This is a genomic window from Pseudomonas syringae pv. tomato str. DC3000 (assembly GCF_000007805.1).
Lineage (GTDB): Bacteria > Pseudomonadota > Gammaproteobacteria > Pseudomonadales > Pseudomonadaceae > Aquipseudomonas > Aquipseudomonas avellanae.
This window is the reverse complement of the sequence record NC_004578.1, coordinates 4391573-4447687: the sequence shown is the minus strand read 5'-3', so window position 1 is coordinate 4447687 and position 56115 is coordinate 4391573. Positions and strand designations below refer to the sequence as shown.

General features: G+C 57.8%; 53 protein-coding genes, 2 tRNA genes and 2 pseudogenes (1 of these 57 running past the window's edge). 33 read left to right on the top strand and 24 right to left on the bottom strand.

Annotated features, from left to right (window positions below; translation table 11 throughout):
* The first annotated feature begins 424 nt into the window (after positions 1 to 424).
* Genes PSPTO_RS20380 through PSPTO_RS20365 form a run of 4 tightly spaced genes read left to right on the top strand, consistent with a single transcriptional unit; the run spans position 425 to position 2161 of the window.
* On the top strand, positions 425 to 781 hold the full coding sequence (locus PSPTO_RS20380; protein ID WP_011104791.1) for a hypothetical protein: 357 nt from the start codon (positions 425 to 427) through the stop codon (positions 779 to 781).
* Positions 774 to 1052, top strand: coding sequence for a tail fiber assembly protein (locus PSPTO_RS20375; protein ID WP_005771306.1), 279 nt, complete (start codon positions 774 to 776; stop codon positions 1050 to 1052). The genes PSPTO_RS20380 and PSPTO_RS20375 overlap by 8 nt, the downstream gene beginning before the upstream one ends.
* Positions 1053 to 1112: 60 nt before the next feature.
* Positions 1113 to 1646, top strand: coding sequence for a glycoside hydrolase family 19 protein (locus PSPTO_RS20370; RefSeq protein ID WP_011104790.1), 534 nt, complete (start codon positions 1113 to 1115; stop codon positions 1644 to 1646).
* Entirely contained in the window at positions 1643 to 2161 is a 519-nt protein-coding gene (locus tag PSPTO_RS20365; protein WP_011104789.1) for a DUF2514 domain-containing protein, read from the top strand. Before PSPTO_RS20370 ends, PSPTO_RS20365 begins: the two co-directional genes overlap by 4 nt.
* On the opposite strand, the pseudogene PSPTO_RS20360 reads toward PSPTO_RS20365, so the two are convergent.
* Positions 2150 to 2392: pseudogene (locus tag PSPTO_RS20360) on the bottom strand (hypothetical protein); the annotation flags it as partial. The gene PSPTO_RS20365 and the pseudogene PSPTO_RS20360 overlap by 12 nt on opposite strands.
* Positions 2393 to 3385: 993 nt before the next feature.
* On the opposite strand from PSPTO_RS20360, the gene PSPTO_RS20355 reads away from it, so the two are divergent.
* The 11 genes and pseudogenes from PSPTO_RS20355 to PSPTO_RS20305 all read left to right on the top strand — a co-directional run bounded on the left by PSPTO_RS20355 (position 3386) and on the right by PSPTO_RS20305 (position 14036).
* Positions 3386 to 4567: a reverse transcriptase family protein gene (locus PSPTO_RS20355; RefSeq protein WP_011104787.1), complete on the top strand. Its 1182-nt coding sequence runs from the start codon at positions 3386 to 3388 to the stop codon at positions 4565 to 4567.
* A gap of 2 nt (positions 4568 to 4569) precedes the next feature.
* Positions 4570 to 4788, top strand: a complete 219-nt coding sequence (locus PSPTO_RS20350) for a retron Se72 family effector protein (protein WP_007245786.1) — start codon at positions 4570 to 4572, stop codon at positions 4786 to 4788.
* Positions 4789 to 5240: 452 nt separating this feature from the next.
* Positions 5241 to 5522 (top strand): IS66 family insertion sequence element accessory protein TnpB, encoded by a 282-nt coding sequence (tnpB, locus tag PSPTO_RS30280; protein ID WP_046463462.1) that lies wholly within the window; start codon positions 5241 to 5243, stop codon positions 5520 to 5522.
* A 98-nt stretch (positions 5523 to 5620) separates the two neighbouring features.
* Positions 5621 to 6286, top strand: coding sequence for a hypothetical protein (locus tag PSPTO_RS20340; RefSeq protein ID WP_007245789.1), 666 nt, complete (start codon positions 5621 to 5623; stop codon positions 6284 to 6286).
* A gap of 110 nt (positions 6287 to 6396) precedes the next feature.
* Positions 6397 to 6800, top strand: a pseudogene (locus tag PSPTO_RS20335) (nucleotidyltransferase domain-containing protein).
* A gap of 240 nt (positions 6801 to 7040) precedes the next feature.
* A complete protein-coding gene (gene gvpU / locus PSPTO_RS20330; protein WP_005770393.1) occupies positions 7041 to 7523 on the top strand; it encodes a gas vesicle accessory protein GvpU in 483 nt (160 codons plus the stop codon).
* Positions 7524 to 7835: 312 nt separating this feature from the next.
* Positions 7836 to 9527 carry an NAD-dependent malic enzyme gene (locus tag PSPTO_RS20325; protein ID WP_046463461.1) on the top strand — a complete coding sequence of 564 codons (1692 nt, stop codon included), beginning with the start codon at positions 7836 to 7838 and terminating at the stop codon, positions 9525 to 9527.
* Positions 9528 to 9759: 232 nt separating this feature from the next.
* Positions 9760 to 11403 (top strand): phosphoethanolamine transferase, encoded by a 1644-nt coding sequence (locus PSPTO_RS20320; protein WP_011104785.1) that lies wholly within the window; start codon positions 9760 to 9762, stop codon positions 11401 to 11403.
* Between the two features lie 206 nt (positions 11404 to 11609).
* Positions 11610 to 12743, top strand: a complete 1134-nt coding sequence (rnd, locus tag PSPTO_RS20315; RefSeq protein ID WP_011104784.1) for a ribonuclease D — start codon at positions 11610 to 11612, stop codon at positions 12741 to 12743.
* Positions 12740 to 13033: a YcgL domain-containing protein gene (locus PSPTO_RS20310; protein WP_003379038.1), complete on the top strand. Its 294-nt coding sequence runs from the start codon at positions 12740 to 12742 to the stop codon at positions 13031 to 13033. The genes rnd and PSPTO_RS20310 overlap by 4 nt, the downstream gene beginning before the upstream one ends.
* Positions 13034 to 13103: 70 nt before the next feature.
* Complete coding sequence (locus tag PSPTO_RS20305) at positions 13104 to 14036, top strand: D-2-hydroxyacid dehydrogenase (protein ID WP_011104783.1); 933 nt, start codon at positions 13104 to 13106, stop codon at positions 14034 to 14036.
* A 75-nt stretch (positions 14037 to 14111) separates the two neighbouring features.
* Here PSPTO_RS20305 and PSPTO_RS20300 read toward each other — a convergent pair whose 3' ends face one another.
* Positions 14112 to 14705: a nitroreductase family protein gene (locus tag PSPTO_RS20300; protein WP_005770403.1), complete on the bottom strand. Its 594-nt coding sequence runs from the start codon at positions 14703 to 14705 to the stop codon at positions 14112 to 14114.
* A gap of 211 nt (positions 14706 to 14916) precedes the next feature.
* Here PSPTO_RS20300 and PSPTO_RS20295 point away from each other — a divergent pair, with 211 nt between their 5' ends.
* A complete protein-coding gene (locus tag PSPTO_RS20295) occupies positions 14917 to 15366 on the top strand; it encodes a YcgN family cysteine cluster protein (RefSeq protein WP_005619852.1) in 450 nt (149 codons plus the stop codon).
* A gap of 4 nt (positions 15367 to 15370) precedes the next feature.
* Here PSPTO_RS20295 and PSPTO_RS20290 read toward each other — a convergent pair whose 3' ends face one another.
* From PSPTO_RS20290 to PSPTO_RS20260, 7 genes are all read right to left on the bottom strand, one after another.
* Positions 15371 to 15751: a YgaP family membrane protein gene (locus tag PSPTO_RS20290; protein ID WP_011104782.1), complete on the bottom strand. Its 381-nt coding sequence runs from the start codon at positions 15749 to 15751 to the stop codon at positions 15371 to 15373.
* A 108-nt stretch (positions 15752 to 15859) separates the two neighbouring features.
* Positions 15860 to 16357: an RNA methyltransferase gene (locus PSPTO_RS20285; protein ID WP_007245794.1), complete on the bottom strand. Its 498-nt coding sequence runs from the start codon at positions 16355 to 16357 to the stop codon at positions 15860 to 15862.
* Positions 16358 to 16429: 72 nt separating this feature from the next.
* The gene (locus tag PSPTO_RS20280; RefSeq protein WP_044392483.1) at positions 16430 to 17299 is read right to left on the bottom strand and encodes a copper resistance protein B; all 870 of its coding nucleotides are present in this window, start codon (positions 17297 to 17299) and stop codon (positions 16430 to 16432) included.
* A gap of 11 nt (positions 17300 to 17310) precedes the next feature.
* On the bottom strand, positions 17311 to 19080 hold the full coding sequence (locus tag PSPTO_RS20275) for a copper resistance system multicopper oxidase (protein WP_011104780.1): 1770 nt from the start codon (positions 19078 to 19080) through the stop codon (positions 17311 to 17313).
* 295 nt (positions 19081 to 19375) lie between these two features.
* Positions 19376 to 19750, bottom strand: coding sequence for a YajD family HNH nuclease (locus PSPTO_RS20270; RefSeq protein ID WP_002552611.1), 375 nt, complete (start codon positions 19748 to 19750; stop codon positions 19376 to 19378).
* A gap of 65 nt (positions 19751 to 19815) precedes the next feature.
* A complete protein-coding gene (locus PSPTO_RS20265) occupies positions 19816 to 20292 on the bottom strand; it encodes a cyclic nucleotide-binding domain-containing protein (RefSeq protein ID WP_007245797.1) in 477 nt (158 codons plus the stop codon).
* Positions 20293 to 20376: 84 nt separating this feature from the next.
* Positions 20377 to 22434, bottom strand: coding sequence for a S9 family peptidase (locus PSPTO_RS20260; protein WP_011104778.1), 2058 nt, complete (start codon positions 22432 to 22434; stop codon positions 20377 to 20379).
* Positions 22435 to 22566: 132 nt separating this feature from the next.
* Here PSPTO_RS20260 and PSPTO_RS20255 point away from each other — a divergent pair, with 132 nt between their 5' ends.
* The 3 genes from PSPTO_RS20255 (at position 22567) to PSPTO_RS20245 (ending at position 24479) form a co-directional block, all read left to right on the top strand.
* Positions 22567 to 23043, top strand: a complete 477-nt coding sequence (locus PSPTO_RS20255; RefSeq protein ID WP_005770416.1) for a hypothetical protein — start codon at positions 22567 to 22569, stop codon at positions 23041 to 23043.
* Positions 23044 to 23119: 76 nt separating this feature from the next.
* Positions 23120 to 23908 (top strand): class II glutamine amidotransferase, encoded by a 789-nt coding sequence (locus tag PSPTO_RS20250; RefSeq protein ID WP_005619831.1) that lies wholly within the window; start codon positions 23120 to 23122, stop codon positions 23906 to 23908.
* Positions 23909 to 23954: 46 nt separating this feature from the next.
* Positions 23955 to 24479: a DUF2937 family protein gene (locus PSPTO_RS20245; protein ID WP_011104777.1), complete on the top strand. Its 525-nt coding sequence runs from the start codon at positions 23955 to 23957 to the stop codon at positions 24477 to 24479.
* 32 nt (positions 24480 to 24511) lie between these two features.
* Here PSPTO_RS20245 and PSPTO_RS20240 read toward each other — a convergent pair whose 3' ends face one another.
* The 4 genes from PSPTO_RS20240 to PSPTO_RS20225 form a co-directional block, all read right to left on the bottom strand.
* The gene (locus PSPTO_RS20240) at positions 24512 to 25228 is read right to left on the bottom strand and encodes a WbqC family protein (protein WP_046463459.1); all 717 of its coding nucleotides are present in this window, start codon (positions 25226 to 25228) and stop codon (positions 24512 to 24514) included.
* A gap of 201 nt (positions 25229 to 25429) precedes the next feature.
* Positions 25430 to 26608 carry a vWA domain-containing protein gene (locus PSPTO_RS20235; protein WP_007245801.1) on the bottom strand — a complete coding sequence of 393 codons (1179 nt, stop codon included), beginning with the start codon at positions 26606 to 26608 and terminating at the stop codon, positions 25430 to 25432.
* Positions 26609 to 26647: 39 nt separating this feature from the next.
* A complete protein-coding gene (locus PSPTO_RS20230; RefSeq protein WP_005770425.1) occupies positions 26648 to 27493 on the bottom strand; it encodes an AAA family ATPase in 846 nt (281 codons plus the stop codon).
* Between the two features lie 337 nt (positions 27494 to 27830).
* Complete coding sequence (locus PSPTO_RS20225) at positions 27831 to 28901, bottom strand: DUF748 domain-containing protein (protein ID WP_011104774.1); 1071 nt, start codon at positions 28899 to 28901, stop codon at positions 27831 to 27833.
* A 127-nt stretch (positions 28902 to 29028) separates the two neighbouring features.
* Between PSPTO_RS20225 and cysK the strand changes: the two genes are divergently transcribed.
* A complete protein-coding gene (gene cysK, locus PSPTO_RS20220; RefSeq protein WP_007245803.1) occupies positions 29029 to 30003 on the top strand; it encodes a cysteine synthase A in 975 nt (324 codons plus the stop codon).
* Positions 30004 to 30180: 177 nt separating this feature from the next.
* Positions 30181 to 31119, top strand: coding sequence for an aspartyl/asparaginyl beta-hydroxylase domain-containing protein (locus tag PSPTO_RS20215; protein ID WP_003383332.1), 939 nt, complete (start codon positions 30181 to 30183; stop codon positions 31117 to 31119).
* Positions 31120 to 31174: 55 nt separating this feature from the next.
* Here the strand turns inward: PSPTO_RS20215 and PSPTO_RS20210 are convergent, their stop codons facing one another.
* Entirely contained in the window at positions 31175 to 34648 is a 3474-nt protein-coding gene (locus tag PSPTO_RS20210; RefSeq protein WP_005770431.1) for a hybrid sensor histidine kinase/response regulator, read from the bottom strand.
* A 243-nt stretch (positions 34649 to 34891) separates the two neighbouring features.
* On the opposite strand from PSPTO_RS20210, the gene PSPTO_RS20205 reads away from it, so the two are divergent.
* Positions 34892 to 36766 (top strand): MFS transporter, encoded by a 1875-nt coding sequence (locus tag PSPTO_RS20205; protein ID WP_005770433.1) that lies wholly within the window; start codon positions 34892 to 34894, stop codon positions 36764 to 36766.
* Between the two features lie 527 nt (positions 36767 to 37293).
* Here the strand turns inward: PSPTO_RS20205 and PSPTO_RS20195 are convergent.
* Both PSPTO_RS20195 and rdgC read right to left on the bottom strand, forming a co-directional pair.
* The gene (locus PSPTO_RS20195) at positions 37294 to 38241 is read right to left on the bottom strand and encodes a bile acid:sodium symporter family protein (RefSeq protein ID WP_005770435.1); all 948 of its coding nucleotides are present in this window, start codon (positions 38239 to 38241) and stop codon (positions 37294 to 37296) included.
* An 88-nt stretch (positions 38242 to 38329) separates the two neighbouring features.
* A complete protein-coding gene (gene rdgC, locus PSPTO_RS20190; protein WP_005770437.1) occupies positions 38330 to 39250 on the bottom strand; it encodes a recombination-associated protein RdgC in 921 nt (306 codons plus the stop codon).
* 171 nt (positions 39251 to 39421) lie between these two features.
* Here rdgC and PSPTO_RS20185 point away from each other — a divergent pair.
* The 5 genes from PSPTO_RS20185 (at position 39422) to PSPTO_RS20165 (ending at position 42110) form a co-directional block, all read left to right on the top strand.
* Positions 39422 to 39497 (top strand) — tRNA-Val (locus tag PSPTO_RS20185).
* Positions 39498 to 39517: 20 nt separating this feature from the next.
* Positions 39518 to 39594 (top strand) — tRNA-Asp (locus tag PSPTO_RS20180).
* Positions 39595 to 39955: 361 nt separating this feature from the next.
* On the top strand, positions 39956 to 40351 hold the full coding sequence (locus tag PSPTO_RS20175) for a hypothetical protein (protein ID WP_005770439.1): 396 nt from the start codon (positions 39956 to 39958) through the stop codon (positions 40349 to 40351).
* A 122-nt stretch (positions 40352 to 40473) separates the two neighbouring features.
* Positions 40474 to 41664: a CaiB/BaiF CoA transferase family protein gene (locus PSPTO_RS20170; RefSeq protein WP_007245808.1), complete on the top strand. Its 1191-nt coding sequence runs from the start codon at positions 40474 to 40476 to the stop codon at positions 41662 to 41664.
* A gap of 56 nt (positions 41665 to 41720) precedes the next feature.
* Positions 41721 to 42110 (top strand): VOC family protein, encoded by a 390-nt coding sequence (locus PSPTO_RS20165; protein ID WP_011104772.1) that lies wholly within the window; start codon positions 41721 to 41723, stop codon positions 42108 to 42110.
* Between the two features lie 72 nt (positions 42111 to 42182).
* On the opposite strand, the gene PSPTO_RS20160 is transcribed toward PSPTO_RS20165, so the two are convergent.
* On the bottom strand, positions 42183 to 42698 hold the full coding sequence (locus tag PSPTO_RS20160) for a hypothetical protein (protein WP_005770446.1): 516 nt from the start codon (positions 42696 to 42698) through the stop codon (positions 42183 to 42185).
* Positions 42699 to 42962: 264 nt separating this feature from the next.
* Between PSPTO_RS20160 and PSPTO_RS20155 the strand changes: the two genes are divergently transcribed.
* The 5 genes from PSPTO_RS20155 to PSPTO_RS20135 all read left to right on the top strand — a co-directional run bounded on the left by PSPTO_RS20155 (position 42963) and on the right by PSPTO_RS20135 (position 47009).
* Complete coding sequence (locus PSPTO_RS20155; protein ID WP_005770448.1) at positions 42963 to 44378, top strand: DUF4329 domain-containing protein; 1416 nt, start codon at positions 42963 to 42965, stop codon at positions 44376 to 44378.
* A 206-nt stretch (positions 44379 to 44584) separates the two neighbouring features.
* On the top strand, positions 44585 to 45358 hold the full coding sequence (locus PSPTO_RS20150) for an FKBP-type peptidyl-prolyl cis-trans isomerase (RefSeq protein ID WP_005770450.1): 774 nt from the start codon (positions 44585 to 44587) through the stop codon (positions 45356 to 45358).
* 388 nt (positions 45359 to 45746) lie between these two features.
* On the top strand, positions 45747 to 46199 hold the full coding sequence (locus PSPTO_RS20145) for a YkvA family protein (RefSeq protein WP_005770452.1): 453 nt from the start codon (positions 45747 to 45749) through the stop codon (positions 46197 to 46199).
* Positions 46200 to 46299: 100 nt separating this feature from the next.
* Positions 46300 to 46641 (top strand): helix-turn-helix domain-containing protein, encoded by a 342-nt coding sequence (locus PSPTO_RS20140; RefSeq protein WP_005770454.1) that lies wholly within the window; start codon positions 46300 to 46302, stop codon positions 46639 to 46641.
* Positions 46638 to 47009 carry a hypothetical protein gene (locus PSPTO_RS20135; RefSeq protein WP_005770456.1) on the top strand — a complete coding sequence of 124 codons (372 nt, stop codon included), beginning with the start codon at positions 46638 to 46640 and terminating at the stop codon, positions 47007 to 47009. The genes PSPTO_RS20140 and PSPTO_RS20135 overlap by 4 nt, the downstream gene beginning before the upstream one ends.
* A 191-nt stretch (positions 47010 to 47200) precedes the next feature.
* Here the strand turns inward: PSPTO_RS20135 and PSPTO_RS20130 are convergent, their stop codons facing one another.
* Both PSPTO_RS20130 and PSPTO_RS20125 read right to left on the bottom strand, forming a co-directional pair.
* Entirely contained in the window at positions 47201 to 48973 is a 1773-nt protein-coding gene (locus PSPTO_RS20130) for a bifunctional diguanylate cyclase/phosphodiesterase (RefSeq protein ID WP_005770458.1), read from the bottom strand.
* Positions 48974 to 49106: 133 nt separating this feature from the next.
* Positions 49107 to 51188, bottom strand: a complete 2082-nt coding sequence (locus PSPTO_RS20125) for a carboxy terminal-processing peptidase (RefSeq protein WP_011104769.1) — start codon at positions 51186 to 51188, stop codon at positions 49107 to 49109.
* 138 nt (positions 51189 to 51326) lie between these two features.
* Between PSPTO_RS20125 and PSPTO_RS20120 the strand changes: the two genes are divergently transcribed.
* Positions 51327 to 52289, top strand: a complete 963-nt coding sequence (locus tag PSPTO_RS20120) for an NAD(P)H-quinone oxidoreductase (RefSeq protein WP_005739770.1) — start codon at positions 51327 to 51329, stop codon at positions 52287 to 52289.
* 18 nt (positions 52290 to 52307) lie between these two features.
* Here the strand turns inward: PSPTO_RS20120 and PSPTO_RS20115 are convergent, their stop codons facing one another.
* The 5 genes from PSPTO_RS20115 to PSPTO_RS20095 form a co-directional block, all read right to left on the bottom strand.
* Positions 52308 to 52961, bottom strand: coding sequence for an HAD family hydrolase (locus PSPTO_RS20115; protein WP_003382736.1), 654 nt, complete (start codon positions 52959 to 52961; stop codon positions 52308 to 52310).
* Between the two features lie 81 nt (positions 52962 to 53042).
* Entirely contained in the window at positions 53043 to 54032 is a 990-nt protein-coding gene (locus PSPTO_RS20110; RefSeq protein ID WP_005770464.1) for an ABC transporter ATP-binding protein, read from the bottom strand.
* 1 nt (position 54033) lies between these two features.
* A complete protein-coding gene (locus PSPTO_RS20105) occupies positions 54034 to 54831 on the bottom strand; it encodes an ABC transporter permease (protein ID WP_005770465.1) in 798 nt (265 codons plus the stop codon).
* Positions 54818 to 55660, bottom strand: a complete 843-nt coding sequence (locus PSPTO_RS20100; RefSeq protein ID WP_005770467.1) for an ABC transporter permease — start codon at positions 55658 to 55660, stop codon at positions 54818 to 54820. The genes PSPTO_RS20105 and PSPTO_RS20100 overlap by 14 nt, the downstream gene beginning before the upstream one ends.
* On the bottom strand, positions 55657 to 56115 hold the 3' portion of the coding sequence (locus tag PSPTO_RS20095; RefSeq protein ID WP_046463458.1) for an alkaline phosphatase family protein. It continues 348 nt past the right edge of the window; the window shows 459 of its 807 coding nt (coding positions 349–807); its start codon lies beyond the right edge, outside the window; its stop codon occupies positions 55657 to 55659. The genes PSPTO_RS20100 and PSPTO_RS20095 overlap by 4 nt, the downstream gene beginning before the upstream one ends.

The window sequence follows — 56115 nt, the reverse complement described above, 5'->3', positions numbered from 1 at the left end:
GCACCGTAAACGCGAATAACACCGAGCGTACCGGTGTCGCCACGCTGACCTCTGCGGGGGTTTTTAACGCTTCCGGGCTTCAGTTGGCTGGTCGCAATGTTGTGGAGGCTGGAAGCAACACCAATGGTAACTTTGTAAGGTTTGGAGATGGCACCCAGATCTGCTGGAATCGTGCTTATGCTTTTGGTCCTTCCGGTGCAGGGATTACCGCTACAGCATTCTGGACGCCGCCAATGCCATTTGTTGGCAACGCAGCAGAAATAAGCGTAACCCTACAATTCGCAGAATCAAGCGACAATTTCACGTGCTCAAGAATCAGCGGATATATGGTTGCAGGCAGTGAAACCCGCGCAACTATTACCGCAAACTTCAGTGTTTCACAAGTTTACAGGCTTGGCCTGATGGCTATAGGAAGGTGGTTCTAATGAAGATCAATCTCACGCCGCAGCGCAGAGACGATACGCTCGAAGCCTACAAATACGGAAGTACAGTAATTGTCAACGGCGAGTCATTTGATTTCTCGGCAATGCTTGAAGGCTCTACTCTACCAAGATCGGCAATATCCTCAATCTGGCTGGAGGGCGACGTCGAGTTGAATGACGGAGAGCTAGAGATAACACTATTGATTCCGCTTCCGCAGAATTATAGCCAAGAGCAGGCTTTCCCCGTCCCACTATTGAATGTTCCGGATGGCCTGATCCAACTACCGCAGCCGTTGCCTATTTCCACAATGCGACTGACTGAAGAAGCCACTAAAGATCAGGAGCAGGCCAATGAGTAATATCGACTGGTCGCGGCTGATAACCAAGGAAATGAAGCAGGAACAAGCCGCGAAACAGAGGCTTGCCGATGTAGTCACGGAAATTGCCAGGCTTCGAAAGATCGCCGACTACACCATCGCGCCATTGCAAGATGCGGTCGATATCGACGACGCAACTGCAGATGAGGTCGCGTCACTGAAAGCATGGAAGCAGTTCCGGGTTGCTCTGAACAGAATACCCGCCCAGCCCGGCTACTACGAAGTCATCGACTGGCCGGTAATGCCGACCTGAAGCCTGATAAATAAAGCGGCCCGCCATCGAGCGGGTATTTTTTTGCCTGGAGAAACCCGAATGCCCATCACCGCAGAGCAGTTGCTGAAGATCCTCCCGAACGCCGGCCAGAGAGCCGGCGTTTTTGTTCCAGCCCTGAACACCGCCATGGGCAAATACCAGATCATCACCCGAGAGCGCATCACTGCGTTCCTCGCCCAGATCGGTCATGAGTCTGGCCAGTTGCGTTACGTCCGCGAGATTTGGGGGCCTACGTCTCAGCAGCTGGGTTATGAAGGCCGCAAGGACCTCGGCAATACCGTGGCGGGTGATGGTTCGAAGTACCGCGGGCGCGGCCTGATCCAGATCACCGGCCGGGCCAACTATGCCGAATGCGGCGAGGCGCTGGGCCTGGATCTGATCAACCATCCCGAATTGCTCGAGCTGGCGCAGTACGCCGCGATGTCTGCGGCGTGGTTCTGGCACCGGGCAGCGCTGAATGCGTTGGCCGACAAAGGCGACTTTCTGACCATCACCAAGCGCATCAACGGCGGCACGAACGGTCTCGCCGATCGGCAGGCGTTGTACGCCCGAGCGCTTGAGGTGTTGGCATGATCGGCCCCTTTGCGTACGGCTGGAAGGTACTGGCAATAGTCGCCGTGCTGATCAGTTGCTGGGTGTGGGGATTCAACCACGGCTCCAACAAGGTCGAGGCGGACTGGCAGCAGAAGTGGGACAGGGAATTGAAAACCCAATCGCAGGCCGTAGCCAGCACCACTACCGAATACCGAACCGAAGAGCAACGCCGCCAGAAAGCGGCCAACCAGGTGGCAAATGATGCGAGACAAGAACAGGCCGTTGCGATTGCTGATGCTGTTGTCGCTGACGCTTCTGGCGACCGGCTGCGCAGTGAAGCAGGAAAGCTGGCAGCCTCAGCCAGTTGCGTGCCCAGCGATCCCGGAATTGCCGATCGAGGCAAGAATGCCGCCCGTGCCGCAATGGTGCTCTCCGACTTGCTCAGCCGGGCTGACTCGCGAGCGGGAGAGCTGGCGCGCCACGCTGACCGACTCACAGTAGCGCTACAGGCCTGCAATGCTTCTTATATAGGTGTCACTGGCTCAGCCCATTGATTGGGCCTTACCGCCCCATCGCTCAGGGCTGATACCGGCTTCGCGCATTACGGCCCGGTGCTGGTCGATCACATACTTCTGAGTGTTGATCTCCCCCCACGAATCGGCAGCACTTCGCAGAAGGTCGGACACCCGGCTTTCTGTCTCGCGCAGCTTGAGTGCGAGCCTGTCGCGCTCGACTGATACGGTGTTGTGCATATCGATGACCTTGGCTAGATGGCTTCTGTACCTGGCCGCTGGCGTGGCTCAGAACTCAACGGTCAAGGTGTCCCAGTTTGGCATCCGCAAGGCGTGATTTGATCGTGGGGGAATTCTGGGGGAATAGATCCCCCGAATGATGTGGAATCCTGTTGTGTCATGTGGCGCTAAAGTGCCCAATTTCGCTGGGGTATACTGGTTTTTGATTTGTAAAGATTAACGTAGAAAACGGATTCGAAATCCGTTGTACCTTCACCGGTACCTAGGGTTCGAATCCCTATCTCTCCGCCATCATTCAGAAGCCTCGTAAATTTTTGATTTACGGGGCTTTTTTGTGTATATCTCTTTTTCGATTCTACTACCCTTTTCTACTACTTAGCCTGCCCCGGTAGACAGGACAGGCCATGCATTCGCATCCCCCGGAAAATTCAGCGGCAGAGACGAAGATCATCTCTCTCCAAAAGTTCAATTTTCTTTGATGTCTTGTTGACAGCATGGCCTCCTTATCCATATTCTTGTGGCAGCAGGTGCATTCACCTGTTCCCGCTCTTTAAAGTCATATATTCAAGGAAATCGATGCCTAACTTGGCGACCCCTTGGGGTCATGACCGGCGCCTCGGTAGCCTCCGTACGCGGGGTGGTGTGTTCTGCGCTCCTCCGATTACGCGCTGAGACCGTTGTCTGGCGTAAAAGTTAAGAGTCCATTTGAGTCAATACAAATATTCCTTGAGATGCTTAATCCAATTGGTCTGGCCGTGACGACAGAATTCTCTGTCTTCACAACAAGAGGGTTTCGCAATGTTCGATGTTAAAATTGAAATACATATGGCTGGTAGAAAGAAGAGCATTCCCGTAGTAGCTAGAGATAGCACATCGGGGAAAAGAATTGGCTCAAATGCAGCTTTCAGATTGACCGTGATGGCTTTCTTAGGCTGGGTTGGTCGCAAATTTATCTCCTTCTTGGGAGACGATAGCAACTAACTGACTCTTAATCTTTGCTTTGATAACTACGGAAAGGTCAAGCTAGTGGCGAAGGACAAGCCTTATTATCCTCATGCATCCATCGGTTCTGTGGCCATGTTGGCTAAGACGCTGGGTGTGCATCCAAAGCTGCTTAATGATCTGGCGGGACGGGCGACCGATTCATATACTCATTTTGTCATTAGGACGAAAGGAGATAAGGAGCGGAACGTCTATGAACCAAAGTATGAGCTTAAGAAGCTTCAAAAGAGAATAAACTCAAGACTCTTTGAAAAGGTCCATTACCCTTTCTATCTACAAGGTGGGGTCAGAGACGAGGATCATCCTCGCGACTATATCGAGAATAGTCGAATTCATGCCGGCTCAAAATCTTTAATTAGTCTAGATATTCGAAATTTCTACGATAATATTCCTTATGAAAGCGTTGTAAGTATTTTCAAGTATTTTTTTAATTTTCCCGATGAAGTTAGTGATCTCTTGTCTAAGATAGTTACTAGAGATGGAAAAGTTCCACAAGGTGCGTGCACGTCTAGCTACGTAGCTAATCTAATATTTCACAATTCTGAGTATAACTTTGTTTCAAGGCTGAGAAATCAAGGTGTTACATACTCCCGTCTTCTGGATGATGTGACGCTATCGTCAAGTAGGTTACTTTCTCAGGATGAAGTCAGTGGCTACATAAAATATGTCGCCGGGCTGTTTAGTGAACATAAGTTACGCATTAAAAAAAGTAAGACGAAGATCGAGCGGTCTGACGATTTATCGGCTGAATATACTGTCACAGGTGTATGGGTAGGGCACGGTGTCCCAAAAATTCGGCGTGCTGAGAGAGATTTGATTCGGCACTCCGTCTATATCTGTGAGCGAGAGTATCAGAAGGACAGGTTTCGGGATGAATATCACGAGCTTTGGAATAAAGTTTCAGGACAGGTTGCTAAACTAACGAGGCTTGAGCATTCTCAAGCTTTAAAGTTGCGTGCCCGGATGAGAGATATACTTCCCCTCTATGACGGTAAGGCAACAGCCGCAATTATTCGTGAAGCGGATTTGCTATTAAAGCGGCCTAGAACGAGTCATGTAAAAGTTTCTGTGGTTAACGCTTATCGGAGATTGATTAATAGGCTTGGAATCCTGACAAGGACCAACAAAACGCTGGCAAGGGGTCTTAGGCGTCAGTTGAAGACCAAATTTTCCGACGTTCCATCAAAGGTATTGATGTGGGAGTGAATATGACGGATGACCAGCTAGTTGATACCGGTTTTGTTAATTCTTATGATTCTTTTAAAGGTTTTGGGTTTATACGCAGAGAAAAGGGACGCGACGTGTTTTTCTTCTACGATGATGTTGAAGATGTTGTTAATGGTATAGCGATGGGTGATGTTGTTCGGTTTGAGGTGCATGAGGAGCCCAAGGGGCCAAGGGCGTATAAAGTTGTACGCACTGGCTGAGTGATGGTGTGTCGTCGCTGACTAACGGGCGAGACTTGGCTCTACGCACCAACATTTCCGTGAATCAATTTATTCGACGCTTCACGCAGATAAGGTGTAAATATCACCACCACTGTCCATGTGTGCAAATCCTGATTTTCCCTGTTTTGGGAATCTGAGTTCCGCCCAATCTCAAGTGGTTGCGGCGAGGAAATTCGTCCGGATATTGAGGAGGCATACCCAACGCGTACCGGCGAACACACGGACTTGCGAATATCTCTCTCAGAAATCCCTGGGAGCCCCTGTAGTCGCGTCTGAGGGACTTTGTGAGTTTGGTAGTGCTGCGCCAGCACTTTTGATATGTCGTTGCTTATCAGCTCCTTGCAGTGTAAGCGCCTCATGAACCCCACATTCCAAGCTAGCAATTGAAGCCTGATACGGTGCTCCCGATTCTTTTCAGGAGCCAGCTCCCCATGATGCGACCCGACGCCAAAGTCGAAAAAGTGTACCTCTACCCCAAGACGGTGGACTTTCGAAAGTCCATCGACGGCCTTGCTACGCTGGTTGAGCTAGACATTAAAGTTGCCGTGTTCGACCCCGTGCTCTTTGTTTTTCTGAATCGCCACCATAACCGGTTGAAAATACTTTACTGGGAGCGCAACGGCTTCTGTATTTGGCTCAAGCGTTTGAAGTCCGAGCATTTCAAAACTGCTCCGCACACGCTGTCCTTTGGTTCCGCCTCTCAAGAAATTTGACAACAGGGCATTTCCTAACCACGATGGTATTTCAGGTGAAGGAAATATTCTCTCGTTCGTTAATTAATTCTTCTTGCTGCGATTTTTAGGAGGTTGCATTGCTTGATATTCAAGGGATCCAAGCGGACGAGCGAGGGAAGCTATTGCTCAAATGGCGCACCACACTTGGCTGGAGTGCTGCATACGTAGCTAAATTATTTAGCGTGACGACACGGACCATTTCTGCCATCGAAAGCGGAGCACAGCCCATGCCGGATGCTCGGTGGCGTTTGTTGGTGCACGAGGTGCTTGCGGCAATTTCGGGTAGCTCGGAATTGATTGTGGTGGTGAATGAGACCCAGGCACTTATTGACGTGGTGTCGAGTGAATCCTACTCAGGGTGTGTAGTTAGCGATGATGGTAGGACCGGCTTGATCGCTTCCCACTACATCAATCGAGCGACCGGTATGCCCGACGTTCACCGCCAGTTGTTCAGTGTTGCACTGAACAAGCATGTTCTGGAGGCGACGAAGCGCTGGGACGAGCGGCGCTTAGAGAGCGTTGGGTCCTCGTTCACTATCTATCATTGGCTTCAGCGTCGCGTGCTCATGAATGAATTGGCCAATCCGAAGCTAACTCAGCTCAAGGCGGAGGTCACCAAAGCTCAAGCTGATGCAGTGGCCGCTAGCCAAGAGAGCGAAGAGGTGCGCAAAGCTCTTCTGCAAAAAGTAGATTTCGCCATCGCCAATCTTATGGAGGAGGCTGCCAGGCTGACCAAGGGCTAGTGCATCTTCCAGCATCGCCCGTTAGCAGGTGCCCACGAAGATCCACTTGAGCGAGAATCCGACCCCGGCTTCTATTAGGGTCTGTCTCGGCAATATTTGAGACGTTGCGTATGAACACCCACAGCTTGCTCACACACCTGCAATCCCGATTGCCTGACCTATTGGCTGTCTACCTGTTCGGCAGTCAGGCGACCGGTCATGCCAACTCCGAAAGCGACCTGGATCTTGCCGTGCTTGTGCAAGGCACTCTCGATCCTGTGGCGCTGTGGCGCTGTGGCGGTTGGCGGGGGAAATCGCAGACATCGTTCGTTTGCCTGTGGACCTGATCGATCTGCGCACCGCCTCGACCGTGATGCAATATCAGATCATCACCACAGGCCGCCGTCTTTGGTTTAAAGATGAGTCTGCGGGAGTCTTCGAGGCGTTTGTGCTCAGCGAAAAAACTTCACTTGACTGCGCAAGGGCAGGTTTGCTCGAAGATATACAGAAAAATGGAGTCGTTCATGGTCGATGATGTGCTCATTAATAAGGCAGCCTCCATTCTTTGTCCGTCGTTAAAAGGACAGAATGAGGTCATAATTCTGTCCTGTCAACACGGCTGAACTGCCGGATTGCCACCTCAAACGACTGAAAAAAGTCAGGATGATCAAGTCCTCATCACCCCATTCCAAACTATTCACCCCTCCCGGTTTCCCTTTCGCCCGATCTGATCTATACCTTGGGTTCAACGTTTTGTGAGGCGAGGAGCTATCAGATGTCGGACGTAGATCAAGTACAAAAGTCGCAACCTTCTCCCAGCCAGAGCCATGATGACGTGATTGCCCAGTTCAAGTGGCAGGGCAAGCAGATTGACTGGTTGCTGCAGTGGCTGGTCAAGTTTGTGGCGAACACCAAGGTGGAGTTGGGGGTAACGCTGTCGGTGGGCGGGAATCTGGTGTCCGGGCATCTGATTTCTCATGACACCTATTTTGAACAGCTGGCAGACGACATTTCCGCGCCGTTCAGCTCGTTTGGCAACGGCACTGACGCGACCATGAAGGAGATGATTCTGTCCTTCAAACCGGGAGAGTCGTCGGAAGACACGCCCGCGTTCCACTTCATCCACCTGAAGGACTGCCGCACCTACTCCACAGACGGCAACCCGATCTGTGACGCAGGCGTGCTGTGGCGCGGTCGGATCTCGGCGGTTGATGGCTTTACCATCGGGCTTATTGCCGAAAAAGCAGACGCGTCCTGACGTCTCGAAGCCCTGACATTCGTCGGGGCTTTTTCATCACGTCTCATTACCCCTTGTCGAGGAGCCGTTGGCATGTGCCGGCGGTATAACGCTGTGCTGGCGATAGCATCACTTAGCCACTCTCTACGCGACAAAATGTCGCAAGCGGCCGTCAGGCGAGTAATATGTGCCCCCTGACCTCACCGCCGAATGGTTTTCGGCATGGCCTGATAGAGAACTGGCGACAAGAAAAAATAACAAGAACTGAGCCAGGCTGCCCGCCCCGGTCGACGTAAAGAATTAATGAGAAGACGAAAAAGGCGATTAGAGAAAATGACCACCACTTCGCGACCGTTGTACATTTCCTACGCAGGACCCTCACTGCTGGAAATGCCCCTGCTGAACAAAGGCAGTGCCTTTACCCCGCAAGAGCGGATCGAATTCAACCTGATCGGGCTGCTGCCGCAGAACGTAGAGACGATCGAAGAGCAAGTTACCCGGGTCTACAGCCAGTACAAACAGTGCGCGAGCGACCTGGACAAGCATATTTACCTGCGTTCGATTCAGGACAACAACGAGACCCTGTTCTTCCGCCTGCTGGACTCGCATCTGGACGAGATGCTGCCGATCATTTACACCCCGACGGTGGGTCAGGCGTGCCAGGAGTTCTCCAAGATCTACCGTACGCATCGCGGCTTGTTCATTTCTTACCCTGAGCGTGACCGCATCGATGACATTTTGCGCAGCGCCACCAAGGACCGGATCAAGATCATTGTCGTGACCGACAGCGAGCGAATTCTCGGTCTGGGTGATCAGGGCATTGGTGGCATGGGCATCCCGATTGGCAAGTTGTCGCTGTACACCGCCTGCGGTGGTATCAGCCCGGCCTATACGCTGCCGATCGTGCTGGATGTCGGCACCAACAACCGCGAGCTTCTGGACGACCCGATGTACATGGGCTGGCGCCACGAGCGCGTGTCGGGCAAGGAATACGAAGACTTCATCGCGTTGTTCATCGACGCCGTGCAGCGTCGCTGGCCGGACGTGCTGTTGCAGTTTGAAGACTTCGCCCAGTCCAACGCCATGCCGTTGCTTGAGAAGTATCGGGACGAGCTGTGCTGCTTCAACGATGACATCCAGGGCACCGCGTCGGTCGCAGTGGGCACATTGTTGGCGGCCTGCAAGGCCAAGAATGAAACGCTTGGCCAACAGAAAGTGGTGTTTGTCGGGGCCGGTTCGGCGGGGTGCGGGATTGCTGAGCACATCATCGCTGCGATGCGCATTGAAGGCCTGAGCGAAAGCGAAGCGCGCAAACGTATTTTCATGGTGGATCGTTTCGGTCTGCTGACTGAAGGCATGGGCAACCTGCTGGACTTCCAGCTACGTCTGGCGCAGAAATCCGCCGATGTCGCTGGCTGGACGGCAGGCACTGAGACCTTCCCGCAGTTGCTCGACGTGGTGACGCATGCCGGTGCCACCGTGTTGATCGGCGTGTCCGGCCAGCGCGGTCTGTTCACCGAGCAGGTGGTTCGCGAGCTGTACAAGCATTGCGCCAAGCCGCTGGTCATGCCTCTGTCCAATCCGACTTCCAAGGTCGAAGCCACGCCGGAAGAGATCCTGCGCTGGACTGACGGTAACGCATTGGTTGCGACCGGCAGCCCGTTTGCGCCGGTCGAGATCAATGGCCGCACCGTGCACATCGCCCAGTGCAACAACTCCTACATCTTTCCGGGGATCGGTCTTGGCGTGGTGGCCTGCAAGGCATCGCGCATCACTGATCGCATGCTGATGGCGGCGTCCAATGCGCTGGCCGAGTGCTCGCCGATGGTCACGGGGCAGGGCGACGCGGTTCTGCCGCCACTCAAAGAGATTCAGCAGGTCAGCCGCAAGATTGCACTGGCTGTCGCCAAAGAAGCTCAGGCTGAGGGGCTGGCGCTGGAAACCTCGGAGGAAGCCTTGCTGGCGGCCATCGAACGCAACTTCTGGTTGCCGGGTTATCGCGCCTATCGTCGTCGCTCGGTCTGATCGAGCTCTGTCGAATTAATGGCGCCTCCGCAAGCCTGCCTGCTTGCGGAGGCGTTTTTCTACCCGATCAATGTGGGCTCATGCGAGCGAATTGCTTCACTGTGAAATAAGCTTCATTCAACTCAAACGTTGCACGTTTTTCACATAAAATTGATGACGCGCTGCTTAAAGTCCGCGCCATCGGGGGCCGGTTCCTGCGCCCGATGCATACTAATTTGATAAGTAGATCACGATGCCGATAATGAGAACTGTTCGCCCAGAGGTTGTAACTCTATTTGTCAGCGGTTTACTGTTGTTGGGCTTCAATATCAATCTGTGGCAGCATTTATTCGCAATTACCAGTGGCGATGGCAAAGGCCTGGCCATGCGCTTTGCCTTCGGCTTGATGATTTTCTGTGTATTCAATATTTTTTTGACGCTGTTGGCGTTCCGTCGTGTGTTTAAACCTGTGGTGATCTTTCTGTTTATGGTCAGCGCCAGTGTGGTTTATTTCATGACCGAATACGGCGTCATGATTGACGCCGGTATGTTCCGAAACTTTGCCGAAACCAACGTGACTGAAGTTCAGGGGCTGTTGTCTTTGAAACTGGTCGTGTACATCGCTTTGTTGGGTGTGCTGCCGTCGCTGATTCTGTGGAAACTGCCGATCAGTTATCGCCGCTGGCACCTGGAGCTGTTCAGCAAGCTGGTGGTTATTGTGGTCTGTAGTGTGGCCATCGGCGGCGTGGCATTGGCGAACTATCAGGGGTTGTCCTCGTTGTTTCGCAATCACCACGAATTGCGTCTGATGGTCGTGCCGAGCAACTACATGGGTGCCTCGATCGGCTACCTGAGCGAACAGGTCATCTCGGCACAGCGCCCATTCGTCAAGATTGGCGAAGACGCCAAACGCTCGCCGGACTGGGCCACGCATGCCCGCAAATCACTGACGGTGCTGGTCGTGGGCGAGAGCGCCCGGGCGGAAAACTTCGGGATCCTGGGTTATGGTCGCAATACCACGCCTAACTTGAACAAAGAGAACGGGCTGGTCGCGTTTACCGATGTTTATTCATGCGGTACTGAAACAGCGGTGTCGGTGCCTTGCATGTTTTCCAACATGGGGCGCAAGAACTACAACGCAACCAAGGCCCGTAATCAGGAAGGCTTGCTTGATGTGCTGAAACATGCGGGTATAGAAGTGGCGTGGCGTGACAATCAGTCGGGTTGCAAAGGCACCTGTGACAGGGTGACGTTCCAGGACGTGAGCAATCTCACGGACCCGCTGCTATGCAACAGTCATGAATGCCGGGATGAGATCCTGTTGCAAAACCTGCAGGGCTTTATCGACAGTCTCGACAAGGACACCGTTCTTGTCCTGCACCAGATGGGCAGTCACGGGCCGGAATATTACAAGCGCTACCCAAAAGAGTTTGAAAAGTTTACCCCGGTGTGTGAAAGCAATGCGCTGAACAATTGCAGCCGGGACAGCATCGTCAATGCCTACGACAATACGTTGCTGTATACCGACCATGTGCTGTCCACACTGATTGACCTGTTGCGCAGTAATCAGGCCAAGGTTGATACGGCAATGGTGTACCTGTCGGATCATGGCGAATCCCTTGGCGAGTACAACTTGTTCCTGCACGGCACCCCCTATGTACTGGCGCCAGATCAACAGAAGCATGTGCCCATGCTGATCTGGTTGTCCGATACCTATCAGAAGTCTTTCGCCGTCACGCCGGACTGTCTTGCCAAACAGCGCAACGCGCCACTGAGCCAGGACAATCTTTTTCACTCCATGCTCGGCCTGTTGAAAGTCGATACCAAGGTCTATGACCCGAGTCTGGATATGTTTGCCGGGTGCCGTAGTGAGCTGGCGGCGGCTGACAAGCAATGACGGGTGGGCTGCGCTCAAGCTAGCGACACAACGTCAACTGACGCTCGTGCCAATGCCCGTATTGGCACGAGCGTCATCATTTTTTGTCAGGCAACCCCTCGCTGTTGCCTGTCATTTGCATGAAGATGCGCCAGACCAGGACGACAGGCGCGCGATAATCTCCCGTCACGATATATACTGCGCGCCATTGTTGAAGGGAGAGCCGTGTGGCCATCGATATTCACTGGATTCGCGACGACGACAGCCTCGCCCGGCATTGCGCACAATGGCAGTCGCTGCCTTTTGTCGCGCTCGACACCGAGTTTATGCGGGTCGACACGTTTTACCCGATCGCAGCGTTGCTGCAGATTGGCGACGGGCAAAGCGCCTGGCTGATTGATCCGTTGCTGATCAACGACTGGGCACCTCTGTCTGCGCTGCTCGAAAACCCCGCTGTCATCAAAGTGGTGCATGCGTGCAGCGAAGACCTCGAAGTCTTGCTGCGCCTGACTGGCAGCCTGCCGGTTCCGTTGTTTGATACCCAATTGGCAGCCGCGTACCTGAATCTCGGTTTTTCCATGGGCTATTCGCGTCTGGTGCAGGAGGTCCTTAATATCGATCTGCCCAAGGGCGAAACCCGTTCCGACTGGCTGCAACGCCCGCTGTCGGACACCCAGATCAGCTACGCCGCCGAAGATGCCGTGCACCTTGCCGAGCTGTTCGCCATCCTGCGTCCGCGTTTGTCAGACGACAAATACGCCTGGTTGCTGGATGACGGTGCTGAGCTGGTCGCCAATCTGCGCCGCGAAGTCGACCCGTACGAGGTGTATCGCGACGCCAAGCTGGCCTGGAAGCTGTCACGTGCCCAACTGGCGGTGCTGCGTGAACTCTGCGCCTGGCGCGAGGTTCAGGCCCGCGCCCGTAATTTGCCGCGCAACCGCATCATACGTGAGCACTCGCTCTGGCCATTGGCCAAAACGCAGCCCGACAACCTCGGCGCGCTGGCCCGTATCGAAGACATGCACCCGCGCACGGTCCGTCACGACGGCGAGTTTTTGCTGGAGCTGATTCAGACCGCAGCCAGTGTGCCGGCAGCAGAATGGCCGCCGGCATTGCCCGAGCCTTTGCCGGTGGATGCTGCCGGGTCGATCAAACGCCTGCGCGCAATCGGTCAGCAGTACGCCGAGCAACTGGATATGACGCCAGAGCTGATGCTGCGCAAGAAGACCCTCGAAGCGCTGCTCAAGAGCGGCTACCCCGACGGTCCTTACCAATTGCCCGATTCGCTGCGTGGCTGGCGTCGCGAATTGATGGGCCAGGCGCTGCTGGACAGCCTGGCTTCCTCTGGAGAACAGTCTTGAAGCGTATCTGCTCGATTTATCGCAGCCCGAAAAGAAACGAGATGTACCTTTACGTCTTGAAGAGCGACGTCCTCAAGCGCGTGCCGCCAGAGCTGCTGGTGGCGTTCGGCAAACCGGTTCATGCATTTGATCTGGTGCTGAGCCCCGAGCGTGCGCTGTCGCGCGAAGATATCAATGCGGTGCTGAAGAACCTCGACAGCCAGGGCTATCACTTGCAGATGCCTCCCGCTGAAGATGAATACATCGAGCATTTGCCCGAAGAGCTGCTGCGCCGCAACGACCCCATGTGATCGTTGCTCCGTTGTAAAGCGGTCCACATTCGCCGTGGGTTGCCTGTCCTGTTTTTAAGGTTTTTGAAACATGCGCGTTCTGATTGCCGAGCACGATTACCTCGTTTACACCCAATTGTTGCGCAAGGCTGCGCCTGACCTGGAAGTCTTGAGCACCGGCGACTCTGCCGAGCTATCGCGGCTGGCCAGCGACTGCCCGATCTGGCTGGGGCAGCCGGACCTGATGGCCAATCTGCTGCGCCAGGGGCACAAGCCACAATGGCTGCAATCCACTTGGGCGGGGATCACGCCACTGCTGGCCGACGGCCTGTCGCAGGATTATCGCCTGACGCGTGCCGTAGGGATTTTCGGTCAGGTCATGGCCGAATTCGTTTTGACCTACATGCTCGGTCATGAGCGTGAGGTGCTGGCGCGCCTGATGAGTCAGGTCGAGCGCAAGTGGGACAGTCGCATTGGTCAGAGCCTGGCAGGTCGCAAGGTACTGATCGTCGGTGCCGGTGATATCGGCCGTCGCGTTGCCGAGTTTCTGTTGCCATTCGGTGTGCAGGTCTACGGCGTGGCATCCACGGCGCGAACCCAGGCGCCTTTCATCGAAGTAACCGCGTTGTCGGACATGTCGCGTCTGATAGGCGACATGGACTACGTCATCAATCTGTTGCCCAACACGCCGGATACCCACGATCTGTATAACGCGAAGCTGTTCGCCAGCTTCAAGCCAACGGCGTTGTTCATCAACGTCGGGCGCGGTGTGGCGGTGGTGGATGCGGACCTGGTTGAAGCCTTGCGGGTGGGGCATCTGGCGGGGGCGATCATTGATGTCTGCCGTCAAGAGCCTTTGCCGCAGCGTCATCCGTTCTGGACCGCATACGGTCTGCTGTTGACCGGTCACAGTTCGGCGCCGACATCGCCGGTGGCCATGACCGAGCTTTTCGTCGATAACCTGAAAGCTTTTCAGGATGGGGAAGCACTGCGCGGCGAAGTGGATTTCTCGCGAGGTTACTGAAGCCGTTGTCAGCGAGCCGATGCGTCAAGCATCGGCTCGCAGGTTTCACGTATGGAAACGTGCAGGAAAAGTCAGTTACAGCGAAAAATCACCCTCAGCCGCCAGTTCGTCCAGCGGTTTGCGCGGGCTCGGGACTTCGCGGCCTTGCAGGTATTCCGGCAGCGTCGACTTGTCACCCAGCTTGCCGATGGCCACGGCGGCATGCAGTGCATAGCCCTCTGGAATATTCAGCTCCTTGCGTGTCAGCTCCTGATCGAAACCGGCCATACCGTGGGTATGCCAGCCGCTCAGGCTCGCCTGCAGCGCCAGATAACCCCACGCCGATCCGGTGTCGAAGGTGTGCCACAGCGCCGGCCCTTCTTCGGTCGCGCCGGGGGCGGTGAAGGTGGTTTTGGAAATGACGATGACCAGTGCTGCCGCGTGCTGCGCCCAGTTACGGTTGAACTCGTTCAGCAGGCCCAGGTAGCGTTCCCAATTCGGCGTGTCGCGGCGCGCATACAAAAAACGCCAGGGTTGCGAGTTATAGGCCGAAGGTGCCCAGCGGGCGGCTTCAAAAAAGCTCAGCAGGGTTTCCTGCTCGATGCTTTCGCCGCTGAACGCGCGTGGCGACCAGCGTTCGGTGAATTGCGGGTCAATCGGGTGATCGGCGATGCGCGGGTTTGAGCTCATGAGAATCCTTGATAGCGAAGGGTGGAAAACGAGCGTGGCTTGATGGGCCGTGGTCGGCAGGCATCGCTTGAACGCACTGGAAACCCGTCAACGCTACTGTTTTGCCTTCTGGCTGACAAGTCCTGACTACCGACAGTCGCAAGTGCTTGGCCCGCACCCGTTGTGCCTCTAGACTGGCGGCCTTTTCATTACTGATACCGTTGCCCGAATCATGGCCGCTAAAGTTGAACCCTTCTGGATTCGCAAGACCCTTGACCAACTCGACACGCAAGAGTGGGAGTCGCTCTGCGACGGTTGTGGTCTGTGCTGCCTGCAGAAACTGGAAGATGAAGAAGACAACAGCGTTTACTACACGCGCATTGCCTGCAAGCTGCTGGATCTGAAAACCTGCCAGTGCTCTGACTACGCCAACCGTCGCGCATCGGTGCCGGACTGTATTCAGCTGACGCCGGGTCAGGCAGATGAGTTCAAATGGTTACCGCCGACCTGTGGCTATCGGCTGGTCAGTGAGGGCAAGGACTTGCCACTCTGGCACCATCTGGTGTGTGGTGATCGCACGGCGGTGCATCACGAACGTATCTCCCAGTCCGGCCGCATGCTCAGCGAGAAGAATGTGGCCGAGGACGACTGGGAGGATTACCTGATCTTTCGCGCAGGTTGAACGCTTAAACGACCGGCTTTGGCTCGGTCAGCGCTTCCACGCCTTTGACGGCGGCTTTCTTCACGGCGTTTTCAGCGTCGTTTTTCAGGTTGCTTAACTCGGCACCCGCACGTTCGATCGTCGAACGTGCGCTGTTCAGGTCGCTGCGGCCTTTTTCTACCAGGCTCTTGGCGGCGCAATGGCCGCTGATGCCACGGGCTAGCACTGCGCCGCCGATAGCCAGCTGGATCAGGCCCAGAAAACCGCCACGACGTACGCCTTTGCCCATCATCAGTACGCCGCCAGCCAGCGAGCCAATGCGCTCCCAGCCCTGGACGTTCTGATCAGGATTACGCTGCAGCAGTTCAGGTGTGTCGATGCGTTCGATAATCGGGGTGTCGCGCATGTTGGCTCTCCATGAGGCAGTAGGTCGCAGGTAGTGGGTAATAAGTAGTCACCCGGTCCAGAGAAACTGACTGTCCGCCTGCGACACAGGTTCAATGCTTTTCTGTTATCAGTCGCTGGCCGGGCCAACTTTCTCGCGACCGAACTGCGGCCCTGAACGGGTATTGATGCCTTTGGCCATGCGGTCATAAAGCACGACGTTGACGGTGGCTGCCAGATTCATGCAGCCCTCGGTCGGGATGTAGACCACGTCTTCGCACCAGTCGCGGATCTCCTGGTCCAGCGAGCCGTCTTCCGGGCCGAAGATATACAGCGCGCGATCCGGGTGTGTGTATTCCGGCAGCGCGCGGGCACCTTCCACCAGTTCGACGGCAACCGGGATGCAGCCCAGTGGCAGAATGCTCTTGAGGTCCTCGATGCCGATCAGCGGGATATCCTGATGGATTTTCTTGGTGTCGGTGATGAAGTCCCGGGCACGCTCGTAGCGCTTACCGGTATAGAACACCGACGCCACGCCATAGCAGCCTGCGGCACGCATCACTGAACCGACGTTTTCCGGGGACTTGGGGTTATAAAGACCGATGCAGGCGTACCGTTTGTTGGCCACGGGGAGGGAGCTCTGGAGAAAACCGGGGATTATACGGCAGCGTCAGATCAATGCCATTTCCAATTCCGACGCTCAGAACCACAGGCGCAAACCCACGACAAGACGCGCCTGGGCAACATCCTCATCGTCTTCGCGTGCGTAATCAGCAGTCTTGCCGTAGGAACGATTCCAGGTCACGCCCACGTAAGGCGCAAATTGCGGTGTGATTTCATAGCGCAGCCGCAGACCGAACTCACTGGTCGACAGGCCCGAGCCGTTGCCGCGTTGCGGGTCGTTCTTGCCGTAGAAGTTCAGTTCGCCAGTGGGTTGAAGGATCAGGTCATTGGTCAACAACAGGTCGTAGTCGGCTTCCAGACGCGCTGCCGTCTGCCCGGCGTCGCCAATGAATGCCGTGGCTTCAACGTCGAGATCCGAAATCGCCTGCCCTTGCAGGCCGAAAGCCGCCCAAGTCTGTGGCGCGCCCGGTTTGAAGTCCTGTCGTGCTCCGGCCACCACGTCCCACGACGAGCTGACGGCATGGCCCCATAACGCCTGGACTTCTGCCTCTTCGGTTTTGCCGTTGGTGCGTTCGCCTTCGGAGCGCAGCAGCAAGCGGTCGATATCACCGCCAATCCAGCCGGACAGGTCCCAGGCCAGCGCGCTGCCGTCGTTTGCGTCCTGCCATTCCAGCTTGTCGGCCACAAAGTAACTGTTGATGGCGCTGTCGTGGACCTGATGCCCGCTATGGCTGGTGTACACCGCAGCCCGGTCCGCGTCGGTGACGGGCGGGATCGGCGTTCGGCTCTGCGCCGGGGCGTCGCTGCTGGCGCCCATGGGCATCGAGTGGCTGCCATGATCCATACCTTCCATTCCGGCAGCCAGCGCGGGTGCCCAGGGTGTCATGGCCAGGCCTGCAGCCAACAGCAGGGTTGGCAGGCGGGACGAATTGCGCGATCCATTCAACGGTAAAGTCCTCATTCTTCCACCCGCACTTCGCGGAACATACCCATTTCCATGTGGTACAGCATATGACAGTGATACGCCCAACGGCCCAGAGCATCAGCGGTGACGCGGTAGCTGCGGCGTGACCCCGGGGGCATGTCGATGGTGTGTTTGCGCACCATGAACTGACCGTTTTCGTCTTCCAGATCGCTCCACATGCCGTGCAGGTGAATGGGGTGAGTCATCATCGTGTCGTTGACCAGCACGATACGCACCCGCTCGCCGTACTTGAGCATCAGTGGCTTGGCGTCGGAGAACTTCACGCCATCGAACGACCAGGCGAATTTTTCCATGTGCCCGGTCAGGTGCAGTTCGATTGTCCGGCTCGGCTCACGGCCGTCCGGGTCCTCGAAGGTGCTGCGCAGGTCGGCGTAGGTCAGGACCTTACGGCCGTTGTCCCGAAGGCCGATGCCCGGATCATTGAGTTTTGCCGACGTGCTCATGGCCTGCATATCGACCAGCGGATTATTCCTTTCGCTGTCCGGGTGCGACTGCATGACCGGTGCTTCTTGCATCGGCATCGTGCCGTGGTCCATGCCGGGCATCGAGTCATGGTCCATCTTGCTGTGGTCCATACCGTCCATTGCCGGCTTGGCGCTGTGGTTCATGCTGCCGTGATCCATGCCCGCCATGCCCATGTCGTCCATGCTCAGCAGCGGACGCGGGTCGAGAGGCGGGACCTCGGCCTGCATGCCGGGCCTGCTGGTTAAAGTGCCTCGGGCAAAGCCGGTGCGGTCCATCGATTGGGCGAACAGCGTGTAGGCACCGTCAGCCGGCTCGACGATCACGTCGAATGTCTCTGCCACCGCGATCCGCAGTTCATCGACAACCACCGGTTTGATGTGCAGGCCGTCGCTGGCGACCACGGTCATCTTCAGGCCGGGAATGCGCACATCGAAATAGGTCATCGACGAGCCGTTGATAAAGCGCAGGCGAATCTGCTCGCCGGGTTTGAACAGCCCGGTCCAGTTCATGTTTGGCGCCTGGCCGTTCATCAGGTAGGTGTAGGTTGCGCCGCTGACGTCCGCCAGATCAGTCGGGTTCATCTTCATCTGCGCCCACATCCAGCGCTCGGCGGTGGTCGCGCTCCAGCCTTTTTCGCCGACGTCGTTGATGAAGTCGCCGACGGTGCGCTTGTTATTGTTGTAGTAGTCCGACTGTTTCTTGAGCTTTTTCATCACCCGGGCCGGGTCTTCGTCTGCCCAGTCGGTGAGCATGACCACGTGCTCGCGCTCGTAGGTGAACGGCTCGGGTTCTTTGGCGTCGATCACCAGTGGCCCATAGACGCCCGACTGCTCCTGAAAACCTGAATGGCTGTGATACCAATACGTGCCGTGCTGCCTGACTTTGAAGCGATAGACATACATGCCGTCGGGCGCAATGCCATCAAAGCTCAGCCCCGGCACGCCGTCCATGTTGGCCGGCAGGATGATGCCGTGCCAGTGAATGGAGGTGGTTTCGTCGAGGCGGTTTTTTACCCGCAGGGTGACAGTGTCGCCCTCGCGCCAGCGCAACAATGGGCCTGGAATGCCGCCGTTGATAGTCATCGCGGTTCTGGCATTGCCGGTGATATTGACCTGGGTTTCGCCGATGGTCAGGTCGAACTCGGTGCCGGACAACCCGTCAGGCTGGCCCGGATTGGGGAGTGCCCACGCCGGGCTGCGCCAGAGCCCCAGCCCACTCAGAATACTGCTGGCGGCAAGCCCTTTCACGAAGGTGCGTCTTGATGTTCGGGTGGGCATGGCGAGGTATCCGGTCAGTCGGTTCATTTCGGGCCGGCAAGCGGGGTGCTTGGGCGGGGCGATTCCGTCGAGGGCGGGGCAGCGGGTTTTTGGGGCATGCTGGAGGTTTCGTGGGAGAGGCCGGGCGAGCGCAGTCACAAAATGTAGGTGTCAGAACCATTGTCTTCGCTGACAAGTCAGCTCCCACTTTGAAGTGCGTTCAGCCTCAGCTTTCCTTCGGTCACTCTTCTTCATCACAAGGTGCGTTCAGCCTTGACTCAGCCATTCTTCATCACAAAAGGCGTTCAGCGTCCCGTCACTCGTCCTTCTTCATCAAACCTGCCAGCGCGGCAAACGGGTTATGCGTGGCCTTGGCGGTTTTCGGCGTGCTTAGCGAACCGTCGGCGAAGTATTGCTGGTCGGTGTAACGCGAGTGCTCGTTGTCGTGGCAATACAGGCACAGCAGCTCCCAGTTGGAGCCGTCCTGCGGATTGTTGTCATGGTTGTGGTCGCGGTGATGCACTGTCAGTTCGCTGAGGCGTTTGCCGGCAAACTCGCGGGCACAACGGCCGCACACGTGCGGGTACATGCGCAATGCCTTGTCGCGGTAACCCATTTCGCGGTCGCGCTGGGCGTCGGCCAGAATGCGGTCCAGCTTGGCAGTATGGGAAGGAGGGTTGGCCGTGCTCATGGTGTCACCTGTGCGTGTGCGCATTGAAAGCGGAATGGGGCAAGTTTAGCGCCAGATGGGCAAACTCACACCTGCTGCGAAAGTAATTGGCCGTCGACCATGCGCAAGCGCTTGGACAGCGAGATGGCCAGGGCGCGAATGATCTTGGCGGCGATTTTCGGCGCATCGTCGAGCATCTTGTCCAGCGAGTCGCGCCCCAGATTCAGTAACTGGCAACTGGTGGCCGCAATACAGCTGGCCGAGCGACGTTCGCCATCCAGTACGGCCATCTCCCCGAATGCACGTCCGCGGCGCAGCACGGCGATCTCCACCTGTTGACCGTCACCGGCCAGTTTCTGCACCGATACGCTGCCCTGATGGATGATGCACATGAAGGTCCCGGCATCGCCTTCGGCAAAGATGGTTTCGCCTTTTTCGATATCGGTGATGCTGAAGTACCCGGCCACAGTGACAAAGTCACCGGGCAGCAAGGTGTCGAACAGGCCGCAGTCCAGCAGCATGTCGCGTATGGCGTGGTTCAGGTTGGACAGGGGTTCTGACATGGTCTGTTCTTGTAATCCGGTGACGAAGGAGGGCAGATCCGTGCCCCCCGATGCTATTAAGACAGGTGTTTCACACCAAGTTCATCAGGCTATCTGCAATACCTTGAAGATAAAAGCGTACTCCAGTGCCACATCACGCAAGCCCTGATAACGACCACTCATGCCACCGTGCCCGGCACCCAGTTCGGTCTTGAGCAGCAGCAGATTGTCGTCCGTCTTGCGATCGCGCAGGCGGGCGACCCATTTGGCGGCTTCCCAGTACTGCACGCGGCTGTCGTTGTAACCGGCGATGACCAGCATGGCCGGGTACGCCTGAGCACTGACGTTCTCATAAGGCGCGTAAGCCTTGATGCGCTCATAAACGTCCGGTTCCTGCGGATTGCCCCATTCGTCGTACTCGGTGACGGTTAGCGGCAGGTCCGGGTCGAGCATGGTGTTCAGCACGTCCAAAAACGGCACTTCGGCAATCGCCGCCTTGAACAGCTCCGGGCGCTGGTTGAGTACCGCACCGATCAACAGGCCACCGGCGCTGCCACCGCTGATTACCAGTTGTTCGGCGCTGGTCAGGCCTTGGGCGATCACATGTTCGGCGCAGGCAATGAAATCGCCGAAGGTGTTCTGTTTGTGTTCCTGTTTGCCGTCGCGATACCAGGCCTCCCCCAGTTCGCCGCCGCCACGCACATGCGCGATGGCAAAGGCCACGCCACGGTCAAGCAGGCTCAGGCGCGCGTGGGAAAACCACGGGTCCAGGCTCTCGCCGTAGGCACCGTAGCCATACAGGTACAGCGGGGTCGCCTTGCCGACCAGCTCGCGCTTGACCACCAGGCTGATCGGCACCTGCGTGCCGTCGCTGGCCGTGGCCCACAACCGCTGGCTGACGTAGGCATCGGCGTCGAACGTGCCCAGCACTGGCGTTTCTTTGAGCACCACTTGCTCGCCAGTGGCCAGGGTGAGTTGGCGTACCTGCGCGGGGCGGTTCAACGACTGATAGCGCAGACGAATCCTGTCGCTGTCGAACTCCAGCGTGTCCTGCACATAAAGGCTGTAGGCAGCATCTGGCAACTGCACGCGATAGGCAGACAGACCTTGCGGGCGCACTTCGATGATCGGCAAGCCACCTTCGCGCAGGCTCAGGCTCAAGCCCCTGGCGTTGAGGCTCAGGCCTTCAAGCATCACCTGTTCGTCGTGCGCCACCAGCGTGTGCCAGTCATCGCGACCCGGAACGCCGCCGGTTTTTTCCGCTGCGTGATACAGCGCGAAGTTGATGCCGCTCTGGTTGCTGCGAATGAACCAGCTCCAGACGCCCTCGAGCAGGCCGTGGTCCGGATAATATTCGTGGCCTTCAACGCGCGGCGCCAGGCAGGTAAAAGCCTGCTCGGGATGATCGGCGTCCAGTACCCAGGCTTCACTGGTGGTCTTGCTATTGAGCAGAATGACCAGTTGACGCTCGGAGCTGGTACGGAAGCAATGCAGGAAGAATCGACCGTCCGGCTCGTCGAACACCAACTCGGCCGAGGCCTCGCCAAGCCTGTGGCGATGCAGCCTGCCGGGGCGATGGGTTTCGTCCAGCTCGCCGAAAAACAGGGTCTGGCTGTCGTTAGCCCAGGTCATGCTGCCGTCACAGTCTTCAAACGGCAGGCTGCTGATCTGACCGGTGCTCAGTTCCTTGACGTAAAGCTGATACACCTCGTCGCCACTTGTGTCCAGGCTGTAAGCCAGACGCTGATGATCGGGGCTGATACTGAACGCGCCCAGCGAAAAGAAGCCGCCATCGGCCATTGCGTTCGGGTCCAGGAGCAGTTCTTCGCGGCTTTCATCCACCGTGTTGGAGTCGTCGGCCGGACGCGGGCAACGGTAGTGCCGGGCGTACTCGTCACCTTCGGCGGTGCGCGTGTAGTACAGGTACGGACCCCAAGGGGAGGGCAGTGACAGGTCGGTTTCAAGAATGCGGCCCTTGATCTCCTGAAACAGGCTTTCGCGCAGCCCGGTCTGATCCGCCAGTTGCTGTTCTTGCCAGGCGTTTTCAGCCTTGAGGTAGTCGAGCACCTCGTCGGTATCGCGATTCTGCAGCCAGGCGTAAGGGTCGGGACCGTCGGCCTTGCGAGCAATCGGGGCGCTGGAGGTTGCATTCGAAAAGGACATGCTGGGCTCTCTGTAAAGGCATCAAACCGGAAAATATCGGTACACGCTGAACTGATTACTGAAGCGAGGCAAGCCGCGTCAGGCAAAAGCCGTTATCATAAGCGCCTCTTTACCTGCCTTTCCACGGACGTCATGACCGAAAACGACTATCTGATCGCCTGGAGCGTCTACGCCTTCGCTGCGTTGGGTTGCCTGCTGGTATGGTTCCTGATGACCCGCTGGATGTGGCGTTATCTCAAGGAACCATTGCGGGTGGCGGTCGCGGTGTTGCTGTTTACGCCGACCATGGTTGACCCCGTCAAGGACTTGATGGCGCCGGCAGTGGCTGTGAGTGCACTTGACCTGATGTTCAAGGTTGGCAGCAATGTCTGGACCGCTGTGTCGGACCTGGCCATGTACGGCATGTTCGCCTTCGGTGCGTACTTGCTGTTCGTGCTCATCCGCTGGCCGATCGAGCGCAACCGTAAGGCGCGTCAGCCTCAGCCGGTCGCGCAGCCTGTTGAAACAGACCCCGCTGACGAGCCGTTCGCCGATGACGATCGTTACGCCCGCAAGACCACGGCACCTGTCCCTCCGGTCAGAGGTGCGCGGGTAGAGCCGCGACTGTAGACCCCGCTTCGTTGGTATGTGCCGCCGCGTGCGGCACGCGACCTGCCGCAAAACGTCTTGAAGCGAGAACCTGAGCATGTGTGAATTATTGGGCATGAGCGCCAATGTCCCGACCGATATCGTTTTCAGCTTTACCGGGCTTATGCAGCGGGGCGGACGTACCGGCCCGCACCGCGACGGCTGGGGCATTGCCTTCTACGAGGGCCGTGGCCTGCGCCTGTTTCAGGACCCGGCCGCCAGCAGCGAGTCAGAAGTCGCGCAGTTGGTGCAGCGTTATCCCATCAAGAGCGAAGTGGTGATTGGCCATATCCGCCAGGCCAACGTCGGCAAGGTCTGCCTGTCCAACACCCATCCTTTCGTGCGTGAACTCTGGGGCCGCAACTGGTGCTTTGCACACAACGGCCAACTGGCGGATTTCGCCCCCGCTGCCACGTTTTATCGGCCGGTGGGCGATACCGACAGCGAAGCGGCATTCTGCGACCTGCTCAATCGCGTTCGTGAAGCCTTTCCCGAGCCGGTTGAAGTCGAACAATTACTGCCCTCACTGATACAGGCCTGCACCGAATACCGTAGTAAAGGCGTGTTCAACTGCCTGTTGAGCGACGGTGACTGGTTGTTCTGCTTTTGCAGTACCAAACTGGTGCAGATCACCCGCCGCGCGCCGTTCGGGCCGGCAAGGTTGAAAGATGTCGACGTGATTGTCGATTTTCAGGCAGAAACAACGCCGCACGACGTGGTCACAGTTATTGCCACCGAACCTTTGACCGAGAACGAAAACTGGAACCGCTACGAGCCGGGCCAGTGGAGCCTGTGGCGCAAGGGTGAGTGCGTGGCGAGTGGTTCGGTCGAAACGGCGGCGCAGTAAAGGCGCCTTCACGGGCATACAGGATAAAAAAAGAAGAGGGATATTGATGCTGCGAAGTTATCTGCGATTGGTCCTGTTCACAACGGGCCTGCTGTTCGGGGTACAGGTTCCCGGTTTCATCAGTGATTACAGCAAGCGCGTCGAAGCGCACCTGATCGAGGCGCAACAGGCGGTCAAAGGCTATACCGCGACTGCGCAGCAGTTCTTCAAAGGCGATATACAGGCGTTGATCCAGCACTATCGCAGCAGCGAAGACCCTGTTTTTCGAGCTGATGCGGACAACATCGATACGTTGATGAACCGTACTCATATTCTTGAGCGCCAGTGGCTCGGACTTCAAGGCCCTTGGTATTCCAAGGCCCTGTACGTCGCCACGTCTTCCGACCCGGATATTCGCCGTGAAACGTTCAACGGCTATACGTGGCAGGTGTTGCTGGCACCCGAGGTCATTGCCTGGGGCATTATCAGTGCACTGCTGCTGGCACTGGTGATCGAAAGCTTTGTACTGTTGCTCGGCTGGGTCGTTCACGGCGGTCGGCGCAAGCCACAGCTTGAGCGCGACTGGCGCTGATTGCAGGTAAAGGCTGTTGTCACCCGGACGGCTTATATGACCGTCCGTGTTTCATCGCGCAGATAGGCAAGCACTGTTTGAGGCGCGTTCCACATCAGCACATCGATAATCGAAAGGTTCTCGACATAGTTCATGGGGGCTGTGGAATAACTGAATGACGCCGGTTCGAGAAACCTCAATTCAATGCCTCTTGCCTGCCAGTCAGCCGGCGTGAAAATGTCACGTCCACCTGTGGCATTAACGTACTGACGAGCCTCCAGCACGGTGCTTATTTCAAGTGCCCACTGGCCTGCATGTTCAATGGGCGGCAGGTCAAGGTTCATTGCCGCACAACTTTGCCAGTCAAAGCTCATGCCCAGATAGTCGCAGACCACCCGCAGGCCGCGCGTGTTGAGTTCACTCAGGTGGGTGGAGGGTGTGCCCAGTGTCTGGTCAACCAACTGCAAGGTTTCCCGAAAGTAGGGTGCCTTGCTTCGATAGTGCTCAAGCTGGCTCCTGATTCGCTGGTGAGCTCTGGCCAGGTCGATAAGGGTTGCGTCCTTGATCAATGCGCCCTCGCGGGCACAGACCGGAACGTTGATGTATTGCCAGTCGCCTTTACTGTCCAGTACCCGATTGCGGTTCATCCAGCTTTTGCGTTTGTATTTGACGATGTCAAAGACAATCCCGCGCTCAACGGCTGCAATGAGCTGGAAGTAACCGATGTAGGGAAAGAAATAAGGCTGCATGATCCCGAGCGTTTCGTTCATAAGTAACCCGCGAAGTCGCGACGGTTGCTCAGGCAAAACGATGGAGTAACTGCAACACTATCTACTCAATCAGCACATCTCCGTCTGATTGGTGGTCTGGAACTGTCAGCGTAGTTCGGGGTTCTGGAATGTTCGTGCTGGTGGTCGGGTCGTACGGGCCAGTCGATGACCGGCTTATACGTTATTGGACGCACGCCTGGTTCACTTCGCCAGGTAGCGCATACCGTCTTCCAGACCTTGCAGAGTCAACGGGTACATGTGTTGCTCAATCAAGTCGCGCACAATATGGGTGGACGTGGTGTAGTCCCAGGCGTCCTTGGGGTAGGGATTGATCCAGATGACTTTCTTGAACTTGGCCATGAAGCGTTGCATCCACACATAGCCTGCTTCTTCATTCCAGTGTTCGACGCTGCCGCCGGGCTGGGTGATTTCGTAAGGTGCCATCGACGCGTCGCCAATAAAAATCACTTTGTAGTCCGCGCCGTACTTGTGCAGCAAATCCTGGGTGGCGGTGCGCTCCGAGCCACGGCGCAGGTTGTTCTTCCACACGGTTTCATAGATGAAATTATGAAAGTAGAAGTACTCCATGTGCTTGAACTCGGTCTTGCAGGCCGAGAACAGCTCTTCACAGACCTTGACGTGCGAATCCATCGAGCCGCCGATGTCGAACAGCAACAATAACTTGATGGTGTTGCGCCGCTCGGGGCGCATCTGAATATTCAGCAGGCCGGCATCGCGTGCGGTGTGGTCGATGGTGCCGTCGATATCCAGTTCGTCTGCCGCCCCCTGGCGGGCAAACTTGCGCAGCCGCCGCAGGGCGACCTTGATGTTGCGTGTACCCAGGTCAACCTGATCGTCCAGATTCTTGTACTCGCGCTGATCCCAGACCTTGACCGCCTTGCCCTTGCGTTCCCCGGCGTCGCCGACGCGAATGCCTTCCGGGTTATAACCGCCCGAGCCGAACGGGCTGGTGCCGCCGGTGCCGATCCACTTGTTGCCACCGGCGTGGCGTTCCTTCTGCTCCTCCAGGCGCTTCTTGAACTCATCGATAAGCTTGTCCAGGCCACCCAGCGACTGGATTTGCGCGCGCTCTTCGTCGCTCAGCGAGCGCTCGAATTCCTTGCGCAGCCAGTCTTCCGGGATCAGCGCCTGCAAGTGATCGTCGAGCTTTTCCAGACCGTTGAAGTAGGCACCGAAGGCGCGGTCGAACTTGTCGAAATGGCGCTCGTCCTTGACCAGAATCGTGCGTGCAAGAAAGTAGAACTCATCGATGTCGGCAAAGATAACCCGCTGTTTCAGGGCATTGATCAGGTCCAGCAGTTCACGCAGAGACACCGGCACCTTGGCCGCGCGCATTTCGTTGAACAGGTTGAGCAGCATGGCTGTCGCCCTTTTACGTGGCAGGGTGGATAAAGACGATCAACGATTGCCGCGACGGCTCATGAAGGCCAGGCGTTCCAGCAGGTGCACGTCCTGCTCGTTCTTGATCAGCGCCCCGGCCAGCGGCGGTATCGCCTTGGTCGGATCGCGCTCGCGCAGCACCGCTTCACCGATGTTGTCGGCCATCAGCAGTTTCAGCCAGTCCACCAGTTCGGACGTCGAGGGCTTCTTTTTCAGGCCGGGCACTTTGCGCACGTCGAAAAAGACGTCCAGTGCTTCGCTGACCAGGTCTTTCTTGATGTTCGGGTAATGCACATCGACGATGCGCTGCAGAGTTGCCCGGTCCGGGAAGGCGATGTAGTGGAAGAAGCAGCGACGCAGGAAGGCGTCCGGCAATTCCTTCTCGTTATTGGAGGTAATGATGATGATCGGGCGCTTTTTGGCTTTGATCGTTTCATCGATTTCGTAAACGTAGAACTCCATCTTGTCGAGTTCCTGCAACAGGTCGTTGGGGAACTCGATGTCGGCCTTGTCGATCTCGTCGATCAGCAGAATCACCCGCTCATCGGACTCGAACGCCTCCCACAGCTTGCCTTTTTTAAGGTAATTGCGCACATCGTGGACCTTGTCGACGCCCAGTTGCGAGTCGCGCAGACGGCTCACGGCATCGTATTCGTAGAGGCCCTGATGCGCCTTGGTGGTGGACTTGATATGCCAGGTGATCAACCGTGCGCCGAAGGACTCGGCCAGTTGCTCGGCCAGCATGGTCTTGCCGGTGCCGGGCTCACCTTTTACCAGCAGTGGGCGCTCCAGCGTGATCGCCGCGTTGACTGCCAGCTTGAGATCGTCAGTGGCGACGTATGCCGGGGTGCCTTCGAACTTCATGATCAATCCTTATCGTTTGGGAATGCCCAGCCTGTCGGCGCTGACAACGTAACAGGGGCAGGAGATGCGCGGACTATAACGTGGCTGCCGGACGACTGTGAATGCAGGCGCCTTATTCAGTTCTTGAATGGTGCGTCACGCTGTGACCGGGTAAAAATTGTAACGCTGCTTCTGGTATGGCTGATTTTGGCGATACTGTTCGCGTACGGCTGGAGCGTCGAATGGCCTGAACTGGACATCCAGATAGGCGCGGATACTTTGGTTTCCTGCAGTTAAGTCAACGCCGCCCCGATGAAAACAAGTGGGTTTTCATCAGTTGGCGCGTTTGAGAAAACCACTAGCCCCCCTTACTGCTCTCATACCGCGCATTGAACGCCTGCACGAACGCATTGCGCAGAATCTGCAGAAACGCCTGGAAGCCGCTGATGTCCTGCTGGTGGACGCTGCCGCTCAGGTCGACTCGGGTGGCGAACTGGTTTTCGCGCTGGTTTTTCAGCACTGTTTCGCTGGTGCCGACCAGCGCTTCCCAGATCGAGCGGAAGACGCCTTTGTCCTTGTTTTGCACATCCTGCTGCCAATTGAACACATCGACATTTCGCAACAGCGGTTTAATGTAGCCGCTGAGCTGGCCTTTGTTGGCTTGCGCCTCGATCACGACGTCGCCGTCACCGGCATTGAAGTCGAATTTGGCGTAGGCCGAAGAGAAGTCATTGAGCTTCTTGAGCTGAATGCCGGTAGCCCGAAGGCGGAAGTCAAAGTCCTCGAAATTGCTGAACGGGTCGAACCTGGCCGTGCTTTCCAGATCGGCATGGCCCAGCAAGCGCGCCTTGCCTTTGAACTCGGCATCGCGGTTGCCCTCGACGTTCACCACATTGGTCAGGTTATAAAAGCTGGCATTGACCTGATCCGCCTCGATTTTCACCTTGGGCGTGGAGTTGAAATTGTTGAAGGTGATGCGCCCATTGTCGATCCGCAGTTCGTTGAGGGTAATGGGCAACAGCTTGTTCATCTGGGTACGCCAGTCAGTGCCCTGACCGGTCTGCGAGGCCTGCTTGTTGTTGCCACCGTCGACAAAGTTGATCTGCGGGTTGGTGAACAGTGCCTTTGCCACTACGGCATGGTCATACCAGAGCGAATGCCAGCTGACGGCCAGCTCGATCATCGGCGCGTCGAAGAACGGCACCGGAACCTTGCCGTCGGTCTTGACGATTTTCAGGCCCTTGATCCGGTAGGCGCCTCGCCACAGTGCCAGATCCACGTCGGTCACCTCGCCCCGGTACTCGCCCATGTCTGCCAGCTTGTCGTTGAGATAGTCGCGTACCACGTAGGGCAGGGCGATATTGATAGCGATCAGCAGCACGACCAGAGCGGCCAGCGTCCATAGCGGCCAGCTGTAGCGACGTTTCATGACACGAGTCTCCTGTTTCAATGAAAGGATTGACTGCACGCGCGGGCATCCGTTCGGTCAGACTGGACGCCCAAAGGCTGGCGGCATAGGCTTTGGTTCTTTAACCGATGTGCACAAGGACACCCTCATGAGCCGTATCTACGCTGATAACGCCCATTCCATCGGGAACACACCGCTGGTGCAGATCAACCGTATCGCGCCGCGCGGTGTCACCATTCTGGCCAAGATCGAAGGGCGTAATCCGGGCTATTCCGTCAAGTGTCGGATCGGCGCCAACATGATCTGGGACGCTGAAGCCAGCGGCAGGCTCAAGCCCGGCATGACCATTGTCGAACCCACCTCTGGCAACACCGGGATCGGTCTGGCATTCGTTGCCGCCGCTCGCGGTTACAAACTGATGCTGACCATGCCCGCTTCCATGAGCATAGAACGTCGCAAGGTGCTCAAGGCGCTGGGGGCTGAATTGGTGTTGACCGAGCCAGCCAAGGGGATGAAAGGCGCGATTGCCAAGGCCGAAGAGTTGCTGGCTGGCGATCCCGAGACATTTTTCATGCCTGCCCAATTCGACAACCCGGCCAACCCGGCCATCCACGAGAAAACGACCGGCCCCGAAATCTGGGCTGATACCGACGGCACCATCGACGTGCTGGTAGCCGGCGTCGGGACGGGCGGGACTATCACCGGTATTTCCCGATATATCAAGCACACAGCGGGTAAGCCGATCCTGTCGGTCGCGGTAGAACCCGACAGTTCGCCGATCATCACCCAAGCCATGGCCGGTGAAGAAATCACGCCTGCTCCGCACAAGATTCAGGGCATCGGCGCGGGCTTCATTCCGAAAAACCTCGACCTGTCGATTGTTGACCGGGTAGAACGCGTCACCGACGATGAGTCCAAGGCGATGGCCAGGCGCTTGATGCAGGAAGAGGGCATCCTGTGCGGAATCTCCTGCGGCGCAGCAATGGCGGCTGCCGTTCGTCTGGCTGAAAAGCCGGAAATGCAGGGCAAGACTATCGTCGTTATTCTCCCAGACTCCGGCGAGCGTTACCTGTCGAGCATGCTGTTCAGCGATCTTTTCACTGACCAGGAGCTATCGCAGTAACACATCTTCGCACCTGTGTACTTCATGCGGGCAGCGCAAGGGTTTATGATGGCCACCTTGCCAGACGCTGGACGATTCTCTCTGTTCGCCCGGCGCTTGTGGCCCCCTATTCAGAATCCTGCATCAGTACTGCCCGCGTGACGTTTGGCGTTATCTGCCTGCTTCAAGGAGAGCTTCATGACCTTTTCATTTGTTGCCAAGGCATCGATCCTGATGCTGTTCCTCGGCAGCACGCTTTACGTTCACTTGCGCGGTCGGGCTCGTTTGCCCCTGTTGCGGCAGTTCGTCAATCATTCGGCATTGTTCGCGCCTTACAACGCCCTGATGTATCTGTTTTCCCGCGTACCGTCCGAGCCGTATCTGGACCGCAGCAAGTTTCCTGAGCTGGATATCCTCAAGGACAACTGGGAAGCCATCCGCGACGAAGCCATGCACCTGTTCGATGAAGGCTATATTCGTGCGGCCGAAAAAAACAACGACGCCGGTTTCGGTTCGTTCTTCAAGAAGGGCTGGAAGCGTTTCTACCTGAAATGGTATGACAAGGCATTGCCGTCTGCCGAAGCGCTGTGTCCCAAGACCGTCGAACTGGTCAACAGTATTCCCAACGTGAAGGGTGCAATGTTTGCCTTGTTGCCAGGCGATAGCCACCTCAACCCGCACCGCGATCCGTTTGCCGGCTCCCTGCGTTATCACCTGGGCCTGTCTACCCCGAACTCCGATGCCTGCCGGATCTTTGTCGATGGCAAGGAGTACGCCTGGCGCGACGGTGAGGACGTCATGTTCGATGAGACCTACGTGCACTGGGTCAAGAATGAAACCACCCAGACCCGGGTGATTCTGTTCTGCGACATCGAGCGTCCGCTCACCAACCGCTTCATGACCCGGATAAACCGCAGCGTCAGCGCCTTTCTGGGGCGCGCGACGGCACCGCAGAATCTGGATGACGAGCGTGTCGGCGGGATCAATCAGGCGTATGCGTTCAGCAAGCGTTTCAGCGACGGTTTCAGTGGCAAGGTCAAACAGTTCAAGCGCGCCAACCCCAAGGCCTATCGCGTCTTGCGCCCGGTGCTGGCCGTGGTGGTGCTGACATTGCTGGGTTACTGGTTGTTTGGTTAAGTAGCAGCTTTGATGCGGTTGTTCGCTGTCCCGGCGAACAACCGTAAGCCCTTTCTCAGTCCAGATTCACATGCCGGCTCAACAGTGCTCGCAGCGCTGCTGGCTTGACCGGCTTGGGCAGGTAATCGAGCCCGGCGGCATGCACCTGAGCAATCAGCTCCGGCCTGCCGTCGGCGCTGATCAACACGCCCGGCACCGGTTGACCCAGACGGGTGCGTAGCCAGGCCATCAGTTCTGTGCCGGTTTCACCCTCATCGAGGTGGTAATCCACCAGCGCAATCTGTGGCCGCACGCCATTGTTCAGCAGCGCTTCGCACTCCTGACGATTGCGGGCGGTCCAGACCTGGCAGCCCCAGCGAGTCAGCAGGCTGTTCATGCCGATCAGGATGCTGTCTTCGTTGTCGATGCACAGCACTTGCGTACCGTTCAGTGCGGGTCGGCTGACTTCGGTCTGCAGTACCGGCATCGGTGCCTGCGCGGCGGCCAGCGGCACCCGCACGCTGAACACGCTGCCCTTGCCGGTCCAGGAGCGCACCTGCAACGGGTGCTCGAGAATGCGGCACAAGCCATCGGCAATCGCCAGCCCCAGGCCCAGCCCCTTGGCTGCATGGGTCTTGTGGCTGTCGAGGCGCTTGAACTCCTCGAATATCACTTTGCGCTTGTCTTCGGGAATCCCCGGCCCACGGTCCCAGACTTCAAGGCTCAGGCTGTCGCCGCAACGCCTGACGCCCAGCAGAATCGGTCCTTTGGCATAGCGGAAGGCGTTGGTAAGGAAGTTCTGCAGGATCCGACGCAGCAGCTTGATGTCACTGTCGATGCGCAGCGAGCTGCCCCGCACGCGGAATTTCAAACCCTGCTCCTGAGCCAGCGCCTTGAACTCGGCACCCAGCGTGTCATACAACACGTTGAGCGAAAATGGCTGGCAGTCCGGGGTGATCTTGCCGTTTTCCAGGCGGGATATATCCAGCAGGTCGCTGATCAGGTCCTCGGCAGAACGCAGCGAGCTGTCCAGGTGCTGCACCAGTTGCTGCGCTTCACTGGAAATGTCGTCCTGCTGATGCGACAGCGCAGCGGAAAACAGCCGTGCCGCATTCAACGGCTGCATCAGGTCATGGCTGACCGCTGCCAGAAAACGGGTTTTCGATTCATTGGCCGCTTCGGCAGTGCCCTTTGCTTCGGTCAGCGCCTGATTGAGCTGCGACAGCTCGTGGGTACGGGCGGCCACGCGCTGTTCAAGGCTCTCATTGACGCCTTTGAGCGCCTGCTCCGCTGCGCGGAACTCGGTAATGTCGGTGAAGCTCATGACAAAGCCGCCGCCCGGCATCGGGTTGCCGATCAGTTCAATTACCTGACCATTGGGGAACAGGCGTTCGGAAGTATGAGCACGGCCCTGGCGCATCCAGTGCAGGCGCCGCGCCACGTGAACTTCCGCCTCCCCAGGCCCGCACAGCCCGCGCTCGGCGTTATAGCGAATGATGTCGGCAATCGGCCGACCAACGCTGATCAGGCCTTCGGGGTAATTGAACAGTTCCAGATAACGACGATTCCAGGCCACCAGCCGCAACGACTGATCGACCACACTTATGCCCTGGGTAATGTTCTCGATGGCGCCTTGCAGCAATGCACGGTTGAATTGCAGGACTTCGGAAGCCTCATCGGCGATGCGCACCACGTCTTCAAGTTGCATGTCACGGCCTTCGATGGCCGCCTTGACCACGGCGCGGGTCGACGACGTGCCCAGTACGCCCGCCAGCAGGCGTTCGGTGTGCGCGATCCATTCACCGTCGGCATTGAGGCTGGGGTTGAAGCCCTTGCCCTGCCGGTAGGCGAAGCGAATAAAGCTCTGGCGTGCCCGGTCTTCACCGACGAAGCGTGCCGAAAGGCTCAGCAGGTCTTCGATTTGCACCGACAGTAGCGGGCGGCTGTAGTCACGGCCCTGGGTTTCCTGACCGATGAAGCGACCCGCCTGCCAGTGCTCGGAAACGCGGGTGCGCGACAACATCGACACCCAGGCGAACAGCGTGCAGTTACCGGCCATCGACAGCACCACGCCTTGCGTCATGGGCGAAATGGGCAAGTCGAACGGGTTGCTGTGCAGCCATTCCAGCAGCGGAAAAGTGCTCAGCGACCAGCCCATGCCATGCGCTGCCACCGGCAGCACGAGGGTGTAGAACCAGATGAATATCCCTGCCGCCAGCCCCGCAAACACGCCACGACGATTGGCCTGCTTCCAGTACAGCGCGCCGAACATGGCCGGTGCCAGTTGAGTGATCGCGGCAAAGGCGATCTGGCCGATGGTGGCCAGGCTCGCGGTCGAGCCCAGCATCCGGTAACTGACATAGGCCAGCAGCAGGATCATCACAATGCTGATGCGCCTTACCGAGAGCATCCAGTAACGAAACGCTTCAAACGGCCGTTCGGTGTTCTTGCGGCGCAGCAGCCACGGCAGCAGCATGTCGTTGGAAATCATTGTCGACAGCGCCACGCAGGCCACAATCACCATGCCGGTTGCCGCCGAAGCTCCACCAATAAAGGCCAGCAGCGCCAGTGACGGGTGAGCATGCGCCAGCGGAAGGCTGATCACGAACGAATCGGGCAGCATGGAGGCAGGCAACAACATTTGCCCGGCCAGCGCTATCGGCACCACGAACAATGCCGCCAGCGCCAGGTAGGCAGGAAACACCCACTTCGCCAGATTGAGGTCCTGAGGCTCGATGTTTTCGACCACTGTGACGTGAAACTGCCGCGGCAGGCAGACGATGGCCATCATTGCCACGCCGGTCTGCACGAACATCGACGGCCAGTTGATCGTGTCTTGCCAGTATTCCTCAAGACGCGGCGCGAGTTTGGCCTGATTGAACAGATCATCGAAGCCGTCATACAGACCGAACGTGACGAACACGCCAACCGCCATGAACGCGAACAACTTGACCAGCGCTTCAAAGGCGATGGCCAGAACCATGCCACGATGGTGTTCGGTGACGTCCAGGTTGCGCGCACCGAAGACGATGGTGAACAGCGCCAGAATCAGCGACACCACCAGCGCCGTATCCTGGGCGCGGGTGCCGGTGGAGTCCGCCACCGCACCGATCAAAATATTCACGCCCAGCACGATGCCTTTCAACTGCAGGGCGATATACGGCAGCATGCCGATCAGGCAGATCAGCGCCACCATCACCGCCAGAGACTGGGACTTGCCATAGCGCGCCGCGATGAAGTCAGCAATGGAGGTGATGTTTTCCTGCTTGCTGATCAGCACCATCTTTTGCAGCACCCAGGGCGCCAGCACCATCAGCACAATCGGCCCCAGATAAATCGGCAGGAACGACCACAACTGTTCGGCGGCCTGACCCACCGCGCCGAAAAACGTCCAACTGGTGCAATAGACGGCCAGCGACAGGCTGTACACCCAGGCGCGCATGGTCGGGCGCAGCGATGCGCTGTAGCGGTCGCCATAGAAAGCGATCGCGAACATGATGGCCATATAGGACAAGGCAACGGCCGCAATCAGCCCGCTGGACAGCGACATATCGAATTCCACACCGTATCAATAGCGCGCAGTCTCGCACGATGCACTCGGTTCGTCTTTGTCGACCAAGGTCGAGCGTGGCGGGGTGTCGCAGCGGCCTTGTCAAAGGCGTCTGCAAAGAAGATCAGTGCGGCGTAGTGTGTAAAAAGAAATGTCCTATCGACATTCGCTGTCGTTACGTCTTCAATGTGCCTCGGATTGGCGGTTGCGTCAGTTCGCCCCAGCCTCTCAGGACCACGGACGATGAGCCAACAGTCACAATTCAGCTTGCTCGGGAAACGTCGTTTCCTGCCTTTTTTTATCACGCAGTCCCTCGGGGCGTTCAATGACAATATCTTCAAGCAGTCGTTGATTCTTGCGGTCCTTTACAAGCTGAGCATCGATGGTGATCGCTCTATCTACGTCAATCTGTGCGCTTTGCTGTTCATTCTGCCGTTCTTTCTGTTCTCGGCGCTGGCCGGGCAGTTCGGCGAGAAGTACCCCAAGGACAAGCTGATCCGCATTATCAAGTTCGCAGAGATCGTCGTCATGGCGGTCGGGGCTGCGGGCTTTCTGTTCAATCATCTGGAGTTGATGCTGGCCGCACTGTTCGCCATGGGCACGCACTCTGCGCTGTTCGGACCGGTCAAATATTCGATTCTGCCGCAGCACCTGCGCGAGACTGAGCTGGTCGGCGGCAACGCGCTGGTCGAGATGGGGACTTTTCTGGCGATCCTTGCCGGCACCATCAGTGCCGGGGTGATGATGTCCTCCTCTCACTACGGCTGGATAGTGTCGGCGGCGATTGTGCTGGTCGCGTGTCTTGGTTTTGTGGCCAGTTTTGGTATTCCGAACGCCGCTGCCGCTTCGCCGGAAATGAAGCTCAACTGGAACATTTTCACCCAGTCCTGGGCAACCCTGCGCATGGGGCTGGGGCAAACGCCCGCCGTTTCGCGTTCGATTGTCGGCAACTCCTGGTTCTGGTTTGTCGGTGCGATCTACCTCACGCAGATTCCGGCTTACGCCAAAGAGTGGATGTACGGTGACGAAACAGTCGTCACGCTGATCCTGACGGTGTTCTCTGTCGGTATCGCACTGGGCTCGCTGCTGTGCGAGCGGTTGTCCGGGCATAAAGTCGAGATCGGGCTGGTGCCGTTCGGCTCGATGGGCCTGACAATCTTTGGTCTGTTGCTGTGGTGGCATTCCGGTGGTTTCCCGCAGAACGTGCAGGCCAATGACTGGCTGGCGATCCTTTCCTACGGGCAGGGCTGGCTGGTGCTGTTCGACATTCTGGGCATCGGCGTGTTCGGTGGCTTCTACATCGTGCCGCTGTATGCGCTGATCCAGTCCCGTACGCCGGTGAAAGAGCGCTCACGGGTCATCGCCGCCAACAACATCCTCAACGCGCTGTTCATGGTGGTTTCGGCGATTGTTTCGATCCTGTTGCTGAGCTTCGCCAAACTGTCGATTCCGCAGCTGTTCCTGGCGATATCGCTGATGAACATCGCGGTGAATATCTACATCTTCAAGATCGTCCCCGAGTTCACCATGCGCTTCATGATCTGGCTGCTGGGCCATTCCATGTACCGCGTCGAGCACCGGGATTTGAACCGGATACCTGACGAGGGCGCGGCATTGCTGGTCTGCAACCATGTGTCCTTTGTCGATGCATTGCTGATTGCCGGTGCGGTGCGGCGACCGATCCGCTTTGTGATGTATTACAAGATCTACCAGCTGCCGGTGCTCAACTTCATCTTCCGCACCGCCGGGACCATCCCGATTGCCGGGCGCAACGAAGACATGCAAATCTACGAACAGTCGTTCAAACGTATCGCCCAGTACCTCGCGGAAGGCGAGCTGGTGTGCATCTTCCCTGAAGGCAAACTGACCACCGACGGCGAGATCAACGGCTTCAAGAACGGCATGAGCCGCATCATCGAGCAAACCCCGGTGCCGGTCATTCCGCTGGCACTGCAAGGCCTGTGGGGCAGCTTCTTCAGCCGTGACCCGAGCAAGACCCTGTTCCGCCGCCTGTGGTCACGCGTGGTGCTGGTGGCGGGTGCGCCCATACCCGCCGATGTGGCGACGCCGGTGGATGTGCGCGAAGAGGTGAAAGCGCTGAGAGGGAAAGTGCAGTAAGGGATTCGACCTGCATACTCAGCTCCATAGCAGCCGCGGCACGATGCCATGCCAGGCCTTCAACCACTGCCATCGGGTGCTTTTCGATCGCGATGGCCCTGACAACGCAGATTGCGGCGTAAGTGACGGCTGAGCCCTGGCGCTGATCCGGGGGGAACTCGGCAAGGAGGCCGAGTTGGCCGCACCGGACCATGGATGGTCCGTTGCGGCGACCGCCGGATCAGTGTCAGGGCGAAGGAACCCGACGAAGTCGGGCCGGAAACGGAGCTGGGACTTTGCTCACTTTGGTCCCTCAAAGTGAGTCGCCGAGGGGCGAAAAGGTGACCTGAGCCGAACCCCGATCCACCTGACACCGCAGAACCGCCGTGTGACGCAGAGCGTCACGAACTGCATTCCCACGGAGCGTGAGGAACGATAGTCAGAGGGGCGAAAAGATGACTTGAGCCGAACCCCAATCCACCTGATGTCACAGAACCGCTGTATGACGCAGAATTCCCACGCGGAGTGGGAACGACAGTCAACTGGCATCAACGAGCGGACGTATTCTCTTCCTCCGGCATCTTCCTGAAATACGTCGACAGCAACGCACCGGAAATATTGTGCCAGACACTGAACAGCGCACTCGGCACCGCCGCCAATGGCGAGAAGTGTGCGCTGGCCAGTGCCGCGCCCAGGCCGGAGTTCTGCATGCCGACTTCCAGCGCCAGTGACTTGCGTTGCGCCAATGGCAGCTTGAAAACCTTGCCGGTGAAATAACCCAGCAGAAAACCAAACGTATTGTGCAGGATCACCACCGCCATGATCAGCAGGCCCGACTCGGCAATTTTCGCCTGGCTGGCGGCGACCACCGCGCAAACGATCATCACGATACTCACCACCGAAACCAGCGGCAGCACGTCCACGGCGTAGCGGACCCGCGCACCTAGCAGGCGCTGCGCAACCACGCCAAGCAAAATGGGCAGCATGACCAATTGCAGGATCGACCAGAACATATCCAGAAATGACACTGGCAGCCAGGCCGACGCCAGCAACCAGATCAGCGTCGGAGTCAGCAAAGGGGCGAGCAGGGTGGTGACCGCGGCAATCGCGACAGCCAGTGCCAGATCGCCCTTGGCCAGCCAGGCCATGACATTGGACGACGTACCGCTTGGGCAGCAGCCGACCAGAATCACCCCTACGGCGATTTCCGGTGGCAGCTGAAACACCTGACACAGCAACCACGCCACGCCCGGCATGATGACAAAGTGCGCGACCACACCCAGCGCCACGCGCCACGGGTTACGCGCCACCTCGGAAAAGTCTTCCAGCTTCAGGGTCAGGCCCATGCCGAACATGACCAGCCCCAGCAGCGGTACGATCCAGCCTTTCAGGCCGATGAAAACCTGCGGGAACATGAATGCGAGGATGGCGAACAGCAGCACCCAGTAAGCAAAGGTATTACCGACAAACCGACTCAAGGCTGCCAAAGCGCGCATGGTCTGTTCCTTATTGTAAAAATCAGGTGTGAAATGAATGCGCCGTCTGAGAAGACGGCGCGGTGTTGCAGGCAGCAGCGTTAGGAGATCAGATCCCCTGCGGGATTTCTTCGCCGCCCAGCGCCTCGAACAACTCGGGCAGGAACTCGCCGAACGTCAGCATCATCAGCGTGAAGCTGGCGTCCAGTTGACCCAGTGCCTCTTCACCGCCGTCCTGCTCCGCCTGATCCTGCAGCAGGTCTTCGAACTTCAGGCGTTTGACGACCATTTTGTCATCCAGCACGAACGACAGCTTGTCCTGCCAGGCCAGCGACAGCTGGGTGACGACCTTGCCGGTGTTCAGGTGCAACTGGATTTCGTCGCTGGTCAGGTCCTGACGCTTGCAACGCACGATGCCGCCATCTTCGTGGGTGTCGCGCAGTTCGCACTCGTCCAGCACAAAGAAGTTGTCGGCCGCTTTCTGGGTCTTGACCCAGTCGGTCATGGTCGCACTTGGCGAAACCTTGACGGTCAGCGGGCGTACCGGCAACGAGCCAATCACTTCACGCAGGGTCGACAGCAGGTCTTCGGCGCGCTTGGGGCTGGAAGCGTTGACCAGAATCAGGCCTTGCCTGGGTGCGATGGCGGCGAAGGTCGCGGAGCGGCGGATAAAGGCGCGCGGCAGGAACGCCTGGATGATTTCATCCTTGAGCTGATCGCGCTCTTTTTTGTAGACCTTGCGCATCTGCTCGGCTTCGATCTCGTCGACCTTTTCCTTCAGGGCGTCGCGTACGACGCTGCCCGGCAGAATGCGTTCTTCCTTGCGTGCAGCGATCAGCAGGAAGTCCTGGCTGATGTGTACCAATGGTGCGTCTTCGCCCTTGCCGAAAGGCGCGACAAAACCATAGGTGGCCACCTCCTGGCTGGCACAGGCGCGGGCCGGTTTGGTCGCCAGTGCTGTCTCCAGCGCTTCGGCGTCGAAAGGCACGTCCTGGGTCAGGCGATAGATAAGCAGGTTTTTGAACCACATGAGGTGAATCTCTCTTTCTATACAAAGGCGGGCATTATTCGCTCCTCAGCCGCTGGGGCCAACCCTGCACAGAGCGTTTGTAAGCCTTTGGAAGGATTATAAAAATTATTTAAAAAAGTGCTTGCCAGACTATAGGTCGCTCCGTAGAATGCGCGCCACACCGAGAGTGAAGGGTGATTAGCTCAGCTGGGAGAGCAGCTGCCTTACAAGCAGCGGGTCGGCGGTTCGATCCCGTCATCACCCACCAACTCGCTTTTAGTGTTACGCGCAGCGGTAGTTCAGTCGGTTAGAATACCGGCCTGTCACGCCGGGGGTCGCGGGTTCGAGTCCCGTCCGCTGCGCCATATTCAGCTTCAAGGCCCTTGAACTCCTTGAAGCAAACATAAAGCCCGCCTTGTGCGGGCTTTCTGCTTTTCGCCGTTCAGAAACTTTCTGCTCGCCCTCGATGTGCATGGCTTCACGCTTTGATCCTCAATCATGTAAGACTCTTTCTTTCTCGATGTAAGTTATTTCCTTATTTATTGAAATTGCATAGTCATTCATTAATGTGGCCTGTTTAGCCCTTGATTTCTTCTCTTTGCTGGTATTAGCTGAGTTGGTTAGTTTGATGCATCAAGCCGTTGGGCTACTGAACATCAAATCCCTCACACTCAAAAAGTTGCCAAATACTGGCGACTTGGTACTGTATCAAGTAAAGGAATGCATATGAAAAGTCGTTTAACCTTGTGGGTGGGTATCACCGCGTTGACCCTGTCTGTAAGTGCTTTGGCCAAGCCAGTGCTGCACACCGCCACGATCGACCAGCACGGCAATGTCGTTGCGCAGTCGTCCCCGTGGATCAAGTCCGTAAGTTACAGCAGCCAGAAAGATTACTTTGCAACTTATAAAGTCTTGTTCAAGGAAGGCCAGTTTAAAAAGTCTCCTGGCTTCTGTTCCGTGTCGTCTATTGATACCAGTGATCATGAGCGTCTGTTCTACGGTCACGCCAAGTTGGGCGGCGCCGCTACAGCAGAGGAAGTCAATGTATTGGGCCTCATGGTGGGCAAGCGCGGTGCTTCGGGTGATTCTTCGATGAGTTTTCAGCTGGCTTGCAGCAATTGATCGAGTGAGCCTCGTCGTGGGCGGGGCTTTAGCCGGAAGCTGAAGCTCGTCAACTGTCCGGCTTTCCATCCACCGCATTTGCGCAGATCATTCGTCCATTCCCTTACAAGAACGGACGTGTCATGAACCTACCTCTGCAAGGCATCAAGGTGGTGGAGCTGGGGCAACTCATAGCCGGACCTTTTGCGGCGAAGATCCTTGCCGAGTTCGGCGCCGAGGTCATCAAGGTCGAGCCGCCGTTGACCGGTGACCCGCTGCGCAAGTGGCGTTTGCTGCACAACGGCACCTCCGTATGGTGGGCGGTGCAGTCGCGCAACAAGCAGTCGGTCACCCTCGACCTGCGTCAACCCCAGGCGCAGGAGATGGTCCGCCGGCTGATCCGAGACGCCGATGTGCTGGTCGAAAACTTCCGTCCCGGTACGCTTGAAGGCTGGGGGCTGAGCTGGGAAGACCTCCATGCGCTCAACCCGAAGCTGATCATGCTGCGTGTTTCGGGCTACGGGCAGACCGGCCCTTATCGTGACCGGCCGGGGTTTGGCGTGATTGGCGAGGCGATGGGCGGTTTGCGGCACCTGTCGGGTGAGGTCGGGCGTACACCGGTACGTGTCGGCGTATCGATAGGTGACTCGCTGGCAGCGTTGCATGGCGTGATCGGCATTCTGTTGGCCCTGCGTCACCGTGAGCAGAACGCCGGGGAAGGGCAGCAGATAGACGTCGCGCTGTACGAGTCAGTGTTCAACATGATGGAAAGCCTGATTCCCGAGTACTCAGTGTTCAATACGGTGCGCGAGCCGGCTGGCAGCAGTTTGCCGGGCATTGCACCGACCAACGCCTACCGCTGCAATGACGGCAAGTACGCATTGATTGCAGGTAACGGCGACAGCATCTACCGTCGGCTGATGGAAAAGATCGGTCGCCCTGACTTGGCCAATGATCCCCAGCTTGAACACAACGACGGCCGGGTCAGGCATGTGGCGCGCATCGATGCCGCCATTTCGACGTGGACTGCCGAGCGATCTCTGGACGATGTGCTTGCTGCGCTCACCGACGCGCGTATCCCTGCAGGCAAGATTTACGACGCTGCCGACATCGCCAGCGATCCACATTATCAGGCGCGGGACATGTTGCTGCAGAGTGCGCTGGACGATGGCACGCCCGTCACCGTGCCGGGTATCGTGCCTAAACTGCAGGACACGCCGGGGCAGATAAGATCGCCCGCGCCGACATTGGGTCAGCACACCGATGCGGTTCTGCAAGCCCACGGTATCGATGCGGCGACTCGCGAAGAATGGCGTCGGCTTGGCATTATCTGATCCAAAGCATGGCTGCTATCGTAAGCAGAACTCCATTCCAAAACGGAGCTGATCCCGTGATTGATCATCTGGACCACATTGTACTGACCACCACTGACGTTGACGCCTGCAAGGATTTCTACGTGCGCGTCCTGGGTATGACCCCTGAGCGCTTCCGTCAGGGGCGCCTGGCGTTTCGCTTTGGCAATCAGAAAATCAACGTTCATGAGCGTGGCAAGGAGTTCGAGCCCAAGGCCCACTTGCCTGTGCCGGGTGCACTGGATTTATGTTTCATCGCCAGCATCGCGCTGGAAGAGGTGATAGCGCATCTGCAGGATCAGGAATGGCCCATTGTCGAAGGTCCGGTCGAGCGTACCGGGGCAACCGGGCCGATCCGCTCGGTGTATGTGCGTGACCCTGACCTGAACCTGATCGAGATTTCCGAACTGGCTGATCCACGCACCTGATTTATCTTCCAGGGCGTTTTACCGGTCTTGATCGGGTTGTCCCGTAGCAAGCCCGACACTGACGTCAAATCATCAGCACCCTTTGTCGGCCGCCCCCGCCTTGGGCACGAAGGCAGCTTTTTCGCCCGGTTTGGTGATGATGTAGGCGCGTCGCCAAGGCTGGTCATCAAGCAGCTTCCAGCGACGGCCTGGGCCTGTAGTGTCCTGTGCCAGCAGTACTTCCCCGGGGTGCAGCACAAAATTTTCTCCACCGGTGGTGGAAAATTCGAGGGTACCGGAAAGGGTGATCACGTATTGCTCTTCTGGCGCGGCGTGCCAGTCGTATTGCGAGTGCGCCGGGGTTTCCTTGAAGTGCAAGGCGCTGACATCGGTCATGACCTTCTGGTCAATCGATCCTTCGATGACGTGAGACAGGTTGTCGGGCCCTGTGCACAGCCTGAAAGCCTTGATTCCCTCGGTCACAACGATGGGTGGTTTTGCGGCGTGGGCCGCGCTGACCGGCAGCATCACTGCGGCAGCGAGTGCGGCACAGCCGGCCAGCTGGCGCGCGTTAGGGATCTTCAGACTAAATCGATCGGTCGATGGCATAAACATGTTCCTGAACGCGACAAACTGCATGAGCCCTGATTGCCAGTCGCGATAGCTGGCGCAGGGTTTGGGCAGATTCGCCCACGCAGCGAATCGAACCACATCCCGGAACGCTTAAAAATTATCTTTAATTTCATGTTGATGAGCGTCGCTCAGGCGATCTGTTGTCGTATTCATCCCCTCTGTCGTATTCATCTATGTCACTTGCCGGCTCAGCCTTCCTTACGCTCATGGCTCTATAGTCAGGCTCAAGGAGCTGTAAACATGCACCTCAGAACAAAACGCATCAAGCGATCCGTCGGTGACGAAGAACACTCCGCCATGCCGGCGCTCAGCGCAGCATTCGATCATCCTGATGATGCGGCTCGTTACGCTCATGAACGAATCGGCAACCGGCGAGACCGTGAGTACGGCGGTTTCATTCTGGTTCGTGACGACGGCAAGTACGTCGCGACCGAGCCAATGAACGGCAGTGAGTTCAGCTTCGACCCCAACGAAGTGTTTCCGCGCAATGATCAGGAGGGTTATGTGGTCTACCCGCAAGGGCACAACGATTACGCGGTCTACCACTCTCATCCGGCACTTGAAGCCGGTTTGCCTGAGTGGTCGGAAAGTGAAAGGGCTACTTATCCGAACAGTTTTTCGGTCGGTGATATCTATGCAGTGATCGATGATCAGGATGTCTGCCCGGCGAGTTATCTGTCCGGGCCTGACGGGTCATTGATCAAGTACACAGTGTCCCGTTCTGCGGCCGAAAAGCGGCTGTTCAAACGCGTAGCCGGCCCGGCAAGCATGCCGAGCCTCAGTACGCTCAGTCAGGTTCACAGAGCGCTGCAGAACCTCACGCTCATGCCCAGTGATGTGGTTCGTCTGCTGGCGCGTGCGGGGCGTCTGGAGGTCGTGGTGCCCAGCCGCCTGTGGGGCAAGGTCGGCAAAGTGACCGGCGACTGGCGGCCTTACTCTGATAAGGAGGGTGCCGATACGGCGGCTGTCAGGTCGCCCGCCGTCTGCGAGGCAGTGTGGCCGCCCAAGGCGCTGAGCCTGAGCGGCGAGTTCGCGCATGCAGATGACGCCGCACGTTATGCCCACGGAAGGCTCGATGCGCGCATTCATTCGCAGGTCATCGGTTTTCTGCTGTTCAACCCTGTGAGACGGACGTACCGGATTGCGGAGCCGATTCTTGAAGAGGGTAATCCGGTCTATGCGCCTTGCTCGGTCTTCCACCCGGATGCTTATTATCGGCCACCTCTGCCTGCCGGTTACCGTATTGACGGGATGTATTTTTCTTCCGCCAATCTGGCCGCGGAAGGCGGGCGCAGCGAGCAGCGTCCGTTCTTCGAGCCGGATGACCTGCATCGCGTGTTCAGTTATCGACACAAACCTGCAAAGCGTCCCAAGGATTTGCCCATTCGCTATGGGTTCGAGATGTCGGCAATCTATTTTTCTGCCCTCGATGGCGCGTTGCTCAGTTACACGCCCAGCCACTCAGAGCAGGAACTTGAGCTGTCGCGGCGCGTATCGCGGGTGTATTCAGGGGCTGAGTCCATTCAGGCGCAACTCGCTGAGGGCTTGATGGGGGCGCAGGACTACGTCCGTCTTGTTGCGGGTGCCGGTCATCTTCGCGTGTTGCAGACCAGTGAGCGCTGGCCTGTTGCCGGGTTGGTCAGCCCGGTGCAGTGAGTCTTCTGCATCAAACCTGCGCGTTACACAGATGAGTCACAAACTGAACTGCGACTGAACAATCCAGTGCCGATCCGGGAAAACCTTTGGATACCTGAACTTATCGGCCTTTTCTCCCTCTCATGCCGGTAGCCATTGATCGCGGCGGCCTGATAAGCTCGCGGCTTTACTCGTTTGCCCTTTTGGCGCATGAACAAGGAATTAGCATGAAACAGCATCGGTTGGCAGCGGCGATTGCCCTGGTCGGTCTGGTACTCGCAGGTTGTGATAAGCAGGCCAGCACCGTAGAGCTGAAAACTCCAGCACAAAAAGCGTCTTATGGCATCGGTCTGAACATGGGCAAAAGCCTGGCTCAGGAAGGCATGGATGATCTCGACTCCAAGGCTGTAGCCCTGGGTATCGAAGACGCCGTCGGCAAGAAAGATCAGAAACTCAAGGATGAAGAGCTGGTTGAAGCCTTCTCTGCGCTGCAGAAGCGTTCCGAAGAGCGTCTGGCGAAGATGAGTGAAGAAGCATCGGCAGCCGGCAAGAAGTTCCTCGAAGAGAACGGCAAGAAGGATGGCGTGGTTACCACCGCTTCCGGCTTGCAGTATCAGATCATCAAGAAAGCTGATGGCGCTCAGCCAAAGCCGACTGATGTTGTGACTGTTCACTACGAAGGCAAGCTGATTGACGGCAAGGTGTTTGACAGCTCCGTTGAACGCGGCAGCCCCATTGATCTGCCGGTTGGCGGCGTTATCCCGGGTTGGGTCGAAGGTCTGCAACTGATGCACGTAGGCGAGAAGGTCAAACTTTTCATCCCTAGTGATCTGGCTTACGGTGCCCAGAGCCCGAGCCCGGCGATCCCGGCCAATTCGGTTCTGGTCTTTGACCTCGAATTGCTCGGCATCAAAGACCCGGCGGCTGCTCCGGCTGTTGGCGCTGACGCCGACGAAGAAGAAGACGCAGCACCTGCTGCATCGGCTCCAGCCAAGAAGTAACACAGCACCTGGCTACAGAAAACGCCCTGTCTCGACAGGGCGTTTTTGTGTCTGGCTTATTTCCCGAACGCTTGGTCATTCGGACAGTCCCACTATCATGGCAGCTGTGCCAGCGGGTCTGCGTATTGTCCGACAGTCCGTCAAGATGAATGCGCATGCTTAAATGGTGACGGCAGGTCAACGTTCTTTCGGGACTTTTTTGTGAGTAAAAAACGCCCGATTTGACTGCGGCCCCCCGAAAACGGGGGCTTGAGGCGGGAAAAAAGCGGCTGTTCACAAGGTTATCCACAATTATTGTGGATAACCTTGTGTCAGCGCTTGTATCAATAGCCAGGCGGGGCCGCGGGGGCTTCGTCTATCGACAGAGTTTTGCTGAGCGGGAGTGGGTATGAAAGCACCGTGGAATTTGATCCGTTATCTGCCCGGAGCCCGGCGTCTGTTGGCAGCGGGGCGGCTGCCGGGGCTGTTGTTTGCGGTGGCACGCAAGGGCAACAGTGAAGGCAATCGTCTGGGCAAGCTCAAGGAAGACCTGCGTTTGCTGCAGGCCCTGTGTCTGGCCTACTGGCGTGGCGAGTACCGAAGTATCAGCCCCAAGGCGATTTTGTCCATCGTCGCGGGCCTGATGTATTTTCTCAGCCCGCTGGACGCGATTCCTGACTGGATTCCTGGCTTGGGAATGCTTGATGACATTGCCGTACTGGCCTGGGTCACCAAGCACCTGAGCGACGAGCTGGATGCTTTTCGCGCTTGGCGGGCGCAGCAATCGCCCGAAAAGCTGATCGTGGTCGAGCAACTGCCCAAGACTCAGGCGCTGCTGGAAAAAGAGCGGGGTGGGGTATAAGTCTCACGGATTGAACACTGGCCATAGCGTTCCACTGTTAAGATGCCAACCTATGAATCAAGCCTGATCAGTAGGCGGCCGTGTAGTGCAAGGTGACTCTATGGATCTTCAAGTGATTTCTCGTGACGGGGAGCCTGAATATGCAGTGCTGCCGTGGGCCCAGTATCAGGCGTTGCTCAAGGCCGCCGGGCTGTCGGGCAAGCGGGGTGCACAAGCGGCTTCTGAGCCGCCCGGCAGCGCCGCCAGCGAACTTCCAGGTTTTGACCAGTTGGGTGCCCTGCGTGAGGCCAAAGGCCTTGAAGTGGCCAGTCTGGCCCGTACCGTCGGCATCAGCCCGTCCTACCTGGAACTGATCGAAAACGGCACGCGTGAACCCGACGCTGCGATCAAACGCAGCCTGGCATGGGAGTTGGGCGTTGCGGGCTGGCGAGGTGAGTCGTGAGCGTGCGCATCAGTCGGCAGCACTGGGACGGGCTGCTGAATGAGCTCACACAGGCGCGTCGGCAGCGTCATCTGCTGACCTATCGCGCCTTGCTGGAGCGCCTGCAACTGCCCACCCCGGCGATGCAGACGCTGACGGCGGCCCTTGAGCATCTGGCCGCCATGGACGCACGCGCGGAGCAACCCCTGCGCAGTTCGCTGGTAATCAGCCAGGGCGCAAGTCGCCTGCCACGGCCAGGCTTTTTCGAGTGCGCCGAGCGCCTCGGGCGCTTCTCTGGTCCGTCGGACGGCATCGCCGCTGCATCGTGGCACGCCTCGGAAGTGGTTCGAGTGTTCGAGTACAGCTACCCGGAAGTGGAAGTGCAGTAGGGCCGTTATCGTGGAGGGTCACGTCCCGAATCTTCAGTGGCTATATCGGCCCCGTCGTGAGCAAGCGAAGCGTCGCCCGGCCCCACAGATGCAGCGAATCTGTGCGAGCTTGCTCGCTAAGGCGGGCTGACCTGATCAGTGGGTATTCGCGTGCACAGGCTTGTTCGTGAGCAAGCCCATCTCGTCTGCCCTCACGCCTGCATCAGTAGATCCATTCGTGTCGAGTCGATGACATGAATGCTCGCGCCAGCCACGTCTTTGGCGAAGTGTTTGGCTTGTGAGGCCAGGTCGGCCAACTGGCTGGCGTCGATATAGGCGCAGCTCTCTTCGTGCAGGTGCACCACGCCAATCGACAGCGACAGCAGCGGGAAGTCCTGACGTTGCCCCTGACGGTTAAGGGCGATGAAGCAGCCGGCTTCCAGGTGTTCTGCGCGGTAGAACCGGCGGCACTGGTTCTGGAAGTCATCCAGCAGGTTTTTGAGACGCCGTTCCCAGTCCTCGAAGCCTAACACCATCAGAAAGTCATCCCCGCCGATATGCCCGACAAAGTCCCGGCTCGGATCAACGCGATCATTCAGGCACTGCGCCAGGCACAGCAGCACTTCGTCTCCACGGGCGTAACCGTAGATGTCGTTGAAGGGCTTGAAGCTGTCGATGTCCACGTAACAGATCATCGACTCACGGCCCTGTTGCAGCAGGCGGGTCAGGCATTGCTGAATCGGCACGTTGCCAGGCAGCAGGGTGAGCGGGTTGGCATAGCGCGCCTGCTGGATCTTCATCTCGGTAATCAGCTTGAGCACATCGATCACCCGGCCGAGCCCCAGATAAGCGCCGTTGGCGGTAATGATGAAATCCTCTTCGATGCGCTGCCGGGCACGGCTGGTCAGCAAGCGGCTGACCTGCTGCAATGACTGGCTGACTTCGACCGCCAGAAAGTCATCGCTCATCAGGCGGCTGATCGGTTTACGGGCAAACAGCTCGGTGCCGAATGGCTTGAGCAGGGCTTCGGACAGCGAGTGCCGATGGACAATCCCGCAGGGCCTGGCTTCATCATCCAGCACCGCCAGTGAATTGAGGTTGGCCTGCCTGCGGAACGCCTCAAGCACTTGTGCAGTGGGCGTGGACTGGCTCACCGAAGGCTGCGGGTTGAGCAGGGCAGAAAGGTCGGCTGCTTCTTCGTTCAACGGGGCGCTGGCGGTTTCTGCCTTGGGCAGCATGGTTCGGGTGTCGCGTGGCGGACGCTCCTGCGGGCGCGCCAGCAGATAGCCCTGAACCAGGTCCACGCCCATGTCTTTCAGGGCTGCCAGTTCTTCCGGCAACTCGATGCCCTCGGCGATCACGGTCGCGCGGGAAGCCTTGGCCATTTGCAGCATGGAGCCGACGAACTCGCGTTTCACCGCATCCTGGTGAATGCCGTCGATAAAGTGCCGATCGATCTTCACGTAGTCCGGGCGCAGTTCCGACCACAGCCGCAAGCTGGAATAACCCGCGCCCAAATCGTCCAGAGCAATTGAAAAGCCCATGTCACGGTAGTGGTGCAGTGCGTTGTACAGCAGGTCGAAATCATCGGTGGGCATCTGCTCGGTCAACTCAATCACCACATCCTTGGGCGCGATCTGGTAACGGCGCAGCATTTCCAGCGTGCGACCCGGCGGATGGGAGGTTTCCAGCAGTGATTCGGGAGAGACGTTGAGAAACAGCTTGCCCGGCAATTTCTGCTGACTGAAACGACGGCAGGCGCTTTCACGGCAACTCAATTCAAGCTCACTCAGACGGCCCGCCTGACGGGCAATCGCGAACAGGTTGAGGGGTGAGTGCAGCGGGCTGTTGGACGGGCCGCGCGTCAGGGCTTCATAACCCAGAATCCGGCGCTCCGACAGCGAGACGATGGGCTGGAACAGGCTGTGCAAATCACTACGAGCCAGAATGGAACTCAGTGCGCTCAGCTGTTCAGTGATGGTCATGGTCGTCTCTGTGGGGTAATAAAGCGTCGTGCAATAAAAAGGGCTGAGCGCTTTCGCGTTCAGCCCCGTATTTCACGACAGCTTCATGACTGTTTGATGACCTTGACGCTAAATAGCCATCAATGAACCCGCCTTATTTTTTCGCGACCGCAGCGCTCAACCCCAGGTAGTCGATCAGAATACGCCCGGTCTCTGCCAGGTAGGCATCGTCCTCGGGCTTGGTCTTCTCGTCTTCGACAGGCAGCGCGTCTTCGTCTTCCTTTTTCAGCTCTTTGAGCGGCTCTTCACCCTTGGCCTTGCGGCGAGTGTTTTCCAGCGCCAGTTGCTTGCCTTCGATGGACGCGTGCTCGGCGCGGCGGTCGGCTTCATTGAGGCTGACGGTCTTCTCGTTCATCAGCTTCTTGGCCAGTGCAAGGCGATCTTCGATGAACACGAACTCGGCGTCTTTCGACGAGCGTGCTTCATGACGTGACTGCAACTGCGCCAGGAACGGCTTGAACGGATCGATCGCCGGCTTGATGGCCGGTTTGATGCTGTCCCATGGCATGGCCTCGGGCAGCGCACTCTCACCAATTTCCTTGGTGTCGATCAGCGATGGGTAAGTGATGTCCGGTACCACGCCCTGATGCTGGGTGCTCTGGCCGGAAACGCGGTAGAACTTGGCCAGGGTCAGCTTCAGTTCGCCGTGATTAAGCGGCTGAATGGTCTGTACGGTGCCTTTGCCGAAGGTCTGGCCACCGATCACCAGCGCGCGGTGGTAGTCCTGCATGGCACCCGCGAAAATCTCCGACGCCGACGCCGACAAGCGGTTGACCAGCAATGCCATCGGGCCTTTGTAGAACGCGCCCTTGGCTTCATCTTCCAGCACATCGACCTTGCCGTCTGCGTTACGCACCAGCACGGTCGGACCTTTGTCGATGAACAGGCTGGTCAGCTCGGTCGCTTCCTGCAACGAGCCGCCACCGTTGTTGCGCAGATCCAGGACCACGCCGTCGACCTTCTCGGCCTGCAGTTCGGTCAGCAGTTTCTTCACGTCGCGGGTGGTGCTCTTGTATTCCGGATCGCCTGCACGGTAGGCCTTGAAGTCCAGATAGAACGCGGGAATGTCGATGACGCCGAGCTTGTAGTCCTTGCCATCCTGTTTGAGGTGCAGAATCGACTTCTTGGCCGCCTGCTCTTCAAGTTTCACCGCTTCACGGGTGATGGCCACGATTTTACTGGTCTGGTCATTCGGCGCATTGCTGGCCGGGATGATCTCCAGGCGCACCACGGAGCCTTTCGGACCGCGGATCAACTTGACCACTTCGTCCAGGCGCCAGCCGATCACATCGACCATTTCCTTGTCGCCCTGGGCAACGGCGACGATCTTGTCGGCCGGGGCGACCTGCTTGGTCTTGGCCGCCGGACCTGCCGGCACCAGACGCACGATTTTCACGTTGTCGTTATCGCTCTGCAACACAGCACCGATGCCTTCCAGCGACAGGCTCATGTTGATGTCGAAGTTCTCCGCGCTGTCCGGTGACAGGTAGTTGGTATGCGGGTCGTAAGACATGGCAAAGGTATTGATGTAAGCCTGAAAGATATCTTCGGCGCGGGTCTGGTTCAGGCGCGCCTGCTGATTCTTGTAGCGTTTGGTCAGGGTTTCCTGAATCTTCGCCGGGTCTTTGCCGGCGATCTTCAGGCGCAGGACTTCATCCTTGATGCGCTTGCGCCACAGTTCGTCGAGCTCGGCCGTGTCCTTGGGCCATGCGGCGTCCTTGCGGTCCACCAGCAGGGTTTCCTTGGTATTGAAGTCGAGCTTGTCGACGCCTTTGCTCAATTCAGCCAGCGCGAAGTCCAGACGCGCCTTGATGCGGTCCAGGTAGCGCTTGTAGATGGTGAAGCCCGGGTTCAGGTCGCCACTTTTCAGAAAGTCATCGAACTGGAACTGCCACTTGTCGAATTCGGCAATATCGCTGGCCATGAAATAGCTGCGCGAGGGGTCCAGTTGCTTGATGTAGCTTTGATAAATAATGGCCGAACGCTTGTCGTCCAGGGGCGGCTTGCTGTAGTGATGTCGCTTGAGCAGCTCAACGACGTTGAGGCTGGCAATCACTTCGTCGCGATCCGGCTGAAGGTTATCCCAGCTGTTGGCGGCAAAAGTACTGGCTGACATCGGCAATACGCCAAGGCCGACAAACAGTGCGAGGGCAGTGCTGGGGAGTAGTTGCTTCATGCTGATTCGACGCGAGGACAATTGATAACGCATATTAGGCCGTCTGTGAGGTCGCCGGTTCCGTTGGACCCGGCCGCATAATGCAAAAGCCCGGGCAAAACAGCCACGGGCTCAGTCTGGACTCACTATGGAGGCACCGTGAAGGCATTGCAAGGCGTTGAAGGACATGTGGAATGGGTCGAGGAGCCAAGTCCGGCCCTTGATGTGGGGCAGGTACGTATCAAAGTGGCTGCGGCGGGTTTGAATCGGGCCGATCTTTTACAGCGTGCGGGGATGTATCCGCCGCCGCCGGGCGTCACCGCGACGCTGGGCCTGGAGTGTTCGGGGGTGATCGCCGAAGTCGGTCCGGGCACCTCGTGGCTGGTCGGTGACCGCGTCTGCGCGCTGTTGGCGGGCGGTGCGATGGCCGAGGAAGTGGTGGTTGACGGGCGGCATGTTCTGCCGGTGCCGGAAGGCCTGACGCTGCACGAGGCTGCCGCGATTCCCGAGGTGTACGCAACGGCATGGCTGAACCTGTTTCAGCTCGCCGGTTTGAAGCCGGGTGAAAAAGTATTGTTGCACGCGGGCGCAAGTGGGGTTGGTTCAGCCGGTATTCAGCTTTGCAAAGCGTTCGGCAACCCGGTCTGGGTCAGCGTCGGCTCGACCGAGCGTCTGGCGTATTGCGTCGAACTGGGTGCGCAGGGCGGTGTGGTGCGCAGCGAAAGCCTTGAGGGCCTGAACGATTTTGCACCGTTCAACGTCATCCTTGACCCGGTCGGCGCCAATTACGCCGAGCTCAACGTCAAGCTGCTGGCTCTGGACGGCCGTTGGGTGCTGATTGGCATCATGAGCGGGCGTGAGGCCAAAGTGGACCTGGCGCATGTGCTGGGCAAGCGCATCCAGTTGATGGGCTCGACGTTGCGCAGTCGCGATGAGACGTTCAAGGCCGATCTGATCAGCGATCTGGGTCAGCACGTCTGGCCGCTGTTCACCGAAGGCCGCTTAAAGCCGCAACTGGCAAAATCCTTTGCGATCAAGGATGCCGAAGCGGCGTTCGAGGAACTGGCGACCAACAAGGTGTCCGGCAAGATCGTGCTGGTAATTGACGAAAGCCTGGTCTGATTCAGAGACGCGCCTGATTCAGACCCAGGTGTGCACCGGCCAGCCAGCCTGCTGTGCATGTTCCAGCAAGACAGGATCAGGGTTGACCACATTGGGGTGGTCAACCTTGAGCAGCAGCGGCAGGTCATTGCGCGAATCCGAATAGAAGCTTGCGCCCTCGAGGTTTTCCCCTTCGGCATCCAGCCATTCCATCAGCCGCGTGATCTTGCCTTCCCGGTAGGTCAGCACGCCGACTGTGGCACCGCTGTACACGCCATGTTGCACGTCCAGTTCGATACCCAGCACTTCGTCGATCCCCAGTCGTTCTGCGATGGGTTTTACCAGGTGCACACCTGATGCCGAGATCACCAGAATCCGGTCGCCTTTGGCGCGATGCTGAGCAATACATTTGCAGGCGTCGCTGTAGATGATCGGTTCGATGACATCCTCGACCCACGGGCCGACCAGATGATCGACTTCTTCCGGCGTACGACCCGCCATAGGCTCCAGGCTGAAGGCCATGAACTCTTCCATCGCCAGTTTGCCAGCGCTGTAGGCGTCCATCAGTTCGTGGTTGCGCTGCATGAACGATTCGGGGTCGACCCAGCCCAAGCGACCCATCTGCTCGCTCCAGAGCGTAGCGCAGTCGCCACCGATCAGGGTTTCGTCGAGGTCGAAAATTGCCAGGGGCATGTGTGCTTATCCTCAATATTTGTTAGATCAGCTTCAAGCTTCAAGCTTCAAGCTGCAAGTGAAGCCAGGCGTTAGGTGCTGTCAGTTCAGAACGCACAGCGCCGAGGGCTCGATGTTCAGCGTAACGCGTCGGCCGTCCGGGTGCAGGTCTTCGGCGCTGCGGTTGAGTACGTCGACCACCAGGTCCACGCCACGCGCCTGTATCCGGTAGCGGATGACGTTGCCGAGCAGACTGTGACTGCGAACCTGGCCTTCCAGTTCGCCGGTCAGGCTCAATTGGATCGATTCAGGGCGGATCGCGATGCGGCTGGCAATCGGGCGCTGCATCAGGCGCGTGGCGTCTTCGGCTTCCAGCAGGTTGTAGTTGCCGATGAAACCGGCGGCAAACACGTCGACCGGCGCGGTGTAGAGGGTTTCTGCATCGCCGCTCTGTACGATCCGGCCCTGGTTCATCAGAAAGATGCGGTCAGACATGGTCAGCGCTTCCTCCTGATCGTGGGTCACGAAAATGGTCGTCAGGCCTAATTCGCGCTGAATGGCACGTATCTGTTCGCGCAGCAGCTTGCGGATCCGCGCGTCCAGCGCCGACAGCGGTTCATCGAGCAGCAGCAGGCGCGGGCGGGTAACCAGTGAGCGGGCCAGGGCCACGCGTTGGCATTGCCCGCCGGACAGTTGATGCGGGTAGCGCTTGGCGAAATCATGCAGCTCGACCATCCGCAAGATCTCGGCGACGCGCCGTTCACTGTCGTCTGCGCTGACTTTCTGCATGCGCAGGCCGAACGCGACGTTCTGCTCCACGGTCATGTTGGGGAACAGCGCGTAACTCTGGAACACCATGCCGATATTGCGTTTTTGCGGCGTGAGCGGCACCAGGTCATTGCCATCGAGCAGAATGCGCCCGCTATTGACCGGCGTCAGCCCGGCAATGCAGCGTAGCAAGGTGGATTTACCACAGCCCGACGGGCCAAGCAGGGTGACAAATTCGCCTTTAGCGATGCGGCAGTTGATGTCGCTGAACACTGACGTGCTGGCGTAGCTTTTCTGCAGGTTTTCAATGCTGACAAAACTCATCTCAGTCTTTGTCCTTGTTCAGTCGATTGGCGGCCCAGGTCAGCACCAGCACGAAGAGGAAATAAGAGATCACCAGCGCGCTGTTGAAGTGACCGCTGCTGTTGCGCATGTTGTTCAGGTACACCTGCAGGGTTTCGTAGCGGGTGCCGACCAGCAGGTTGGCGAACACGAACTCGCCGAACAGAAAGGAGAACGACAACAGCAATGCAACCATCAGGCCTTTGCGCAAGTTGGGCAGCACCACCAGAAACGCCGCTTGCCAGGTACTGGCCCCGAGCAGTTGGGCGGCGTCCATCAGGTCGGTCAGGTTGATGGCCTGCAGGTTATTGGTGATGGCGCGGTACATGAAGGGCAGGGCAACGGTGAAATAGCAGCCGATCAGAATCCACGGCGTGCCGACCATGGCCATCGGCCCTGAGCCGTAGAGTTGCAGCAAGCCTACCGACGACACCACCGGCGGCACCGCGAACGGCAGCAGAATCAGGATGTTCATCAGCCCGTCGAGGCGCGGAAAGTAGTAGTGCACCACGAACAGCAGCGGCAGTATCAGCACCACCGACAGGATCAACGCACCGACGCAAACCAGCAACGACTGGCCGAATGCTGCCAGAAAACGCGGGTCGCTCCACAGCGCCACGTACCACTTGAAGGTCAGGCCGCTGGGCAGAATGGTCGCCGACCAACTGGTGGAAATCGAGTACAGAAAGGTCCCGGCCAGCGGCAGCAACAGGATCAGGAACAACAGGTAAACCACGGACTTGTGGTAAATGCCCGCGGGCCTTCGTTCAGCGCGAGACATGGTAGCTCCTCTTCAACAGCCACTGATGGACCACCGTCACCAGGGTCATGAGCCCGACCAGAATCATCGCCAGGGCACTGGCCATGTTCGGGTCCAGAGTAATATCGCCTGCCACCATCGCGGCAATGCGGATCGGCAGCACGTTGAAGTTGCCGGTGGTCAGGGCATATACCGTGGCGTAGGCGCCCAGCGCATTGGCCAGCAGAATCACAAACGTGCCGAGCAGCGCCGGAGTCAATACCGGCAGGCCAATGTAGCGCCAGAACTGATAACTGCTGGCCCCCAACAGCGCCGCCGACTCGTTCCAGTCCTCGCGCACGGCATCGAATGCCGGGTAGAGCAGCAGCACGCCAAGCGGGATCTGAAAGTAGGTGTAAAGGATGATCAGCCCGGTCTTGGAATACAGGTTGAAGTCATCAATGATTCCGGTCTGCTTGAGGATCAGGGTCAGTGCGCCGTTGAAGCCCAGCAGGATAATGAAGGCAAATGCCAGTGGAACGCCGGCAAAGTTGCTGGTCATGTTGGCGAACGAGTTGACGAAGTCGCGCAGCCGCGAGTCCACCTTGCGCAGCGAATAGGCGCCCAGCACGGAGATGATGATGCCGAACAGGCTCGACCAGAAGCTGATCTCCAGGCTGTACTGGATCGCCTGACGGTAGAACTTCGAGCTGAACGCCCTGGTAAAGTTTTCCCAGCCCCAGCCGGCATCGCTTTGCAGGCTGTGGATCGCCACCCAGAGCAGCGGCGCTATCTGAAATACGATGAAAAACACGGCAAAGGGCAGCAGGCACAACAGCCCCAGCCATTTGCCTCGGGAAAATCGGGTCAATTGAGCATCTCCCGGCAGACCGGTTTATCGTGAGGTACACCGAGCAGTTCGCAGATCGTGCCGCACAGGTCAGTCTGGCGCGGCGCTGCATCGACATTCAGGCTGAACGCATCACCCAGCACGAACAGCGGCACTTCGCGTTCTTCCGGCAACAGGCCGTTATGCGAGCGGTCATTGTTCATACCGTGGTCGGCGGTCACCAGCACTTGATAACCCGCGTCCAGCCAGCGTTGCAGGTAGTCAGCCAGAATGATGTCGGCGTTGCGGGCGGTGTTGCGGTATTGCGCAGTGTCGAGACCGTGCTTGTGCCCGGCGTCGTCGATATTCATGGGGTGGATCAACAGAAAATTCGGCGCGTGTTTCAGCCGCAGGCTTTCGGCGTCGGCGAACAGGTGCGAGTCCGGGTAGTGATCGGCCCAGTAGAACAGACCATGCTGAATCGGCAGGTCGGGTGC

What these genes read in the sequence shown, in the direction of transcription:
- PSPTO_RS20380 (WP_011104791.1), top strand. Translation starts at nt 425, where the DNA reads ATGAAGATCAATCTCACGCCGCAGCGCAGAGACGATACGCTCGAAGCC.
- PSPTO_RS20375 (WP_005771306.1), top strand. Translation starts at nt 774, where the DNA reads ATGAGTAATATCGACTGGTCGCGGCTGATAACCAAGGAAATGAAGCAG.
- PSPTO_RS20370 (WP_011104790.1), top strand. Translation starts at nt 1,113, where the DNA reads ATGCCCATCACCGCAGAGCAGTTGCTGAAGATCCTCCCGAACGCCGGC.
- PSPTO_RS20365 (WP_011104789.1), top strand. Translation starts at nt 1,643, where the DNA reads ATGATCGGCCCCTTTGCGTACGGCTGGAAGGTACTGGCAATAGTCGCC.
- PSPTO_RS20350 (WP_007245786.1), top strand. Translation starts at nt 4,570, where the DNA reads ATGACGGATGACCAGCTAGTTGATACCGGTTTTGTTAATTCTTATGAT.
- tnpB (WP_046463462.1), top strand. Translation starts at nt 5,241, where the DNA reads ATGATGCGACCCGACGCCAAAGTCGAAAAAGTGTACCTCTACCCCAAG.
- gvpU (WP_005770393.1), top strand. Translation starts at nt 7,041, where the DNA reads ATGTCGGACGTAGATCAAGTACAAAAGTCGCAACCTTCTCCCAGCCAG.
- PSPTO_RS20325 (WP_046463461.1), top strand. Translation starts at nt 7,836, where the DNA reads ATGACCACCACTTCGCGACCGTTGTACATTTCCTACGCAGGACCCTCA.
- PSPTO_RS20320 (WP_011104785.1), top strand. Translation starts at nt 9,760, where the DNA reads ATGCCGATAATGAGAACTGTTCGCCCAGAGGTTGTAACTCTATTTGTC.
- PSPTO_RS20305 (WP_011104783.1), top strand. Translation starts at nt 13,104, where the DNA reads ATGCGCGTTCTGATTGCCGAGCACGATTACCTCGTTTACACCCAATTG.
- PSPTO_RS20300 (WP_005770403.1), bottom strand. Translation starts at nt 14,705, where the DNA reads ATGAGCTCAAACCCGCGCATCGCCGATCACCCGATTGACCCGCAATTC.
- PSPTO_RS20295 (WP_005619852.1), top strand. Translation starts at nt 14,917, where the DNA reads ATGGCCGCTAAAGTTGAACCCTTCTGGATTCGCAAGACCCTTGACCAA.
- PSPTO_RS20290 (WP_011104782.1), bottom strand. Translation starts at nt 15,751, where the DNA reads ATGCGCGACACCCCGATTATCGAACGCATCGACACACCTGAACTGCTG.
- PSPTO_RS20275 (WP_011104780.1), bottom strand. Translation starts at nt 19,080, where the DNA reads ATGCCCACCCGAACATCAAGACGCACCTTCGTGAAAGGGCTTGCCGCC.
- PSPTO_RS20270 (WP_002552611.1), bottom strand. Translation starts at nt 19,750, where the DNA reads ATGAGCACGGCCAACCCTCCTTCCCATACTGCCAAGCTGGACCGCATT.
- PSPTO_RS20265 (WP_007245797.1), bottom strand. Translation starts at nt 20,292, where the DNA reads ATGTCAGAACCCCTGTCCAACCTGAACCACGCCATACGCGACATGCTG.
- PSPTO_RS20260 (WP_011104778.1), bottom strand. Translation starts at nt 22,434, where the DNA reads ATGTCCTTTTCGAATGCAACCTCCAGCGCCCCGATTGCTCGCAAGGCC.
- PSPTO_RS20255 (WP_005770416.1), top strand. Translation starts at nt 22,567, where the DNA reads ATGACCGAAAACGACTATCTGATCGCCTGGAGCGTCTACGCCTTCGCT.
- PSPTO_RS20250 (WP_005619831.1), top strand. Translation starts at nt 23,120, where the DNA reads ATGTGTGAATTATTGGGCATGAGCGCCAATGTCCCGACCGATATCGTT.
- PSPTO_RS20245 (WP_011104777.1), top strand. Translation starts at nt 23,955, where the DNA reads ATGCTGCGAAGTTATCTGCGATTGGTCCTGTTCACAACGGGCCTGCTG.
- PSPTO_RS20240 (WP_046463459.1), bottom strand. Translation starts at nt 25,228, where the DNA reads ATGAACGAAACGCTCGGGATCATGCAGCCTTATTTCTTTCCCTACATC.
- PSPTO_RS20235 (WP_007245801.1), bottom strand. Translation starts at nt 26,608, where the DNA reads ATGCTGCTCAACCTGTTCAACGAAATGCGCGCGGCCAAGGTGCCGGTG.
- PSPTO_RS20230 (WP_005770425.1), bottom strand. Translation starts at nt 27,493, where the DNA reads ATGAAGTTCGAAGGCACCCCGGCATACGTCGCCACTGACGATCTCAAG.
- PSPTO_RS20225 (WP_011104774.1), bottom strand. Translation starts at nt 28,901, where the DNA reads ATGAAACGTCGCTACAGCTGGCCGCTATGGACGCTGGCCGCTCTGGTC.
- cysK (WP_007245803.1), top strand. Translation starts at nt 29,029, where the DNA reads ATGAGCCGTATCTACGCTGATAACGCCCATTCCATCGGGAACACACCG.
- PSPTO_RS20215 (WP_003383332.1), top strand. Translation starts at nt 30,181, where the DNA reads ATGACCTTTTCATTTGTTGCCAAGGCATCGATCCTGATGCTGTTCCTC.
- PSPTO_RS20210 (WP_005770431.1), bottom strand. Translation starts at nt 34,648, where the DNA reads ATGTCGCTGTCCAGCGGGCTGATTGCGGCCGTTGCCTTGTCCTATATG.
- PSPTO_RS20205 (WP_005770433.1), top strand. Translation starts at nt 34,892, where the DNA reads ATGAGCCAACAGTCACAATTCAGCTTGCTCGGGAAACGTCGTTTCCTG.
- PSPTO_RS20195 (WP_005770435.1), bottom strand. Translation starts at nt 38,241, where the DNA reads ATGCGCGCTTTGGCAGCCTTGAGTCGGTTTGTCGGTAATACCTTTGCT.
- rdgC (WP_005770437.1), bottom strand. Translation starts at nt 39,250, where the DNA reads ATGTGGTTCAAAAACCTGCTTATCTATCGCCTGACCCAGGACGTGCCT.
- PSPTO_RS20175 (WP_005770439.1), top strand. Translation starts at nt 39,956, where the DNA reads ATGAAAAGTCGTTTAACCTTGTGGGTGGGTATCACCGCGTTGACCCTG.
- PSPTO_RS20170 (WP_007245808.1), top strand. Translation starts at nt 40,474, where the DNA reads ATGAACCTACCTCTGCAAGGCATCAAGGTGGTGGAGCTGGGGCAACTC.
- PSPTO_RS20160 (WP_005770446.1), bottom strand. Translation starts at nt 42,698, where the DNA reads ATGCCATCGACCGATCGATTTAGTCTGAAGATCCCTAACGCGCGCCAG.
- PSPTO_RS20155 (WP_005770448.1), top strand. Translation starts at nt 42,963, where the DNA reads ATGCACCTCAGAACAAAACGCATCAAGCGATCCGTCGGTGACGAAGAA.
- PSPTO_RS20150 (WP_005770450.1), top strand. Translation starts at nt 44,585, where the DNA reads ATGAAACAGCATCGGTTGGCAGCGGCGATTGCCCTGGTCGGTCTGGTA.
- PSPTO_RS20145 (WP_005770452.1), top strand. Translation starts at nt 45,747, where the DNA reads ATGAAAGCACCGTGGAATTTGATCCGTTATCTGCCCGGAGCCCGGCGT.
- PSPTO_RS20140 (WP_005770454.1), top strand. Translation starts at nt 46,300, where the DNA reads ATGGATCTTCAAGTGATTTCTCGTGACGGGGAGCCTGAATATGCAGTG.
- PSPTO_RS20130 (WP_005770458.1), bottom strand. Translation starts at nt 48,973, where the DNA reads ATGACCATCACTGAACAGCTGAGCGCACTGAGTTCCATTCTGGCTCGT.
- PSPTO_RS20125 (WP_011104769.1), bottom strand. Translation starts at nt 51,188, where the DNA reads ATGAAGCAACTACTCCCCAGCACTGCCCTCGCACTGTTTGTCGGCCTT.
- PSPTO_RS20115 (WP_003382736.1), bottom strand. Translation starts at nt 52,961, where the DNA reads ATGCCCCTGGCAATTTTCGACCTCGACGAAACCCTGATCGGTGGCGAC.
- PSPTO_RS20110 (WP_005770464.1), bottom strand. Translation starts at nt 54,032, where the DNA reads ATGAGTTTTGTCAGCATTGAAAACCTGCAGAAAAGCTACGCCAGCACG.
- PSPTO_RS20105 (WP_005770465.1), bottom strand. Translation starts at nt 54,831, where the DNA reads ATGTCTCGCGCTGAACGAAGGCCCGCGGGCATTTACCACAAGTCCGTG.